This window comes from Atribacterota bacterium (assembly GCA_028717805.1).
Taxonomy (GTDB): Bacteria; Atribacterota; Phoenicimicrobiia; order Phoenicimicrobiales; family Stramentimicrobiaceae; genus Stramentimicrobium.
This window is the reverse complement of record JAQUNC010000003.1, coordinates 57,672-99,747: the sequence shown is the minus strand read 5'-3', so window position 1 is coordinate 99,747 and position 42,076 is coordinate 57,672. Positions and strand designations below refer to the sequence as shown.

At 30.5% G+C, this 42,076-nt stretch carries 37 protein-coding genes and 1 pseudogene (1 of these 38 running past the window's edge); 37 read left to right on the top strand and 1 reads right to left on the bottom strand.

The genetic code is table 11. The annotated features are described in order from the left end of the window. The first annotated feature begins 220 nt into the window (after positions 1 to 220). The 8 genes and pseudogenes from PHD84_01580 (at position 221) to PHD84_01545 (ending at position 6,289) form a co-directional block, all read left to right on the top strand. Complete coding sequence (locus tag PHD84_01580) at positions 221 to 487, top strand: peroxiredoxin (protein MDD5636498.1); 267 nt, start codon at positions 221 to 223, stop codon at positions 485 to 487. Positions 488 to 525: 38 nt separating this feature from the next. Next, positions 526 to 753, top strand: a pseudogene (locus PHD84_01575) (DUF2141 domain-containing protein). A gap of 157 nt (positions 754 to 910) precedes the next feature. After that, complete coding sequence (locus PHD84_01570) at positions 911 to 1,135, top strand: glycosyltransferase family A protein (GenBank protein ID MDD5636497.1); 225 nt, start codon at positions 911 to 913, stop codon at positions 1,133 to 1,135. Positions 1,136 to 1,325: 190 nt separating this feature from the next. Then, positions 1,326 to 1,529 (top strand): hypothetical protein, encoded by a 204-nt coding sequence (locus PHD84_01565; GenBank protein MDD5636496.1) that lies wholly within the window; start codon positions 1,326 to 1,328, stop codon positions 1,527 to 1,529. Positions 1,530 to 1,897: 368 nt separating this feature from the next. Then, positions 1,898 to 2,500, top strand: a complete 603-nt coding sequence (locus PHD84_01560; GenBank protein ID MDD5636495.1) for a glycerol-3-phosphate acyltransferase — start codon at positions 1,898 to 1,900, stop codon at positions 2,498 to 2,500. A 265-nt stretch (positions 2,501 to 2,765) separates the two neighbouring features. Continuing rightward, positions 2,766 to 4,073: an acetate kinase gene (locus PHD84_01555; protein MDD5636494.1), complete on the top strand. Its 1,308-nt coding sequence runs from the start codon at positions 2,766 to 2,768 to the stop codon at positions 4,071 to 4,073. 370 nt (positions 4,074 to 4,443) lie between these two features. Further along, a complete protein-coding gene (locus tag PHD84_01550) occupies positions 4,444 to 5,094 on the top strand; it encodes a lactate utilization protein (protein MDD5636493.1) in 651 nt (216 codons plus the stop codon). A 124-nt stretch (positions 5,095 to 5,218) separates the two neighbouring features. Further along, entirely contained in the window at positions 5,219 to 6,289 is a 1,071-nt protein-coding gene (locus tag PHD84_01545) for a glucose-1-phosphate thymidylyltransferase (GenBank protein MDD5636492.1), read from the top strand. 117 nt (positions 6,290 to 6,406) lie between these two features. Here PHD84_01545 and PHD84_01540 read toward each other — a convergent pair whose 3' ends face one another. Next, entirely contained in the window at positions 6,407 to 9,496 is a 3,090-nt protein-coding gene (locus PHD84_01540) for a BamA/TamA family outer membrane protein (protein MDD5636491.1), read from the bottom strand. Between the two features lie 137 nt (positions 9,497 to 9,633). Between PHD84_01540 and PHD84_01535 the strand changes: the two genes are divergently transcribed. The 29 genes from PHD84_01535 to PHD84_01395 form a co-directional block, all read left to right on the top strand. Continuing rightward, entirely contained in the window at positions 9,634 to 10,767 is a 1,134-nt protein-coding gene (locus PHD84_01535; protein MDD5636490.1) for an amidohydrolase family protein, read from the top strand. 129 nt (positions 10,768 to 10,896) lie between these two features. Further along, complete coding sequence (locus tag PHD84_01530) at positions 10,897 to 11,832, top strand: MraY family glycosyltransferase (protein ID MDD5636489.1); 936 nt, start codon at positions 10,897 to 10,899, stop codon at positions 11,830 to 11,832. 53 nt (positions 11,833 to 11,885) lie between these two features. After that, positions 11,886 to 12,875, top strand: a complete 990-nt coding sequence (locus tag PHD84_01525; protein ID MDD5636488.1) for an NAD-dependent epimerase/dehydratase family protein — start codon at positions 11,886 to 11,888, stop codon at positions 12,873 to 12,875. A 163-nt stretch (positions 12,876 to 13,038) separates the two neighbouring features. Continuing rightward, the gene (locus PHD84_01520; protein ID MDD5636487.1) at positions 13,039 to 14,670 is read left to right on the top strand and encodes a WecB/TagA/CpsF family glycosyltransferase; all 1,632 of its coding nucleotides are present in this window, start codon (positions 13,039 to 13,041) and stop codon (positions 14,668 to 14,670) included. A 306-nt stretch (positions 14,671 to 14,976) separates the two neighbouring features. Then, positions 14,977 to 15,471 carry a rod shape-determining protein MreD gene (gene mreD, locus PHD84_01515; protein ID MDD5636486.1) on the top strand — a complete coding sequence of 165 codons (495 nt, stop codon included), beginning with the start codon at positions 14,977 to 14,979 and terminating at the stop codon, positions 15,469 to 15,471. A 3-nt stretch (positions 15,472 to 15,474) separates the two neighbouring features. Next, positions 15,475 to 17,274, top strand: a complete 1,800-nt coding sequence (gene mrdA, locus PHD84_01510) for a penicillin-binding protein 2 (GenBank protein MDD5636485.1) — start codon at positions 15,475 to 15,477, stop codon at positions 17,272 to 17,274. A 21-nt stretch (positions 17,275 to 17,295) separates the two neighbouring features. Further along, positions 17,296 to 18,444: a rod shape-determining protein RodA gene (gene rodA, locus PHD84_01505; GenBank protein MDD5636484.1), complete on the top strand. Its 1,149-nt coding sequence runs from the start codon at positions 17,296 to 17,298 to the stop codon at positions 18,442 to 18,444. A 68-nt stretch (positions 18,445 to 18,512) separates the two neighbouring features. Further along, on the top strand, positions 18,513 to 20,366 hold the full coding sequence (locus PHD84_01500; GenBank protein ID MDD5636483.1) for a TIGR03960 family B12-binding radical SAM protein: 1,854 nt from the start codon (positions 18,513 to 18,515) through the stop codon (positions 20,364 to 20,366). Positions 20,367 to 20,397: 31 nt separating this feature from the next. Continuing rightward, a complete protein-coding gene (locus tag PHD84_01495; GenBank protein ID MDD5636482.1) occupies positions 20,398 to 21,081 on the top strand; it encodes a TIGR03936 family radical SAM-associated protein in 684 nt (227 codons plus the stop codon). Positions 21,082 to 21,226: 145 nt separating this feature from the next. After that, entirely contained in the window at positions 21,227 to 22,729 is a 1,503-nt protein-coding gene (locus tag PHD84_01490; protein MDD5636481.1) for an Rne/Rng family ribonuclease, read from the top strand. A gap of 182 nt (positions 22,730 to 22,911) precedes the next feature. After that, the gene (gene rplU / locus PHD84_01485) at positions 22,912 to 23,223 is read left to right on the top strand and encodes a 50S ribosomal protein L21 (GenBank protein MDD5636480.1); all 312 of its coding nucleotides are present in this window, start codon (positions 22,912 to 22,914) and stop codon (positions 23,221 to 23,223) included. Positions 23,224 to 23,278: 55 nt separating this feature from the next. After that, positions 23,279 to 23,545, top strand: coding sequence for a 50S ribosomal protein L27 (rpmA, locus tag PHD84_01480; GenBank protein MDD5636479.1), 267 nt, complete (start codon positions 23,279 to 23,281; stop codon positions 23,543 to 23,545). Positions 23,546 to 23,781: 236 nt separating this feature from the next. Beyond that, complete coding sequence (gene obgE, locus PHD84_01475; GenBank protein ID MDD5636478.1) at positions 23,782 to 25,059, top strand: GTPase ObgE; 1,278 nt, start codon at positions 23,782 to 23,784, stop codon at positions 25,057 to 25,059. Positions 25,060 to 25,257: 198 nt separating this feature from the next. After that, positions 25,258 to 28,875: a tetratricopeptide repeat protein gene (locus PHD84_01470; GenBank protein ID MDD5636477.1), complete on the top strand. Its 3,618-nt coding sequence runs from the start codon at positions 25,258 to 25,260 to the stop codon at positions 28,873 to 28,875. A 141-nt stretch (positions 28,876 to 29,016) separates the two neighbouring features. Continuing rightward, positions 29,017 to 29,670: a MotA/TolQ/ExbB proton channel family protein gene (locus PHD84_01465; GenBank protein MDD5636476.1), complete on the top strand. Its 654-nt coding sequence runs from the start codon at positions 29,017 to 29,019 to the stop codon at positions 29,668 to 29,670. Further along, on the top strand, positions 29,648 to 30,055 hold the full coding sequence (locus PHD84_01460; protein MDD5636475.1) for a biopolymer transporter ExbD: 408 nt from the start codon (positions 29,648 to 29,650) through the stop codon (positions 30,053 to 30,055). The genes PHD84_01465 and PHD84_01460 overlap by 23 nt, the downstream gene beginning before the upstream one ends. Positions 30,056 to 30,096: 41 nt before the next feature. After that, positions 30,097 to 31,581, top strand: coding sequence for a DUF3048 domain-containing protein (locus tag PHD84_01455; protein MDD5636474.1), 1,485 nt, complete (start codon positions 30,097 to 30,099; stop codon positions 31,579 to 31,581). A 32-nt stretch (positions 31,582 to 31,613) separates the two neighbouring features. Further along, entirely contained in the window at positions 31,614 to 32,540 is a 927-nt protein-coding gene (xerD, locus tag PHD84_01450) for a site-specific tyrosine recombinase XerD (protein MDD5636473.1), read from the top strand. Positions 32,541 to 32,596: 56 nt separating this feature from the next. Next, positions 32,597 to 33,424 (top strand): purine-nucleoside phosphorylase, encoded by an 828-nt coding sequence (locus tag PHD84_01445; protein ID MDD5636472.1) that lies wholly within the window; start codon positions 32,597 to 32,599, stop codon positions 33,422 to 33,424. After that, a complete protein-coding gene (locus PHD84_01440) occupies positions 33,414 to 33,872 on the top strand; it encodes a small multi-drug export protein (GenBank protein MDD5636471.1) in 459 nt (152 codons plus the stop codon). Before PHD84_01445 ends, PHD84_01440 begins: the two co-directional genes overlap by 11 nt. 50 nt (positions 33,873 to 33,922) lie before the next feature. Next, on the top strand, positions 33,923 to 34,984 hold the full coding sequence (mtnA, locus tag PHD84_01435; protein MDD5636470.1) for an S-methyl-5-thioribose-1-phosphate isomerase: 1,062 nt from the start codon (positions 33,923 to 33,925) through the stop codon (positions 34,982 to 34,984). Continuing rightward, entirely contained in the window at positions 34,981 to 36,252 is a 1,272-nt protein-coding gene (gene murA / locus PHD84_01430) for a UDP-N-acetylglucosamine 1-carboxyvinyltransferase (protein MDD5636469.1), read from the top strand. The genes mtnA and murA overlap by 4 nt, the downstream gene beginning before the upstream one ends. Before the next feature lie 118 nt (positions 36,253 to 36,370). Further along, positions 36,371 to 37,390, top strand: coding sequence for a rod shape-determining protein (locus PHD84_01425; GenBank protein ID MDD5636468.1), 1,020 nt, complete (start codon positions 36,371 to 36,373; stop codon positions 37,388 to 37,390). 36 nt (positions 37,391 to 37,426) lie between these two features. Further along, positions 37,427 to 39,265: a SpoIVB peptidase S55 domain-containing protein gene (locus PHD84_01420; protein ID MDD5636467.1), complete on the top strand. Its 1,839-nt coding sequence runs from the start codon at positions 37,427 to 37,429 to the stop codon at positions 39,263 to 39,265. Between the two features lie 7 nt (positions 39,266 to 39,272). Next, positions 39,273 to 39,974 carry a 2-C-methyl-D-erythritol 4-phosphate cytidylyltransferase gene (gene ispD / locus PHD84_01415; protein MDD5636466.1) on the top strand — a complete coding sequence of 234 codons (702 nt, stop codon included), beginning with the start codon at positions 39,273 to 39,275 and terminating at the stop codon, positions 39,972 to 39,974. A 1-nt stretch (position 39,975) separates the two neighbouring features. Continuing rightward, positions 39,976 to 40,863: a 4-(cytidine 5'-diphospho)-2-C-methyl-D-erythritol kinase gene (gene ispE, locus PHD84_01410; GenBank protein MDD5636465.1), complete on the top strand. Its 888-nt coding sequence runs from the start codon at positions 39,976 to 39,978 to the stop codon at positions 40,861 to 40,863. Between the two features lie 57 nt (positions 40,864 to 40,920). Further along, entirely contained in the window at positions 40,921 to 41,400 is a 480-nt protein-coding gene (gene ispF, locus PHD84_01405; protein MDD5636464.1) for a 2-C-methyl-D-erythritol 2,4-cyclodiphosphate synthase, read from the top strand. A 106-nt stretch (positions 41,401 to 41,506) separates the two neighbouring features. Then, a complete protein-coding gene (locus PHD84_01400; protein ID MDD5636463.1) occupies positions 41,507 to 41,860 on the top strand; it encodes a DUF1844 domain-containing protein in 354 nt (117 codons plus the stop codon). Between the two features lie 59 nt (positions 41,861 to 41,919). Further along, positions 41,920 to 42,076 carry the 5' portion of a tetratricopeptide repeat protein gene (locus PHD84_01395; protein MDD5636462.1) on the top strand. 797 nt of this gene lie beyond the right edge of the window, so only the first 157 of its 954 coding nucleotides appear in the window; its start codon is at positions 41,920 to 41,922; the stop codon falls past the right edge of the window.

Sequence of the window (42,076 nt, the reverse complement as noted above, 5' to 3'; positions counted from 1 at the left end):
ACAAAGAGGATCAATTACTACAAGAAGATGATCCTCTATTAGAAGAAATAAAACAAATTAAAGAAGGAGTCAATGTCCGGGAGGAATTGGTGGCTACTTAATTTTACAGAAAAATTGGGATTGACTCAGAATATTTGCATAGAACATTATTTTATATTCTTATGATTAGGTTTTGTATTATAATAATTAATATATTATAAATAGTAATAGGAGTTAGCAAATGGAATTAAAAATAGGAATGAAAGCACCTGATTTTAATTTACCTGATAGCCAGGGTAATGATGTATCATTATCCACTTTTAAGAGCAGGAATATTATTTTGTATTTTTATCCCAAAGATAATACTACTGGATGCACAGTAGAAGCAGTAAATTTTAGAGATAATTACAAACAAATCACAGAAAGCAACACCATAGTTCTTGGCATTAGTAAAGACAGTGTCAAATCTCATCTTAACTTTGCTCAAAAGTATAATTTACCCTTCTAAAACCAGCTTTAGCGAAATATGCTTTTCTTGTAGATAGCAATGAACAGGATATATATATTTTTGATAATATTTCAGCAGGTAGCTACGCTATTGTTATTTTTCAAGATATCAATAAAAATGGTAACCTAGATACCAATTTGTTTGGTATCCCCAAAGAGCCTTTTGGATTTTCCAACAATCCACGGTTGTTGTTAGGACCACCATCTTTCAAAGCTTGTCAGATACAACTATTAGATAATTCAATGATAAAAATAAAACTAAGATGAAGGAGAAAAATATTATCCTATATATGGAGTATGATTTTCACATTTTTTACCTACAATGATAAATAATTAATGGTTTTATGGTATGCATTATCTTAAATTATTTATATTCTGGATAATTGGGTGGGTATTTTTAAATAGTAAGAGCAGAGTTATAAAGGTGGAAAAACTTAAAGACAAAGAAGTTTGCCTTTCCATTATAATTCCAGCTAAGAATGAAGAGAAAAATACTGGCAAAGTCTTAAATAGCATCAAGAGGCAAAGTTATGAACCATATGAAATTATTGTAGTTAATGACAAATCTACAGATAAAACTGAGGCCATTGCCTCTACTTATTCAGGCATTAAGATTATATCATTAGACAGTGAACCTCCTAAAGGCTAGATCGGTAAACCATGGGCATGTTGGAACGGTTATTTAAATTCTACTGGTAATTTGTTACTCTTTCTGGATGCTGATGTAGAACTAGCTGAAGAAGCTTTAGAGATTTTAATTACTAAATATTTTCAAAAAAAGGCTTGATATCTGTCTGGCCTTATCAAAGATTTAAAAGCTATTATGAGAACATCTCAATATGGCTTTTCAATTAATTGTTCTATCTTTACTAAGTTCCTTTCCCTTTTTATATACACTACAGCCGACAGTCATTTTTGGCCCGGTAATCCTTACTTCTAAAGTTGATTACCAAAAAATTGGTGGACATCAATCAGTAAAGAATAGGGTAGCGGAAGACTTAGATATTAGCAAGATCTGTTTAAAGGAAAGAATTAAAATATAGTTATTTAGGTGGGAAAATAATAAAATTTCGGATGTATCCTGAGGGATTTAACCAACTATGGGAAGGGCTTACTAAAAATATTGCTACTGAAGCAATAGGAATGAATTGTATTAATTTCATAATCTTATTTCTGTGGTTTATAGGTATATACTCTTCTTTTTTAACATTTTTTTCTAAATCAGGATCTCTTATTTACTATCCTCTCTATGTAATACAAATATATTCACTATTAAATAAAACTGGTGATTATGTTGTTCAGGATGCTATTTTATACCCTTTGCATTTTTTATTTTTTCTGGTAATCTTTGTTAGCTCAATCTTCAAAAAATTTATTCTTAAATCTGTAATTTGGAAGGGAAGAAAAATAAATGTATAGTTTACTAGCAATTATTTTACAATTTTTGTCTGGATCTATCATGTATTCTTACCTTATAGCGAAATTACTAGGAATTAATTTGTGTCTGATTGGTGATAGGAATCCTGGCTTGACCAATCTCTGGAGAGCTAAAGGTATAAAGTTTGGTATTATTGGATTGCTATTAGATTATTTTAAAGGGATTTTTCCACTGATTTTATTTATTACCAATGATATTATTCATGATGAACTGTTAATCTCAATTATTGCATTTTTTGGAATTTTGGGGCATGCTTTTTCCCCTATTCTAAGATTTAAAGGCGGAAAAGCAATAGCAACTTCCTTTGGTGCCTGGACTGTGCTAACAAAATGGGAAGCACTGACTATTCTTGGAATTACCTTTCTATTATTTACCTTCTTAAAACCAAAGGATTTGAAAAGGCAAGATAATTATATTACAGTTCTACTGGGGTTTTTAATCTTATTACCATATATATTGTATAAATTTTATATTGGACATGTTCATCTTATTTTGTTTTATATGGGTAATATGGGTGTTATCAGCTATAAATACTGGTATGATTGGATTAAATATTTCAAAAAAAGAAATAGTTAATCATTTACTTTAATGTTTTAAAAATTGCCATTCTATTTTAAGGTTGGTATAATAAAAACTGGTTTTATCAATTCTAGATTTCCAGAAATGCATTCATTATAAAGTTGCAATATTTAAAGTAGATTACCATTTTATAGGTGATGAATTATAGGAATAGGCTTTCTATAATCTATTTTTTATTTAATAGTGGGAAAAGTATAGAAAGAGACTTGGTAAATTCATGATCTTTTTTAATAAAATATCTAAATAAAGGAGTAAAAGGAGTATGATTATCCTATCTTTTAATTGTGGTAGTTCATCTGTAAAATACCAGCTATACAATTGGGCTAAAAAAGAGATAATTGCTAAAGGAATTGTGGAAAGAGTGACTATAGGAGATTCTTTTTGCGTTCATGAAGTTAATCATAGAGAAAAGATAACCTTACAACATGATTGCCCCACTCATAAGGAAGCAATAAAGTTAATAATTGAAACTCTAATCCATCCGAAGCATGGAGCTATCAAACAATTGTCTGATATCTCTGCCATCGGCCATAGGGTAGTACACGGAGGTGAAAAATTTTCTAAGTCTGTTCTTATTAATCAAGAAGTCTTAGACACTTTTAAAGAGTTAGCAGTGCTTGCTCCTTTACATAATCCTCCTAATATTATGGGAATAGAAGCAGCTATGGAACTATTACCAGATATACCACATGCTGCTATAATGGATACTGCCTGGCATCAAACCATGCTACCGTATGTATATACATATGCCGTCCCTTATGAGTGGTACGAAAAATATAGAATTAGAAGATATGGTTTTCATGGCACTTCTTTATTATATGTAGCAAAAAGGGCAGCAGTACTTTTACAGAAAGATCCTTTTCAATGTAATATTATTAGTTGCCACATAGGAAATGGAGTAAGTGTAAATGCAGTAAAAAATGGTTTATCATACGATACCAGCATGGGATTCACTCCCTTAGAAGGTGCTATTATGGGTACCAGAGCAGGCGATCATGATGCTGCTTTAGACTTCTATGTTATGCAGAAAGAAAATTATTCTCCCAAAGAAATTGATACAATATTAAATAAAAAAAGTGGATTATTGGGAATTACTGGGAAATATATAGATAGAAGAGATGTAATAAAAGCTGCTGAAAAAGGAGAAGAAAGAGCAAAACTTGCTATAGAAATGGAAGTTTATAGATTGAAAAAATATATTGGCGCTTATACAGCAGTTTTGGGTAGGTTGGATGCCCTTATTTTTACTGCAGGAGTTGGTGAAATGAGTAATGTTATTCGTGCCAAGGTATTAGATGGATTGGAAACCTTAGGAATTAAATATGATCCCGAGAAGAATAAATTAGCACGAACTAGAAATAAAGAATCTGACATCTCTGCTTTTGATTCAAAGATAAAAATATTTGTTATTCCAACTGATGAAGAATTAGTCTTTGTAGAGGATGTAGTGGCTTTAATTGAAGGTACCTATGATATTCATACTAACTTTAGATATACTTTTCAGGAGAGAGACTATAAGAATTTGATGAGAGAAAAGGCATATAAAAAGGAACAAGAAAAATACTCATAATAAAATAACTAAAAAATAAAATATTTTAATATATATAACATTAATAATATAATGATTTATTATGTTTGTATATATAAATTAAAAAATTGTACTATAGCACAGTCTTCTAAAAAATTCTTCGCTTTCTTATTAAATTTTATGAGAAAAGAGAAAAATTTTTAAAGATCATTTTTAATTTTATAGGTATACTATCTTCTATAAACACATAAAACTGTTTAATAGAGTATAGATTGGGAAATTGACCTTATTTAACCTGAATGGAAAGTTTAGTAAGACTTCTATTTCTATCTATCTGGTTAAATATGGTATAATATTTCATAATTTTAAGAGTATTGAATATTATTATACTATTTAGTTATAGGAGTTGTAGATGTTTTTAAAAAAGGATATAGAAAAAGATATTTACCGAAAACGAAGTAAAATAGCAGTTGAAGCTTTAAAAAAAAATGAGTTTGATGCTTTCTATGTAGATAATTCAGAAGAGGCTTTAACCAGAATAACGGCACTAATTCCTGATAATGCTACCATAGGTATTGGTGGCTCAGTAACAATTAGAGAAATAGGATTAGCTGAAATTTTACAAAAGAAGGATTGTGTTATATTTGCTGATTGGAATGATCCATTATCAAAAGCGGAAAAGATGAAAATAAGGAAAGCCACTCTTAACAGCGATATTTACCTTACCAGCAGTAATGCTATTACCCTCAAAGGACAATTAGTAAATATTGATGGAACAGGGAATAGAGTAGCGGCTATGATTTTTGGTCCAAAAAAGATAATTATTGTAGCCGGTGTCAATAAAATTGTGGATAATTTAGATGAAGCTTTTGCCAGGATAAGAAATATTGCTGGACCTCTGAATGGAAAAAGATTAAATCTGAATACTCCCTGTGCTTTAACAGGAAGATGTACTGATTGCCAGAATCCTCAAAGAATGTGTAAGGTTTCTGTAGTTATGGAAAAGAAACCAAACTTATCAGATATTACTGTAATTATTATTGGAGAAAGCTTAGGATTTTAATCATTATTTAGATTTTTATATCTATTGATTAATAATACAATATTATGGTTTTGGAAAGATAAAAAAATATTGAGAGATGATTTAAAATTATATTGTTTGGAATAATTGAGGAGAGGATATTTTTATGAAAGCAATAATCCTTTGTGCTGGAAAAGGAACTCGCTTAAGGCCTTTAACTTATACCAGTGCCAAGCATTTGATTCCTCTGGCAAATAAACCTGCCCTGGAATACGGTATTGAGAAGATTATTGAATGTGGTATTAGAGAAATTGGTATAATAATTGGAGAGGAAACTGGTGAAGATATCAGGATGGCAATGGGTGATGGGAAGAGATGGGAAATAAAAATAAGTTATATTCTGCAAGCAGAACCACTTGGTCTAGCTCATGCTGTAAAAATTGCCCATAATTTTCTGCAGGATGAAACTTTTTTAATGTTTTTGGGCGATAATTTATTAAAAAATAGTATAAATCAGTATCGCCAGAAATTTGAAAAAAGTAAATCCAATGCCTTTGTATTATTAACAAAAGTAGAGAATCCAGAACAGTTTGGTGTAGTTGAACTTAAAGATAATAAGATCATTAGAATGGTAGAAAAACCTAAGATACCAAGAACTGATTTGGCATTAATTGGTGTTTATTTTTTTGATAAGACTATACATCAAGCTGTTAATAATATTAAACCTTCTGCTAGAGGTGAATTAGAAATAACAGATGCTATTCAATGGCTGGTAGATAATCAATATAATGTAGAAGCAGAAATTATTGAGGGTTGGTGGAAAGATACTGGAAAACCAGAGGATATCATTGAAGCAAATAGACTAATTTTGGAAGGCATTCCTCGAGATTTAGAGAAAGCTAAAATTGATAATAAATCAAAAGTATTTGGTAGAGTTAATTTAGCCAGAGATGTTGAAATTATTAATTCAACAGTACTGGGACCAGTAATTATTGGCCAAAATGCTAGAATAATTAATTCTTATATTGGACCTTTTACCTCATTATCCAGAGGAGTTGAAGTAGAGGATAGTGAAATTGAATACAGTGTTATTATGGCTAATACCCAGATAAAAAATGTAACACATCGTATGCAAAATTGTCTGATTGGAAAGGACGTTCGCATTTATCGTTCAAAAGATATTCCTATAGTTTATAGATTTGTGTTAGCAGATGAGAGTAGGATCCGTTTAATTTAATTATATCAGGTAAAAAAATAATCTGGGGTACATTTTTTGTTTTTTAGTTAAAAATTAATTAATGATTGGATACCTATGCTATAGAAAAGATAAAAAAAATAAAATACCAGTATAGGTTTAAAACGAGAATCCTATCCGACCATAAAGACGGTAAGGTAATTTTTGAGTGATTGGTTTTCCTACTCCCAGAGATAATATTATTTCATCAGTATACCTTTGTTTGAATATTAAATCTATCTCAGCACCAATAGAAATATTTATATCTTCTAGAGCAGGGAATATTGTTCTATCCCAGGCATGTCCTGCATCTAAAAATATTTTTCCAGAAACTTGCTCTAAAAAAGTGGAGGCTTGCTTGAATCCAATCTTTCTCTCCATCATTTTTATGGGAAAACGATATTCTAGAGAGCTAAGGAATAGATGATTTCCGGAAAAAGATGAGTCTGGGAATCCTCTTAAAGAGAAGTAATCAGTATTTATTGAACCAAGGTCCTGAGCAGAAAAGTTTCCCCCAAGATTAAATTTTATATCTTTGTTTAGCTCGTTTGAAACAAAGCCAGCTACCAGTCGTAATGCCATAACCTGATGCTGCAGAGGCAGTGGAAAGTATTTTCTGCCATCAAAGAGTACTTTATAGAATAAAGAATCATCATTTAGCAAGGGAATAGCATATTGATAATTCAGTGAAAAAGAATTTCCTATTTCAGCACTTATGGATCCTCGATATTTTTCGGTATCATTATAACCATACTTTAAAATTAGGGAATTAACTGTTGGTATATCTTTGGTAAAATCATCATTTTCGGTATTATTGTTAGATAATGAGTACTCTCTTTGTACACCTATGGTAATATTTTTAGTGTAAAGTCGACCAGAATCCTGTTTAGTAGTGTAACCACTATCAATAAATTTTAGTGAGAATTGAAAATCAGAAAATGAGGACGTTTCTCCCTTCCATGTAAATGATAGTAACGGTTTAGACCTACGATGTGAAAATTGGAAATCATAAAATAAAGAATCATTAAAAAGACTATAGGCAAATGTTAGGGGTATATTGTAATACCCCAAATAATCCTGAGCTAGAGTGGAAAAACCAAGGTAAAAATTTTGTTCATTAATATTTATATAAGGAGTCCAATAAGTTGGAATGATACTATCCCTGGGAGAATAGCTTTTCAAGGTATAGTTAGTATTAAGTTCTTGAACATTGCTTGATAACTTTAACTGATTATTGTCTTCACTTTCTTTTAATATGGATGGTGGAAAATAGACTACATTATTTTTAATAGCCGGATAGTTTATTGAGGAATATATCTCAGGTTTATCCATTAATTCCCAAAGCATATCATCAATTTTGATTAAATGTAGTTCATATCCTGAAGAGTGGTATTGTATAAAAGCCATCTCTTTCCCATCTGGAGAGGCAGAGGGCTCAAAAGCGCCAGTAGTTACATTGGTTAAGCGATAGAACTGATCATTAGGTAGAGAATAAGCATATAAATTGAATATATTGCTTCGGTCAGAAGAGAAAAAAAGGTATTGACCATCATAAGACCAGTTTGGATTAATATCTGTATGATGGTCAAAAGTAATTGGTTTAACAGATTGTATTTGTTGGCAATTATCAAGAGTAATTATATAAATATCCTGGTAACCTTTGTGCCATAAAGAGAAGGCAATTTTATCACCATGGGGTGACCAAACGGGTTGGGAAATCTGGATTCCATCTTTAAAATCAGTCAAATATATCAAATCAGAAAAAGAGATTGTTTTATTTTGTAACAAATTATTTTCAAGTTGTGGCATATCAAAAGATAGCAATATAAGATTATTAGTTCCTGCTTCATTTATAACTGCAGCTAACTTTCCTATCAAGGGATCAGGGTGCCAGGCCGGGTCTTTGATTCTCATCTTTTCAGTCAGTTTAGATTGCTTACCAGTATTTAAATTATATAAAAATAGGTCGTGGAAAGCATAATAGTGTTGGTATTGAATTAATTTAGAATAAATCAGATATTGGTAGTTTGGTGATAGACAGTATGAGATACCCTGTCCAGCAGTTCTTTTTATTAAAATGCTTTCTTTTTTTGAATTAAAATCGTATTTGCGAATAGTTGGATAAAGGTGTGGTGTCAAAACCTTATAAACAAGATAGGATTTTTGTTTTTCTTCATCTATTAACCATGATGGATTCTCAACCCAATACTGGTGAGCGGTAATTTGCTCAGATTTGGTGATATCATTATATTTAATGATTTGTTCAATTTGTTGTCTAAAATATTTCTCTTTTTCACCTTTCCATTCTTGAAAAAGTTCATTTTGATCAATTCCTAAAACTTTTTTTAAAGTCCAATTCATTCCCAACAGCGGTAAGGAGGAAAACTTTTTGCTAATAGCAATTAGTTTTTCTTCTCCATATTGATTTGCAATAAAGTGAATCAGGGATTGTCCATAAATATAAGGAGCATTTCCTCCTGGCCAAGATACCAGATATCCTCCCTCTAATTGATCCAGTCTTTTTAATTGATTTTCTAAAAAATCAGTTCTGAGATACATCTCGTATCTACTATCCTGAAGACGTCCCCCAGTAGATAATTTGCTTTCATTGTAAATGGCTAATCCTTCAGTGGACCAGAGAGGCTGCAAGGCATTAGGAGCAATAATTTGACCTAAAAAAAAGCGCATAAAAGTGGTTAATTTATTGGTCATATCAAAATGAGCTAAGTGTGTATATTCATGAGCTATCAATATTCTAAGCCAGCTTTCAAATTTAGTGTCGAATATTTCAGGTCCTGGAGCGGTCAGATTAACACGAATAACACGATGAGGAATTGTTGAAGCAAAGCCATAAGTAGAATCTCTGAAATCTTCCAAAATAATGGTAAATTTTTGGTCAGAATGATAAGGCTTTCCTAACTGCGAAGTTATTTTAAGGTAGATTTCGTCAGCTATTTCAGCAATATTAATGGCAATATGCTTATATTGAAATGATTTTTTATCTGTAATTTCTGCTGGAAAGATTACAGAGCAGTATTGACCATCTAATACATTCCAGGTGATTGATGGATCGTAGTTTTGGGCATAAGATGATAGTTGAAAATAATTGTGAAAAAATAAGCTTAATAAAGAATAAAATAATAGTGAAAAGAGGAAAAAAATTGTAAGTACAAAAAAGAATTTTTTATCAATGTGTTTATATCTATACATAGTTTCCTATAAGCTTACTTTTTTAAATTATATCTTTTTTTTAAAACTCTTACAATTAATTAATAATACTTTGGAAATAATTTCATTAATCAGGTATAATAAAAAAGATTTTTAGGAAGATCGGGGGTAACGAGTGTATGGTAAAAAAAGAAAAAATATTTAAGAAAAGTAATCACTATAAAAAAAAGTTTTTTGATATTCTTTTCTATACTATTAGTGTCATTGTTATCATAGTATTATTGTTTATCGGATTAAGACAGAGAGGCTTATTACCAATATCATGGATTGATAATAGTCCGTCTAGCCAAATCGCAAATATATCAGAAGCAGTTAAGAATAGAAGAGATAATTTTCATATTATCAATGCTCATGAACATGTGCAAAATGAAAAAAATATACCTCTGCTTCAAAAAGCTATGGAAGATTGTCAGATTAAAAAGATGGTATTACTGGGAACCTCTGATTTTACCTTTTTCTTAAATCCTGATTATGGCTTTACCGGTTACGAGGAAAACAACGAGTTTATTATTAAATTGAGTCAAGAATATCCTGATAAATTTGCTGCCTTGGTAACTCTGGATCCCTGTGATGAAAATAAGATGGTAAAATTAAAAAATTATATAAAGAATGGAGTAGCCGGGGTCAAACTATATAATGGACATGGTAGTTTTTATGATTTATTTTTTCAGATGTCTCTAATTGATTCTGGAATGATGGAAATATATGCTTATTGTGAACAAGAACACATTCCTATACTTTATCATATTAATATTGGACGTTTTTCAACAGAATTTGAGCATATTTTACAGGAATTTCCACAATTAACCATAATTGCTCCTCATTTTATGCTCTCAACCAGTAATTTGACTCGCTTAGATTATTTTATGCGAGAATATCCCCAATTATATCTTGATATTAGCTTTGGATATCCCGATTTCTTAGTTGCTGGATTTGGTAGAATTTCCAATAATTATAGTGCATTTCATGACTTTATGGTAACTTATAAGGATAGAATAACCTATGGAACTGATCTAGTGATAACTACCTATAGAGCCAAGAATAGGGCTTTTATTGATGATGTACATTTAGCTTATATGGATTTACTGGAAAAAGAAGACTTTATCCTTCCTTCCAGCATATATAACATGATGTCAAAAGATGCTCGTAATAATGTTGATACATCCAGAGTTTATCGAGGTTTAAATCTTGATGATGAGACATTGAGAATGATTTATCATGATAATGCAGAACGGTTATTTTTTAGTAAATAAACTTTTCTTACCTAATTAACATATAGAATAGTTTTTAGGGAATCTAGAAGAATTTGATGGTATAATTTAAATTGTAAGTAAAATTTATTAAGAGAAAAATATTTAGAGAAGAAGGAGAAAAAATCTCCTGTGTTTTTTACCAAAGTAATATTGACTGCCTTTTTTATTTCTTATATTATTACTCCTTTTATTGCTCGGTTAGGGAAAAAGCAAAATTTTGTAGATAAACCCGGATATCGCAAAATACATAGTGATGCTATTCCCAATCTTGGGGGACTGGTTATTTTTTTTGGTTTTCTATTTAGTATACTATTATTTGTATCTTTTCCAGAGCAAGTAAGGGCATTGATTGCAGGAAGTATTATCATTCTATTGTTAGGTATTGTGGACGATATTGCTGATTTAAAACCCCTGAAAAAATTTGTAATTCAAATGATGCCAGCTCTATTATTTATTGCTTATCATAATGATCTAATTATCCAGTTTATAATTCAAAAATTATCCTTTTTAAATATCATGGGATATCTATTATATCCTATATTGTTATTATGGATTGTTGGGATTACTAATTCAATTAATCTAATTGACGGATTAGATGGCCTGGCTTCCGGAATATCGGTGATTTCCTTATTTGCTTTTTTAATGTTAGGGTTTTTAGTTGATAAAAGCTTTCAAGTATATAACCTTCTAAATGCAGCACTTTTGGGTAGTATTATTGCTTTTTTTCGTTATAATTTCTATCCAGCCCAGATATTTTTAGGAGATTCTGGAAGTACATTTTCGGGATTCCTTATAGCTTCTACCTCTTCATTATGGGTAATTTACTCAGAGAAGGTAATATTTTTTATAATTCCAGTTATTATTTTAGCCTTACCTATAATTGATACTTTTTTTGCTATATGGCGCAGATACAGAAGCCATAAGCCCATTTTTCAAGCAGACCAAGGTCATTTGCACCACCGATTGTTAAAGAGAGGAATTTCTCATCGTAATGTTGTTTTAATTCTAATGTCTATAAGTTTTATTTGTAGTATAATTGCTTTAAGTATTGCCTGGTTTATTTAAATTGTTGATACTTTAATAAAATATATGAAGATTAACTAATAAGGAGAGAATCGATGTCGGCCAGAAGAAAGAAAGTCTTGGTTACCGGAGGTGCCGGATTTATTGGATCGCATATTGTTGATTTATTAATTAATAATGGTTATGAACTGATAATTATAGATGATTTATCATCTGGAAAGAAGGAAAATATTAATCCAAAAGCTCGTTTTTATCAGATTAATATTAGTGATCCCTGTATAAAAGAAATTTTTAATACTGAGAAACCAGATTATGTTTGCCATCAAGCTGCTCAAGTAAGTGTTTCCTATTCAGTCCATAATCCTAAATTGGATGCCCAATGTAATATTATAGGATTATTAAATTTATTGGAAAATTCTTTGGAGAATAAAGTAAAAGGTATTGTTTTTGCTTCCAGTGGTGGAACAGTGTATGGAGAATGTAAATCACTTCCTATTGTGGAAAATGCTCCTCTTTATCCCACTTCTCCTTACGGAATTTCTAAAATGGCTTCTGAATTTTACCTTGATTTTTATTATCGAACCTATAACTTAAAATATATTTCTTTACGCTATGGTAATGTGTATGGACCAAGACAGGATCCCTTAGGTGAAGCTGGCGTTATTGCTATTTTTATAGCGAAAATGTTAAAAGGAGAGCCCCCTATTATTAATGGCGATGGTGAATATATTAGAGATTATATCTATGTAAAAGATATTGCTAACGCTTGTTTACTCAGTATAAAAAATATGTTAAAATTAGCAGAGTTAAAAAATAAAAAAACAATAAAAAAAATCTTTAATTCTGTTAATGTTGGAACAGGTATGGGAATATCAGTAAATCAGCTTTATTCTTCTTTGCAAGGAATAATAGGATTTAACAAAAAGGCAATACATGGTCCCCCTCGGATTGGAGATTTAAGAAAGAATATTCTAGATAGTAATTTAGCAGAGCAAAAAATAGGATGGAAGGCTCAATATGGTTTAGCAGAAGGATTGAGGAAAACAGTAGAATGGTTTAAGCTACAGGAGAGATTTAGTAAATAATATAGTTAAATATTTTAATTATAAAAATTTTGAATTTAAGAATTTTTATAAAAGCTAAGTTTGCTTATCATAGATATTAGAATGTATTCAATTGACCATAGTACAACTTTTTTAAGAAACAAGTTTAATAATAATTGTTTTATTTAATATTTTGGAGGACTTTTTGTCTGAGTGGATTAATTCTCTAATTAAGATTGCAGGTATTTTTATTGCTGGTATATTAATGATATTGTTAGGGAAGTATAACCAGAAGAAAAAGCTGGTTCCTGGATTGAAGGTATTTTTTCAAATTATTATAGCGCTTTTAATTATTGCAGTTGGAATTAAAATAGAGTTTTTAAGAAATTATTCTGGTGGATATTGGTATCTTAATAATCTGTCTATACCAATTACCATTATATGGTTACTTACTATTACTAATTCAATAGGACAAACTGATGAATTAGGTGATATCACCCCAATCACTGTTTTCATTGCTGCTTTAACCTTTTTTATTGTATCTATTTTTCAACAACAGGGACTAATAATTGCGGAAGTATTATCAGCATTGTTAATTATTTTTTCTTTAGCAATTATTTTATTAAAGAGAAGAAACACATTAGAACAGAATAATTATTTTTCTTCTTATTATATGTTTTTTGGATTTATATTGGCTATTATTGCTATTGTTGGGGTTTTAAAAAGTACTGCCGCCTTAACCCTTTTAACACCACTATTAATTCTAGGATTTCCCATAGTTGATACCTCCTATTCTTTCATTGCTAATTATTTAAGAGATGATTATCTGGGAAATGTCAGTGAGAGTAGATTAAGACAACAGTTGATCGAACAGGGATTCTCCTGGAAAGGAGCCAATATGATTATCATAGCTTCCTGTATATATTTAAGTATTGTTGCAGTAATTGTATCAGTTAAAGAGGATTTATATTTATTTACAGCTATGATTGGAACCGGATACCTTGTCTATTACTGGATAAGCAAAAGAGTGCTAAATGGGCAGAGTATAATTGATGTTGATGAATATAGGCAGAAAGTGGAGTTATTTGGTGTACCAATTGATCGGATGAATTGCAATAAAGTTTTAGAACGAATTGATGGATTTGTTAAGGAGAGACAGTCTCATTTTGTTATTACTCCGGATACATTGGCAATACTAAGAGCCAGGAAAGATAGACAGTATTTGGATATAGCTAAAAAAGCAGATCTGGTTACACCAGATGGTGCAGGAATATTGTGGGCAACTGCTTTTCTGAATGAACCATTGCCAGAACGTATTACCGGGATTGATATGATTAATTATATTTGTCAGCTAGCAGTTAAAAAGAAATATAAAATATATTTATTAGGTGCTGAAGCTAAAGTTATTAAAAAAGCAGTCGAAAATTTAGAAGAGAAATACCCAGGTATTGAAATTGTTGGATATCATCATGGTTATTTCAATAATATCTCGATACAGAGAAGTAATCAAGAAATTGAAAGTGATATTATAAAAGATATAGTAGTAAAAAAACCTGATTTTTTATTGGTAGGAATGGGAGTGCCAAAACAGGAAATTTGGATATATAAATATAAAGACAAATTAGGTGTTCCTGTTTGCATTGGTATAGGAGGAAGCTTTGATGTTCTTTCCGGAAAAATACCAAGAGCTCCCTTATGGATGCAAAACCATGGTATGGAATGGATTTTTCGCTTAATTAAAGAACCGAAAAGATTAAAAAGGGCGATTCTGTTGCCTTGTTTTATCTGGCTGGTCTTATTAGGTAAAATTGAGTTGTTATTTCGGGAAGAAAGATAAATTATTAGTGATGCATTAAAGGTTGTTAATAATAATTTATAATGGTAAATAGTTATATCAAAAACAGCTAATTATTATCTTAATTTAGGAACATTAAGTTTTAATAAACCTTAATTAATATAAGGATTGAGAAATTTATTCCTCCCACATTTAAAATGCAAAAAAATAGAATCAAACCATTAAAACATCTATAGTCTTATAAGATAAGACGATATTTTGCAATAGCATAAATATTTAAAAACATCTCACTATAGAATAATATACTGCTAACAGTGCTTTAATTATTATTTTAAAAAGGACAAAAAAATGAGGATATGGGTCAAAGCAGGAATAATTTTTTTTACCCTAATAATTGAATTAGTAATGGCAAATATCCTGACCTTTGATGTAGTAAAGCCTGATTTGATGTTAATTGTGATTATCTGTTTATCATTTTTATCCAACTCCGAAGGAGGTATTATAATCGGTTTTACTGGAGGACTAGCAAAAGATATTTTTTCGGTTAATTTATTAGGTACCCATGCCTTAGTAAAAACAATAATTGGATATATATCAGGAATAATAAGAGAAAGGATATTCTATCAGCATTTGCTCTGGATAATAACCATTGTAACTTTTTTGTTTACTTTTTTGAATAATATTCTTATTTACTATTTGCTAGAATCATTACATAATGATTATAATTTTATAGCAATTTTTATGAAACATATAGTGTTGCAAGCGATAATTAATAGTATCTTAGCACCCATTATTTTTATAAGCATCAGAAAAATATGTACTTATCTTCAAAGGCGGAGTTAAGGTATGTTTAGCCAGAAAAGTAAGAAATTAAGCAAAGAGATAACCGAAAAAAGGTTAAATGATTTTTTTATATTAATAATTTTATGTTTTGTGATTGTTATAATCAATCTCTGGTATTTACAGATAATTAGAGGTAAAGAATTTGAACAAAAAGCAATTAATAATTGTATTCGTTCATTAGTTGAAGAGGCACCACGCGGGGAAGTTTATGACCGGAATGGCAAATTGTTAGTAACTAATAGGCCGGCAGTAAACTTTTCTGTAATACCTGCCGAGATAAGTGATTATCAAACCATGTCAGATAATCTTAGTTTAATTATATTCATGGATTCTTCTAGCATTCTTGATAAAATTAGAAGCAGTAAGCAAAATCCCTTCCATGCTTTAACCATAAAAAGAGACCTGGAAAAGGATAAGATAATTACTATAGAAGAACAGAAGTATAAATTTAAAGGTTCCTTGTTGACTGTTCAACCAGAAAGAAAATATCTTTATCAAAATTTAGCATCACATGTGCTGGGATATGTCAATGAAATTAGCGAAGAAGAATTAAACGCCCCTACCTTTAGTCATCTAAGTGGCGGGGATATTGTAGGAAAATCAGGATTAGAACGTTATTATGATTCATATTTAAGAGGTGAGAAAGGGAAAAAAGATGTTGAAGTAGATGCTTTGGGTCGAGAAATTACCACCATTGAGATTAAAAATCCTGTTGCCGGAAATGATATTTACCTGACTCTTGATTGTGAATTACAGCAATATATTGAACAACAAATGTTTGAAAAGAAAGGATCGGTAATAGTTAGTGAACCATTTACAGGTAAAATACTGGCTATGGTTAGCTATCCAGATTATAATCCTAATATTTTTACTCAGCAAATGACTACAGCACAATGGCAAGAAATTGCTCAAAATAAAGATAATGTTTTATGTAATCGCAATCTACACAGTATTTATCCCCCAGGTTCAGTATTTAAAGTCATTACTGCTATTGCCGCTATAGAAGAAGGGATCGTAAACTTGGGTAGTAGCATCTATTGTCCGGGATATTATCAGGTTGGAGATCTATCATTTAAATGCTGGAAAGAAAGCGGGCATGGCAAACAGGCTATAATTGAAGCAATTGCTAATTCATGTAATGTATTTTTTTATACCATCGGACAAAAGTTAGGCATTGACAAACTAAATTATTATACAAAGTTATTAGGACTTGGTGAAAAGACCGGTATAGATTTACCAGGAGAGCTGGAAGGGTTGGTACCTTCAGAAGATTGGAAAAGAGATTTTTATAACCAGTCTTGGTATCCTGGTGATACTGTTAATATGTCTATTGGTCAGGGATTTTTGCTGGTTACGCCTTTACAAATTCATAATATGCTCAGTTTAATTGCTAATGAAGGCTTATTTTTTAGATTCTATCATGTTGAAAAAATTATTTCCCAGTCTGGAGAAATTATAAAGGAATTTGAACCGCAATTAATAAATAAAATTGATATATCTCAAAATACCTTTCAAATTATCAAAGAGGGTATGAAAAAGGTTGTTGAGAACGGAACTGGGCGTTTGGCAAATATTGAAGAGATAAAAATTGCCGGGAAAACAGGCACTGCTCAGAATCCACAGGGAGAGAATCATGCCTGGTTTATTGGTTTTGCTCCTTATGATAATCCCGAAATATGTGTTACCGTACTGATAGAACATGGAGGAGATGGAAGCACTGTCGCTGCTCCTCTTGCTGGTAACATTATAAGAAAATATTTTCAACTAAAATATAATCAAATAGCTAAAGCTGAGCAATTTTAATATTATTCAAAGAGGATTCTTATGCCAGAGATAAAATCATCGCATTTTTTATCAGATAAATCATTTTTAAATCAGAATCTTCGTTTAGTTAAACATATTGATTATACTCTTATATTTTCAGTTATAGATCTTTGTATTTTAGGTTTATTGGTTATTTATAGCACCACACATCAGGAAATTGTTAATGAGGGAGCAATCCAATTTACTAAGAGCCAATTAATATATATATTGGTTGGTTTATTTTTTTGTTTTTTTGTAGCTATAATTGATTATCATGATATATCCAAAATTGCTATTCCACTTTATTTTCTGTCCATAATTATACTTGTTTATGTACTTATTTCTGGAAAAGAAACTGGAGGTTCACGACGTTGGATTCAGTTAGCAGGTAATAGATTTCAACCTGCAGAGTTCGCCAAGATTGCCTTAATTATTTTTTTATCAGATTTTTTAAGTCGGCAAAAAGATAAGCTTTCTGATTTTCTTTATTTTACTTTACCCTTTTTATTTACCGGATTATTAATGTTATTAATATATAAGCAACCAGACTTAGGCACGGCAATGGTTTTTTTTGCTATTACCTTATTTATGATTTTTATTACAGGGATTAGTTGGAAATATATTATTATAGTTTTTTTGATATTACTATCCTTATTTCCAATTATCTGGTCTTTTTTAAGGGATTACCAGAGAAATAGAATAATACTTTTTTTAAATCCAGAAATGGATCCCTTAGGTGCAGGGTATAATATTATTCAATCAAAAGTAGCAATTGGTTCCGGTGGACTATTTGGTCAAGGGCTATTTAGTGGCATTCAAAGCCAATTAAAATTCTTACCAGCACAACACACTGACTTTGTTTTTTCTGTTATTGGGGAAGAATTAGGATTCATTGGTGCACTATTATTGTTATCCCTATTTATTTTAGTATTACGGAAAGGAATTAGAATTGCTCAGGAAGCACCTGACTTATTAGGGACTTTTATGGCTACTGGAGTTACTTCTTTTATGTTTGTTCATATTTTGATTAATATAGGGATGTCTATGGGTTTGATGCCAGCGACTGGTTTGCCATTGCCATTTATCAGTTATGGCGGTACTTTTATGATTACTAACTTTATTGCTATAGGATTGCTGCTTAATATACATTTAAGAAGTATCTTTACTTAATTATTTTAATCAGGGAAAGGTGATAGAAGATAATAAACAGAAAGAGCATAAATAGTAAAAAATACAGGATGATAATCAATAGAATATTAGAAAAAGTAGAAAAACCAGGTCGGTATACAGGCAAAGAATATAATGAAATTGTAAAGAAAAATGATTCTCAATTGATTAAAATAGCCCTAGCTTTTCCAGATTTATATGAGATAGGCATGAGTTATTTGGGTTTTAAAATTCTATATGATATCATAAACAAGCGTGAAGATTCATGGGCAGAAAGAGTTTACTCACCCGCAGTTGACTTAGAAAAATGTTTAATTAATGAAGAAATGGCACTTTTTTCTCTGGAGAGCTTTAGACCTTTAAGTGAATTTGATATTATTGGTTTTAGCTTACAGTATGAATTAAGCTATACTAATGTTCTAAATATTCTCAATTTAGGAAAAATACCTTTACGTTCCATTGAACGAGATACAACAAATCCTTTAATAATTGCAGGTGGTCCTTCTGCTTTTAATCCTGAACCATTAGCTGATTTTATAGATTTATTTGTTATCGGTGATGGAGAAGAAATTATTCACGAGATTATAGATGTTTATAAAGAATGGTCAAAGAAAAGGGAGCCAAAAAATAAAAAAGAACTTTTAACTAAACTTGTAGATATAACTGGTGTTTATATTCCAGGTTTTTATAAGGTAGAATATCATCCTGATGGCAGGATAAAGTCCTATCTGAAAACTGAAAAAAAAGCTCCATTAAAAATAAAAAAAAGATTATTAAAAAACATAGATCAGGCAGCTTTCCCAATTTCTCCAATTGTACCAAATATAGATATTGTTCATAATAGAATTACTTTAGAAATATTTAGAGGTTGTACTCGTGGCTGTCGATTTTGTCAGGCTGGTTTCATATATCGACCAGTCAGAGAAAGATCTGTTGAATGTTTATTAGAATTAGCCGAAAACAGTTTTGTTAACACTGGATATGAAGAGATTTCATTATCTTCCTTGAGTTCCAGTGATTACAGCCAGATTGATAATTTAATAAAAATGATGGTTGACCGTTATCAAGATAAAGGAGTTGGTATTTCCTTACCATCTTTAAGGATAGACAATTTTTCTGTACATTTAGCAATACAGACTCAGAGGGTAAGAAAAACTGGCTTAACTTTTGCTCCGGAAGCAGGTACTGAAAGAATGAATAAAATAATAAATAAGAATGTTTGTGAAAATGACTTATATCGCACTTTACAATATGCTTTTCAAATGGGTTGGAGAAGAGTAAAGCTCTATTTTATGATAGGTTTACCAGCTGAAACATGGAATGATATTGATGGCATTGTTAAATTAATAAAAAAGGTAGAAATGATGGGCAGAGAAAAAGTAGGAAGAAAATTTTCATTAAATGTTAGCATCAATGCCCTGATTCCTAAATCTCATACTCCTTTTCAGTGGATTGCCCAAGAGAGAGAAGATCAATTACTAAAGAAATTTAATTACATTACCAGAATTGTTAGAAGTAGCAATGTTACTTGTAATTTTCCTAATGTAAGGTTAACATTATTGGAAGCTGTTTTCTCTAGAGGCGATCGGAGATTAGGTAATGTATTAGAAGAAGCTTATAGAAAAGGATGTAAATTTGATTCCTGGCAGGAACATTTTAATTTTAATGGCTGGCAGGAATCTTTTAAAAAATATGATTTAAATGTTTCTTTTTATGCCCATCGCAAGAGGGAGAAAGAAGAAATATTGCCTTGGGATATAATAGATTGCGGTGTCAAAAAGCAATATTTATGGAGTGAGTGGGAGAAAGCTGTCCGAGAAATTAATACCAAAGATTGCCGATTATCTCAATGTAATAGATGTGGATTAGAAAATGTATGTATGGAAATAGGCACAAAGAATTTTAAGAATTCTTTAAACTGTTAATAATTTAAGCTGTAAAGAAATGTGAGATTCTATGTCATACCTGTATCGGATAAAATACAGAAAGAATGGACCTTTGAAATTTATTTCTCATCTTGATTTAAATTTATTAGTGAGAAGGATATTGTTGAGAGCAAAAATGCCAGTGGAATTGACACAAGGCTATAATCCCAGGATTAAAGTTTCCTTTGGTCCAGCTTTACCTCTTGGTGTAGAGGGATGGCAGGAAATTATGGAAATTACATTAACAAAACTATTAACGAAAGAAAAATTAAAAGATGTAATTAACAAAGTTGCTCCATCTGGATTTCAAGTACTGGAAATTGAGCAGGTTTTAAATAAGGGGATCCCATTAAGTAAGTTACTAAAGTATGCCTCATATTTAATTTATTTAATATTAATTAATAATATGGAAGAAAATAGAAAAATATATTATCGGAATAAGATTGATTATAATGTTAAATATATATTAAATAAAGGTGAGATTAAAACTATAAAAGAAACAAAAAAAGGATTAAAAGAAATAGATTTACGACCTTATATCCACAAAATGACTATCCTACCGAACAGTTATGATGGGATAATTATTAATTTAATAGAAAATATTAAATCAGGAGAATGTATTAATCCCAATTTAATAATTAACAGTTTAATTGATGATGTTAAGGAATATTTTTTGATTAAAAAAATTATTCGTGAGAAAATTATTATTAATTAATTGTACAATTATGAATATTTATATTCATAATTAAAAGAAAATTTATTTATAATGGACTTTAAGTGTTGAGAATAAAGGTTAATTAATATTTATTAATTAATTTTATATTTTAAAAAGTTTTAAAGAGGAAGGTGACTCCTGAATTATGGAGTATAGAGCTAAGCAAGTAATCATTGATAGCAGTTTAGGTGAGGAGCGGATTGCTATATTAGAAAATAATAAGTTAGTGGAAATATACATTGAAAGATTGGAAGATAAAAAGATTATTGGAAATATATATAAAGGAAAGGTGATGAATGTTTTACCAGGTATAGAAGCCGCTTTTATTGATATAGGAATAGATAGAAATGCTTTTTTGCATTTGAATGATGTTATACAATCATTTGGTCGTAAAAATGACAAAGATAATGATATAAACAAATTAATTAAAATGGGACAGGAAATTGATGTTCAGGTTGTAAAAGAAGCGATTATACCGAAAGGAGCAAAGGTTACTACAAATATCAGCTTGCCAGGGCGTTATCTTGTTTTGATGCCGAATAACAATTCCATAGCTGCTTCTAGAAGAATTGAACAGGAGGAAGAAAGGGAAAGACTGAAAAAAATTGTTCAGCGAATCAAGAAAAATGAATACGGTTTTATTGTTAGAACTGCTGCTGCTGGGAAAAGCGAAGAAGATCTGTTACCAGATATGGATTTTCTTGTCCGTTTATGGAATAAAATTCAAAAGAGAAGTAGAAGAGTTAAAGCACCTTTATTACTTCATGAAGACTTAAGCCTAACTTATAGAGTAATTAGAGATTTATTTACAGAAGAGATTGATGAATTTGTAGTAAATTCTGAACAAGAATATGAAAAAATAATTAATTATCTTGATACACTCTTTTTATTAGAGTTAAAACCAAGAGTTTCTTATTATGATGGAGATAAACCAATATTTGAGGTGTATAACATAGAAAAGGAAATCAATAAGGCATTAGAGAAAAAAATATGGTTAAAATGCGGTGGTTATCTTGTTTTTGATGAAGTTGAAGCCTTGACTGTAATTGATGTAAATACCGGGAAATATGTAGGCGGCAAAAAAATGCGTAATACTATTTTAAAAACAAATTTGCAGGCAGCTGAGGAAATTGCCAGACAATTAAGGCTAAGAGATATCGGTGGAATTATTGTAATTGATTTTATTGATATGGATAACAAGGAAGACAAGGAAAAAGTTATAAATAAGTTAGAAAATGAATTAAAAAAAGATAGAACAAAATCAAATATTGTACAAACCACTGAATTAGGATTAGTTGAAATGACCAGAAAGCGTTCCAAAAGAGATCTGGATTCATTACTAAGAACAGCCTGCCCATATTGTACAGGAAGCGGACGTATTCTATCCCCTGAAACAGTGAGCAATCAAGTAATACATAAACTGGAAGATTTAGGTAAGAATTCTAAAGCAGAGGCAATTTTGTTAGGTGTAAATCCTGAAGTAGAAGAAGCACTCTCTGCAGGTAAGATGTTATTAATAAAACAGTTAGAACGAGATTTTAGAAAAAATATCTATATTAAAGCGCTAACAGATCTTCATATTGAAAAAATTAAAGTTATTGCTGTTGGAAAAACAAAAGACATAAAAAAGATTTTAAAAGTATTATAAGATTGGATATTTATTTAACATCATATATGTGGATATACAAAGTTATTTGAATTAAATCTTAAAATCTGTTGACAGGTTAAGACATATATGATAAATTTTATAAGCTACATACGCACTGGATAGGTTAAAAAGCAGAAGCTACCTTTTCAGGCGATTTATTTATGCAGGAGGAGTTAACAAAGATGCATGCCATAATTGCAACGGGAGGGAAACAATATCTAATTAAAGAGGGAGATATAATAAAAGTTGAGAAATTGGAGTCTGAAGTAGGAGAAAATATAAAATTTGAACAGATATTAATGCTGGAAAAAGATGGTAAATATAATTTTGGTGTACCCTTAATTGAGAAAGGTTTTGTTGAAGGAAAAGTATTGAGACATGGAAAAGCAAAAAAGATAATAATATTAAAATATAAACCAAAGAAAAAATATCAAAGAAAAATTGGCCATAGACAAATATTTACAGAAATAAAAATTGAAAAAATAAATGGTTAAGGGATAAAATGAGAAATAAGTGTTTCATTAAAGTGAGCAAATGAGGTGAGGTAATATGGCTCATAAAAAAGGACAGGGATCAGCAAAAAATGGTCGTGATAGTATTTCCAAACGACTTGGTGTTAAAAGATATGACGGACAGTTTGTTCGTAGTGGTAATATAATTGTTAGACAAAGAGGAACCAGGATACTCCCTGGTAAGAATGTCGGACGTGGAAAGGATGATACATTATTTGCTCTTATTGATGGTTATGTTACCTTCAGAACTACGGGAAAAAAGAGAAAACAAGTGACTATTGTGACCTATGCCACAGAAGCATAGCACATTATAAAAACCCCTGAGTTTTAACATAACTCAGGGGTTTTTTATTAATTAATTTTTAGTAGCTATTAATTTACTTATAGAATGAAGAAATGTTAGAGAAAAAAATAATATAATACTAATTAGTAATAATTTAAGAAGATTATTGAAGATTATAACTAATTTTGAATTAGGCAAGGCTTTATGGTTAATATAAGTATATATAAAAAGCGAAATAACCTAAAAAGGGTAAATTTATGTTTATTGATGAAATAATAATAAATGTTAAAGCTGGAAAGGGTGGTGATGGTTGCGTCAGTTTTCGAAGAGAACGGTTTATACCAAGAGGTGGTCCTGATGGTGGTGATGGAGGAAGAGGAGGAAATGTATTTATTCAAGTTGATTCACAAATAAAAACCTTAATTGAATATAAAAGGAATCCCCATCACAAAGCAGAAAATGGGGAAGGAGGAAGTGGTCGTAAAAAGAATGGTAAAAAAGGTAAGGATTTAATTTTAAGAGTCCCGGTGGGAACTGTTGTGGAAAATATGAAAGATCATAATATTATTGCAGATTTATCTGAGCCTGGGGAAAGAGTTTGTGTTGCCTATGGCGGATCAGGGGGGAAAGGTAATTATCGTTTTAGAAATTCAATTATTCAATCACCTAGGTTTGCCCAGAAAGGAGAATTTGGAGAAGAAAAAACTGTTAAATTAAACTTGAAATTAATTGCGGATGCTGCTTTAATAGGATTCCCTAACGTTGGTAAATCAACCCTCTTATCTAGAGTATCTGCAGCTAAACCTAAAATCGCAGATTACCCCTTTACAACCATTGAACCTTATTTGGGTATAGTATATGTTGATAGCTATAACCAGTTCATTCTTGCTGATATTCCGGGATTGATTGAGGGAGCTCATCAAGGAGCGGGATTGGGGATTCGCTTTTTAAAGCATATTGAAAGAACTAAAGTTCTTGTTCATATGATTGATGGATCAAAAATATCTGAAAAAAACATTATGGAAGATTATACTACCGTAAAGAATGAATTGAAGCAGTTTTCACAAAGCTTGAAAAATAAAAAAGAATTAATTGTAATTAATAAATGTGACTTACCAGAAGTGGAAAAAAGGATAGAAGAGATAAGAAATATTTTTTCTAAAAAGAGTAAAAATATATTTTTTATTTCAGCTGTTACTGGTAAAGGTGTTCAAGAATTGATTTATCAAATATTTAAAAACATTAATCTTGTTGAAAAAAAGGAGTTAACACCTGTTTTTCATCCACAAAACAAGATTGCTCATTATAGGTATAAGCCCGCCTTTATTATCAGGAGAGAAGGGAAGCAGTTTGTGATAGAAGGAGAAAAAATAAGTAAATTAGTTTATCAGTATGATCTAGCTAATCCTCAGGCATTAAAATATTTGCAGGAGAAATTAAAAGGTTTGGGAATTGAGAAAGTACTTAAACAAAAAGGGGCTCGAGATGGAGACATAGTAAGAATTGGCGAAAAGGAATTTTACTTTTTTTCTTAGGCAAGTTATGATATTATGTAAAACAAGAAAAATGGTAAATCAGTAAAAAAGATTTTTTAAAATATGAAAAAGTAAAATCTAGAAATTAGCAATGGAATGGTTGGATAAAGATTCTCAAAGTTACTTATCATAATTATATTATAATTAATAATTTAGAAATAATGGTTCCATTTTATTATTTGATCAGTGAAGGTAAGGATGTTTTATATAAACCTATACGAGAAATATGATTATTCACAGAAAGATATAGTTAAAAGTAAGAGATTGTTAATACCCTATGTATTTTATTTAATTTTGTTAATAATTCTTTTTTGTACTATTTTTAACACATTTTCTATCGCTTTAGAAAGTAAAAAATTTGCAGTATATTATTTTAATAACCTAACGGGTAGTCATGATTGGGAGTGGTTAGAAAAGGGATTCCCTGATATGTTATGTCAAACTTTCTCTCAATCAGAAAAAATTAACCATGTTCCTATAGAGGAAATTGAAAAACTAACAGATATAGATAATGAATCCTATCATAGACTGGCAGAAACAAGGGATTTAAATTTGTTTCGTTCTTTAAGTAATTTATTGAAGTCAGATCTGATATTTACTGCATCTTTTTCCCTGAAACAGAAAGAATTTCTTAGCTTCAACTTAATTATGTATCAGGCACAGCTTGATGAACTATTTGAGCTTAAAGAGATGACAGTAATACCAGAAGATTTATTCTATTTAAAAGAAAATATTGCTAGAGCTATTTTACAGGAAGCGAAGGTATTAATTGATGATGAATTGGACATTAATCTGAAAAAAAATATTTCTTCATCTTTGATAGCATTAAGGAATTACTATCAATCCATAGAATATAAAAATAAGGCTATAGCAGAATATCAAGGTGTAGACTTTCCAAGTAAACCTTTCTGGAAAGAAGCAATGAATTATGGTGAAAAAGCTGTTTCAGAAGATCCATATTTTGCGGAAGCTTATTATCTATTATCTCAAATATACGAAAGGACCAAATGGACTTTCCGAGAAATTACTAGTCTTGAGAAGTTTATTGAAACTGCTAAGAATAATACCAATATTAAAGTAAGTTATCAGAGGTTATCAGAAGCTTTCTATCGCTTAGCGTATTCTAAATATGAGCAAAATGATATTACTTCTGCTCTAGAATATTCAGAAGATGCTATATTCTATCAAGCAAATAATGTTAAAGCCAGAATATTTTTAATGCGGCTTTATTATGATACTGGACAAATATCTAAAGCTTTAGAACAAGCAGAGGAAATAAAAAAAATTGAGACAGGAAATCAAGACATTGAATGGTTTTTTAGACAATACCAACAAGCTGAAATATATGGCAAGGAAACATATGAATTATACGTCACTGGATATAATGCCTATAGCAATAAGAAATGGGTTGATGCTATTAGTCTATTAACGAAAGCCATAAATCTTAATCAAGAGTTTAAAGAAGCGCATTATTTTCTGGGATTAAGCTATTATCATGCTGGAGATATAATAAATTCGATTAGATATTTAGAAGAAGCCGTCAGATTAGATCCCTTTGATAGTAATGCAAGAATATATCTAAATAAAGCAATAGAAGAAAGGGAATTTGGTAGGGAAGCAGTTTGGACATTTAATCAGGGTTATCAATACTATATTTCTGGTGAATATGAAGAGGCATTACTTCGGTTTAAAGAATCTGCTCAAAAGAATCCAAATTTTGAGAAAACTAGGATTTATTTGATGCGAACTTATTATCATTTAAACCAAATGGATGAATATCTGGCAGAAAGAGAAAGAATAGGTGGAGATAAGGTTTTCGATATTGATTGGGAAAAAGAATACTATCAATTAGCTTATAATTTTTATTCTTTAGGTAATTATGAAATAGCACTTGATAAATTGAATGAAGTTCTGGAAGTAAATCCAGATTTTTTAGAAGCTAGATTTCTTATAGCAGAAACATTATATAACTTGGGTAAATATAACGAAGCAAATCAACATTATAAATACATAATAAATAATTATATCGATTCTATGTATTATGAAAATGCTTTATTAGGTAATGGTTGGTGTAGTTATTTGTTGGGAGATTATGCAGAAGCAGAAATATCACTGGAATTATTGGTAAAAAATTATTCTGGAAGTACACTTTATCAAGAAGGGATTTATAAGTTAGGAAAGATATATTTTCAGCAAAAGAAATATACTCCAACCATCAATCTTTATGAAAATTTATTAGTAGTTGATTCTTTAGTAGGGTTTGATAAATTTGAAATTAGATATATTTTAGGGCAATCCTACTTCTGGGAAGGCATTTACGATAGAGCCAAAGTTTATTTTGCAGATATTATAAATAATAAACCTAGTTTTGAATTAATAGATGAAACCAGATATTATTACAGTTATGCATTATTTAGAGAGGGCAATTATCAAGAAGCTAGAAAAATATTAGAGGAACTAGTAAAAAAAGAAAGTCAGATTAAAGATGAAACATCATATCTTTTAGCGAGAGTTCTGTTAGAACAAAAAGAATATGATAGGGTGATAGATATTAATAGCTCTTTGATAGAGAAGACCAAGGATATTGATATGTTGGAAAGGCTATTATTCGATTTAGGTTTAGCTTATTCTAGAAAAGGAGAAGATAGTAAAGCAATACTTTTTTTTGAGAGAGCATTAAATCAGTTTCGTGATGGAGAATTATCCAAAATTGTTTCCCTGGAACTTGCTCAGAGTTATTATCATTTAGGTCAGTATCAGGAGGTACTAACAATTTTAGATGATTTAGACAGTAAAGAAGCGTTAGAACTTAAAATTGATGCAGCAAGCAAGATGAATAATGAAGAAAAGTTACTTGATCTTTACCGGGGATTTTCTAATCAATATCCAGATGGTTCTCTAGCTATAGAGGGATTTTTTTCAATGGCCAAATCTAAATATGAAAAGGGTGAGTACCAGGAAGCTCTTAATTTATTTCAAGAAATAGAAAGTATGATTACTCAGGCAAAGATGAGGCAAGAAATTATATATTGGCAAGGACTCAGTCTTTATCGTTTAGAAAATTACTTGAAAGCAGAAGAATATTTCCAGAGCGTGGATCATTTTGCTGGTGACGAAATAGCCATAAGATCTCTGTATATGGTTGGCGAAACCTGCTATAAACAGGAAAAATATTCTGAGGCAATTCAACATTATCAAGATTTTTTAAAATATTATAGTTCACATTCTTTGGCAGCACATGCAAAATATAGTGTGAGTTGGAGTTATTTAAATATAAAAGATTACTCAAAGGCTATAGAATCATTTAGTAATCTTGTTCAAGACTTTCCTGATAGTCAGTTTACAGAAGAAAGTAATTTTTTAATAGGAAAGATATATTTTTTAGCTAATAATAATAATGATTCCAGAGTGACATTACAGGAATTTATGATGGACTATGCTGAGAGTAATTTTGCCGAAGAAGCCCTTTATATTGTAGCACAAATTTATTTAGATGAAGAAAAATGGATAGATAGTATTATAAATTTTGAAAAATTAATTGATCAATTTCCAGATAGCCATTATCTACCTGGATCATTATATGGTCTTTGTTTGAGTTACTTTAAAAAAGGAGAATATGAGAAAGCTTTACACGTTGGGGATAGATACCTGGATAATATACCTACAGGTGTGTTTGTCTGTGACATTTTATATATAACTTCAATTTGCCTGGAAGACTTGGGATATCAGTCTCAAGCGAAAGAAAGGTATGAAATAATAATGAAAAATTGCTCGGATACTTCTTATGTTGATAGTGTAAAAAGACAATTAGAATAAGCGGGAGAAAAGCAGAGATTTGTCCATACTGAAAGCGTAAGCAAGATAGATTTATAACTTATTATATTAGTATGTTAATAATATTGATAATATAACAGAAAGGTAAAGATATTTTATAACTTTGGAGGAGGCAACTTAGTAATGTTTGAATTATTTAATAAAGGCGGTTTTTTGATGTACCCCATATTTTTCTGTTCCTTGCTAGCCATTGCAATTTTCTTTGAGAGGATGTTTTATTTAAAAAGTATTAAAACTTCTACCAGAAAATTTAGTAGTCGTATCAGCGATTTGATTAGAAAAGGAAATATTAATTTTGCAATTACTGCCTGTCGTAAAAACTATTCACCCATATCACAAATAATTTTATCAGCTTTATTGAAATATGGTAGCTCAAGGGGAGAGATAAAAGAAACAATTGAAGATACTGCTAATCAGGAAATATCAATTCTAGAAAAAAACTTACCGGTACTGGCTACTGTAGGAAATATTGCTCCTCTGTTAGGTTTGTTGGGTACCGTATTTGGTATGATAAAAGGATTCCAGGTAATTTCATCAATGGGTGTTGGGAATCCCGAAGCTCTAGCTGGAGCAATTTCAGAGGCTTTATTAACTACAGCTTTTGGACTTTCAGTGGCTATTCCTACTATCGTTGCTTATAATTATCTGATAAATAGAGTAGATAGACAGATAAAAGAAATGGAAGCAACTAGCATAGAGATTTTAGAATTATTATCTATTAAGAGGGAAGTTAATGAGGAGGAAGTGAAAATAGATGAAATTTTATCATCCCAATAGTAAGACTCTTAAATTTGATTTAACTCCATTAATTGATGTAGTATTTTTGCTACTTATCTTTTTTATGTTAACTACCACATTTATAAATGTAGAAAGTGGAGTTAAAGTAGATTTACCCAGTGGTGATTTTGCAGCTGTAAATGAGCAAAGGAATGTAGTTGTTACTATTACTGAGAATAACGTAATTTACGTTAATAATCGATTAATCGATCCAAATAATTTATCTGAGATAGTGAGAGAAGAAATTAAAGATAGCTCTAAATCTCTGGTTGTTTTAGAGGCAGATCAAAATATTACTCATGGCAAAGTTGTTAGAGTTATGGACCTTATAAAGAAAGGTGGAGCAGAAAGGATTGCCATAGCTACTAAACCAAGAGAAGAGTAATTAGGAAAGATAAAATTTAAATAAGGTGATTAATAAAAAAAATGGTAGGATATAGATCAGAAAGAAGAAAACAGCGTTCAAAGAGTTTTTTAGGGCGTTCATTCCTAATTTCATTAATTCTTAATATTATATTCATTCTAGCTTTTAATAATTTTATATCTTTTGATTTTATAAATATTCCAGAAATAGAAGAAATAATAATGGTTACTTTAGTAGAACTACCTTCCATTCAAAATCCTACTACTGTTAGACCTGAGATTACTAGGGAAGAACCAATAGCAGAGATAAGCGTTAGACCGAGAGTAGAGCCCTCATTACCTGAACCAGCCAAAATACAGGAAATTGAAACTAAGCCAATGGTGGAAAGACAGGAAATACAAGAAGAAAGCAGTCCTAGGGTTGAAGTAAAAATGCCAGAGATTGATATTCAAGCTAAGGAAGAAATAGCGCCGATTAAGGAAGAAATATCGTTAAGGCATGACGTGCAAATAGCAGCAAGAGACTTGAGTCCTAGTATTGCTAGTAGAAGGGAAATTGAGGGAGAAGTATTAGAAGAAGGAGAATTTGAAATTCAAGCTAAGCTGGGTTTAGAAGGAAGAGAACGTATTGAATCTACTTATGGGACAGTTGTAACTCCTGGCGAATTCAGTACTTTACCAAAAACAGTAGAAAAAGAATCTCCTTTTGGCAAAAGAGCACTGGCGATTATGGTCGATAATGCCAGGGATTCTAGGCCGCAAAGTGGATTAGAAAATGCAAATATTGTCTATGAAGTACTTGCAGAAGGTGGAATCACACGTTTTTTAGCTATTTTTGCCACACAAGAAGCTGATAAAGTTGGGCCTATTCGAAGCGCTAGGCCATATTTTATTACTAAAACTCTTGAGCATAATGCTATTTATGTACATGCTGGAGAAAGTCCTGATGCAGCAATATTTATAAGAGAAGAAAGAATAGATGATATCAATGAATTAATTCATTTTCAGCCTTTTTGGAGAATTCAGGAACGTAAACCTCCTCATAATCTTTATTCTTCCACTGAACGACTTAGAGAAGAAGCCAAGAGATTGGGTTATATTGAAATGGTCAATAAAGGTGACTACCAATTTGAAATTGATTCAAATGAAAAACTTAACGGGAAAGAAGTTAATAAGATAGATATTAAATATAATGTTAATTATACTGTTAGTTATAAATATATCCCTGAAATTCAAAGATATATTAGATTTATAAATGAAGAGCCTCATGTTGATATTGAAACAGGTAGGCAGCTACAGGCTAAAAATATTATTATTCAACATAGTGATAAAAAGATATTGGATTCTGAAGGTAGGCTGGCCATCGATTTTATTGGTACTGGAACTGGATTAATTATTTATAATGGTAAATCAGAAGAGATTACCTGGTCTAAAGAAACATTAAGTTCTAAAACATACTTTTTTAATAAAGATGGAAACAGACTGGCAATTCAACCTGGAAATGTCTGGATACAGATAATTCATCCAGATACAGAAATAATATATTAATTTTTAATAACATGAATATAAAAAGATTTTAAATGAATGAAAGATTTTTGAATACTGATAATAATAATCAACAAAAGGATTTAATAGAATCTTTTTTGGAATATCTAACACTAGAAAGAGGATTATCATCTAATACCATTATTTCCTATCGTTATGATTTGTTAAAGTACCATGAATTTATAGTAAATAAAAAACAACTATCTTTTCAAGACGTGAATAGAGATATTGTTTCTCAATATTATCATTATTTATATCAGATTAATTTATCTATTAATTCTATTTTTCGTAATTTAATTGCTTTGAAAATGTTTTATCGTTTTTTACTTTCTGAAGGGCATATACAGAATGATTTAACTAGATTTATCGAATTCCCTAGATTACAAAAAAAATTACCTGAAGCCTTGAATTTAAAAGAATTAGATAAACTTTTAGCTGAAAGAAATTTTACAGGACTGTTAGGAAAGAGAGATCAGGCTATCATTGAACTTTTATATGCTACTGGTATGAGAGTTACAGAATTAATAACACTTAAAAGGAATGATATTAATCTGGATCATCAATTATTAAAATGTATTGGTAAGGGAAATAAGGAAAGGTGGATTCCCTTTACCGATAGAGCACACAGTATCTTAACTGATTATCTTCAATTAATTAGACCAAAATTAATAAAAAAAGAGGATTCAAATAGATTGTTTTTAAATAATAATGGTAAACCCATCACTCGCCAGGCTATTTTCTATTTAATAAAGAATTATGCCAGGAAATCTGGAATTAGAAAGAAAGTAACGCCTCATACATTAAGGCATACCCTGGCTACTCATTTAATTGAGAATGGAGCAGACTTAAGAACAGTACAGGAGATGTTAGGACATTCGGATATTTCAACGACTCAGATATACACTCATGTGAGTAGAAAGTGGATTAAAGAAGAATATTTTAAGGCTTTTCCTAGGATATAGTAGTAATATGTAGTCTTAAATAGTATGAGAAAAATAAGAATGATAGGGGGATTTTAATGAGAGAAATTCTTCAAAAGATTACAGAAAGCATCCAATCAATCAGAGAATATACTAAAATCAAACCAGAACTTGCCATTATCCTTGGTACTGGATTAGGCAGACTTGCCGAGGATATCGAAAATAGTGTGCTAATACCATATGATAAGATTAAAAATTTCCCTATTTCTACTGTTCCGGGACATAGTGGTAATCTGGTTATGGGCAAATTGGAAGATAAATTAGTAGTTGCAATGCAGGGTAGATTTCACTATTATGAAGGCTATAGTATGCAAGAAATAACCTTTCCAGTACGCGTAATGAGGGAATTGGGAGCCAAGATAATTATCATATCTAATGCGTCGGGAGGAATGAATCGCTCTTTTCAAAGGGGAGATTTAATGCTCATATATGATCATATTAATTTAATGGGTGATAATCCTTTGATTGGACCGAATGATGAAAAAATAGGTCCACGTTTTCCAGATATGTCTGAAGTATATGATAAAGAACTAATTTCCCTATCTGAGGAAATTGCTCTTAAAGATGGTATAAAATTGCACAAAGGAGTTTACGCAGGATTAACAGGACCAATGTTGGAGACTCCTGCAGAGTATAGAATGCTTATTAAAATTGGTGCTGATGCTGTAGGCATGTCAACAATTCCTGAAGTAATTGTAGCAAATCATATGAATATGCGAGTATTAGGTATTTCATGTATAACTGATTTAGCGATAGATGGAGTAGTAGAAAAGGTTCATTTTCAAGAAATATTAGATGCAGCTGCTCATTCAGAGCCTTTAATGACTCATATTGTAAAAAAGGTAATAAAGAATATTGTTATATAATTTGATTAAAGTCGGTTTTTTATCAACACTTCCAGTAACAGAGTTAAGAGGAGCGATACCTGTTGGTTTGAACATTTACAATTTACCGGTATTGCCAACCTATATATTTGCGGTATTAGGAAATATAATTCCGGCATTGTTTTTACTGATGTATCTAAAATCATTTTCTGAATTTTTAAGAAAATGGCCTATCTTTGATATATTTTTTTCTTGGTTATTTAGAAGAACTGGTAAATATGAAAAAAAATATGAAAAATATGGAGCATTATTTTTGTTCTTTTTTGTTGCCATTCCTTTTCCTGGAACAGGAGTTTGGACCGGTTCAGTAGCAGCTTTCTTATTTGGAATACGTTTCTGTTATGCTTTCCCAATGATGGTAGGAGGTGTGGTTAGTGCGGGAATAATTGTTACTCTGGCAAATATGGGTATCATTAATCTTTTTACTTAATTAAGAAAGTTATTGATAAAAAAACATATAAAAATGGAATTATAACGAATATGATAACAAGAACCATTGAATGGAAAGATAACAAAGTATTGATGATTGATCAAAGGCAATTACCTCATAAATATGAAATATTGACCTGTACAACTTATTATGAGGTTATAAAAGCCATAAAGAGTATGGCTATCAGGGGTGCTCCCGCTATCGGTGTTGCTGCTGCCTATGGGATGGCTCTGGCAGCAAGTACTATCAAAGAAAAAAATAAAACTATTTTTATCAATGAGTTAAGAAAAGCAAAAATTGAATTGTCAAAATCCAGGCCTACTGCGGTTAATTTATTTTGGGCTTTAGAAGAAATATGGAATTTAGTCGTCAGTTCAGATGAATCAATAGATGGTTTAAGAAAAAAAATATTGCTTAAAGCAGAAAGTTTAGCTGAACAGGATATTAAAACTAATTATCGTATTGGGGAAAATGGATTAATACTTTTTCAGGATGGAGATAGCATATTAACTCATTGTAATGCTGGATCACTGGCTACTGTTTTTTACGGTACTGCTTTAGGTGTTATACGTTCAGTTTTTAAAAAAAAGAAAAATATTAAAGTATATATAGATGAAACTCGTCCTGTTTTGCAAGGAGCCAGATTAACTGCCTGGGAACTTAAAATTGATAAAATACCTGTTACTCTTATATGTGATTCTGTGGCTGGATTTTTAATGTATCAGAGAAAAATTGATAAAGTTATTGTAGGAGCTGATCGAATTGCTATCAATGGTGATGTAGCAAATAAAATAGGTACCTATAGTATTTCTGAGTTAGCAAAAAACCATAGTATTCCTTTCTATGTAGCTGCTCCGATCTCAACCATTGATTTTAATATAGAAAATGGGAAAGATATACCAATTGAAGAAAGAGATTCCCTAGAAGTTACTAAAATTATGGATAAGAAAATTGCTCCAGACGATATTGCTGTATATAATCCGGCTTTTGATGTCACTCCCAATAAAAATATAACTGCAATTATTACTGAATTTGGTGTATTTAAACCGCCTTATAGGAAAACGTTAGGGTCTTTCTTAGCAAAATATATAAAAAAAGAAAAGGATTGGTGAAAGAATTGCAAAATCAAGATAAGTTTTTAATTAGTGGTGGCATTCCGCTACAAGGTATAGTGGTAATTGATGGTGCAAAAAATTCTACTCTTTCCATAATGGCAGCATGTCTTTTAACAAGTGAGATAAGTATTTTAGAAAATGTACCACAATTAAAAGATGTCTACAGCATGATAGAGGTTATAAAAACTCTTGGAATTAAAGTGGAATGGAAAGATAGTAGTACCTTGTATATAGATCCTGATGATTTTAATAATTACGAAGCACCATATGAATTAGTTAAAACGATGAGGGCTTCTTTTTTAGTAATGGGTCCTTTATTAGCTAGATTAAAAAAAGCCAGGATATCTCTTCCAGGTGGATGTGCCATTGGTGCTAGACCAGTTGACTTTCATTTAAAAGGATTTCGAGCACTCGGAGCAAATATTATTACTGAAAAGGGATATATTCAAGCAGAGGTTAAAAGATTAAGTGGGAATGATATTTATTTTGATTTTCCAAGTCTGGGAGCTACTGAAAACATTATGATGGCTGCTTCATTAGCTGATGGCATTACTATGATTGAAAATGCAGCAAAAGATCCTGAAGTAATCGAACTGGGTACTTTTTTAAATAAAATGGGAGCAAAAGTAAATGGACTTGGTACTGATATTGTCACTATTTCGGGAGTAAAAAAATTAAAAGGTGTTCATTACCGTATTATTCCAGATAGAATTGAAGCAGGAACTTATATGGTAGCGGCTGCAATTACTGGAGGAACCATAGAAATTAAACATGTTAATCCTTATTATCTAAAATCATGTATTGTAAAATTAGAAGAAGCTGGTATAAAGATTGATACTAAAGAGGATGATAGTGTAATTATTTCTAATTCGGGTATTCTAAAATCAGTTGATATAAAAACAATGCCATTTCCGGGATTTCCTACTGATATGCAAGCCCAATTTATGGCTTTAATGTCCATTGCAAATGGTACGAGTATTATTACTGAAAATGTTTTTGAAAATCGTTTTGCTCATGCTGGTGATTTGAGAAGGATGGGAGCAGATATAAAAATCGAAGGTAGAAATAGTATTATCAAAGGTGTAAAAAAACTTAGTGCCGCTCCCGTTATGGCTTCCGATTTAAGAGGTGGCGCTGCCCTGGTTCTGGCAGGATTGGCGGCAGAAGGAACTACTGAAATAAGCAGAATATATCATATTGACAGAGGCTATGTTAAGATGGAAGATAAGTTAAGAAAGCTGGGAGCCAAGATAAAAAGAGGTTAGTAACAATTAAAGTACGACAAAATATATTTTATTTATGGTAAAATATTAAATGGTTTGTATAAATAATAATTAGTATTGATGCACTAGCAAATGAGATTTAGAGGAGGTACTTTTATATATGCTAGGAATGGATAAAAGTTTAGGAATTGATTTAGGGACAGTTAGTGTATTAATTTATCAAAAAGGCAAAGGAATAGTATTGCAAGAACCTTCTGTTGTATCAATATATCGTGATACTGGAAAAGTATTTGCTGTAGGTAAAGATGCTAAAGAAATGATAGGTAAAACTCCTAGTAATATCATTGCTTTAGAACCTTTGAAAGCAGGGGTAATAGCTGATTATGATGTAACTGAAAAAATGTTAACGTATTTTATAAAAAAAGTATCTTCTAATTCTAGATTATTTCGACCACAAGTAGTAATATGTGTTCCGGCGGGCGGTACTGAGGTAGAAAAGAGAGCAGCCTTAGAAGCTGCGATTCAAGCTGGTGCTAAGAAAGCTTATCTAGTAGAGGAATCTATCTCTGCTGCAATTGGTGCCGGATTAGATATTAGCGAACCTTATGGCAATATGGTTGTTGATGTGGGGGGAGGAACAACAGATATTGCAGTCATTTCCTTAGGTGGAATTGTAGAGAGTGAGTCATTGAGAATAGCAGGTAATAATTTTGATGAAGATATAATAAAATATATTAAAAACAAATATAACTTAATGATTGGTGAAAAAACTGCTGAAAATTTAAAAATCGAAATTGGTACAGCAATGGAACCAGAAAATGAAATGTTTGCTGAAATTAGAGGAAGAGATCTTATTTCAGGATTGCCTAAAACTATAGAAGTAGGTTCATCAGAGGTGCTAGAGGCAATTTCAAAAAGTTTAGAAGCAATACTAGATTCTATTAGAATGGTTTTGGAAAGAACACCACCAGAATTAGCTGCTGATATTGCTGATAAGGGAATGGTGCTAACCGGTGGAGGTTCATTATTGAGAAATTTTGATGTTTTACTGACCAAAGTAAATAAAATACCAGCTTATGTTGCTGAAAATCCAATATCTTGTGTTGCTTTAGGAGCTGGTAAGGTATTGGATCAGATACATTTACTGAAACAGGGATTAATCAGTAGCAGCCATCGTTAATATAACCTACTAATAATAATTAAAAAGAATAATATTATGATATTTTTGAATAAAAACCAATTATATAAACCTTTAGTTTGGAAATTTTTTTATATTCTATTAATATCCATAGTTTTCAATATTTCTATTCCCATATATGCAATTACTGAAAACTATGGAGAATTTATTACAATTGATGAAATACATTCTGGAATGAAAGGAATAGGTAAAACAGTATTTTCAGGTATAAAAATAGAGGAATTTGAAGTTGAGGTTATAGATGTTATTCACGGAACAGGAATTTCCCATCCTTATATATTAGTAAAATTAAGTGGAGATAAAATTGATAATAATGGTGGAATTTCCGCAGGTATGAGTGGAAGTCCGGTCTATTTCGAAGGAAAATTAGCTGGAGCAATATCGCATGCCTGGGAAATGAGCGAACACAACTTATGTCTTATAACTCCAATAGATATGATGTTAACTCTGTTTGATTATATAGGAAAAGAAAAACAGAATGTGTATTCTAATGCCTCTATCAATAGTGCTATTATTTCTTTAGACTTTAATGAAAACCTAAAAATAAAATTAACAGATTTAGAAGCAATATTAAATTCAATATACAATTTTCGATATATTCAATCACCTCTATTAATTGGTGGTTTTAGAGAGCGAGCTAGCGATTATATAAAAAATAATCTACAGGAATATGGAATTACTTTAATACAAACCATATCTGAATTTCCAGATATTAGTAATGAGTTAGAAATTAATACTGGTATGAAAAAAATATTACCTGGATCAGCTGTTGGAGTGCAGTTATCTACAGGTGATGTTAGCGCTATTAGCATAGGGACAGCCACTTATTGTAAAGATAATTATGTATTAGCATTTGGACATCCTTTCTTGCATCATGGTAATGTATCTTATCTTTTTTCTGCCGTTTATATTTATCATAGCTTCCCCAGTATTGTAATGCCCTTTAAAATTGGTTCACCCTATCTTTTGTTAGGAGAAGTGATACAAGATAGAAATGCGGGTATCTTAGCTAGAATAAATAGATTTCCTAGCATTGTTTCTTGTAAAATAAATGTGTTTGATTCCGATCGAGATATGAATATTGCCAGTGGAACAAAAGTAATACCACAAAAAGAAATTGTACAAAGCATTGTACCAGCCCTTTTGATTCAATCTGTTGATAATGCTATTGATAGAATAGGTCAAGGAACAGCAAATATTAAGTTTTCTCTTAGATACAATGATGCGGGAAAAATATTACACTATGATAATATTTTTTTCAGTGAAAATGATATAGCAGTAGAAATCAGTCAAGATTTAAACAACTTATTTGATTTATTGTATAATAATTTCTATGAAAGAATAGATTTAAATGAAATTGTAATTAATGTTACCATAAAAGAGCATAACCAAAAAGCTATTATTAAAGAGGTAAAATTAGATATTAAAGAATGTCATCCAGGGGATATTATTGAAATCCCGATTATAATTACTCCTTTTAGACAAGCTGATGAAGAAAAAATGGTTCAGATAAAACTACCTGATGATATAACTGCTGGTAGTGCTGTAGTAATAGTCAGAGGAGGCTCATCAAAAGAAGAGATAAGTGGTAAATCTATTCCCCAAGATAATCAGAATTATTTGTTAAATGGTTGGCCAGAGATTGAAAAATACCTAAAGGAAAAGGAGAAAAATAACCAGATAATTGCAGAAGTTGTTCTGTTTAATGATAATGAAAGGCCGAACTTAATGATTAGAAATGATACGGATGATATTAAAAATAACTTAAAGGTTATCCTGGATACTAATTTTGTTATAGAAGGATATCATGAGATATTCTTAAATATTAAGAATAAGAATATTAATGAAACGGAGTAAGATATTCATGAAAAATTTTGCCATCATTGCTGCAGCCGGAAATGGAAAGAGATTATACAGTTATAACAGCAAGATGTTAGTGCCGATTTTGGGGAAGCCCCTTCTTTCTTACACCTTAGATAAGTTTGAAGAGGCGAAAAAAATTGATGATATTATACTGGTAATTAGATCTCAAGACCGAAAAAAAATTGAACGAGAAATAATTAAGAAGAATAATTATAGTAAAATTAAGACCATCATTATGGGTGGCACTACCAGACAGGAGTCAGTATTTAATGGATTGATGGCTATTAAGGAAAATGATGGAATTGTTTGTATTCATGATGGTGCTCGTCCATTGTTAAAGAAATGGATGATAGATGAAACAATAAAGATGATTGATATTTTTGATGGAATAATTCTCGCTATCCCAGCTGTTGAAACTATTAAGAAGGTGATATTGTCAGAAATGGCAGTAGATAGAACGGTTGACAGAGATAAGTTCTGGATTGTTCAAACACCTCAGACATTTAGATTAGGTCACATTAAAGAATTTTACCAAAGGGCAATGAAAGAAAATATCCAGGTTACTGATGATTCTGCCATTTTAGAGTATTATGGTGGAAAAGTTGGTATTCTCCGTGGTTCTGAAGAAAATATTAAGGTTACAACGAAAGTTGATCTGTTGTTAGCCGAAGCTTTAATTAAAAAATATTCTTGTTTAAAATAATATGGTAGAAAATGTCCTAAAATTAAAAAGCTATGCCAAAATAAATTTATATTTATATATTGAACGAAAATTAAGTAATGGCTACCATAATATAGAAAATATTATGCAAACTATAGATTTGTATGATGACATATACCTTAAACAAACAGATAATCCAGGTATTTTTATTGAATGTAATAATCCAGAAGTGCCTATAGGTAATAATAGTATAATTTATAAAGCCACTGAAATATTAATGAAAAGTATAAATAAGGGAATAAGGATTTCTATTAATAAACGCATACCAATTGCCGCTGGATTGGGTGGAGGATCATCAAATGTAGGCACCATTTTAATAGGCCTTTGTAAACTTTTTAATTTAAAATTAAACTCATCTCAAATTATTGCTATATCAACCAAATTTGGAATGGATATACCTTTTTTTATAGTTAGAGGTACCATCTTTGCTAGAGGCAGAGGGGAATTAATTGTTCCACTTAAACCCATTTTTCCATCTATTCCTTTAATATTAATTAATCCTGGAATAAAGATTCCAACTAAATGGGCTTATCATCTTTTTGATAAATTCATTGGTAATAATACTAGAACTACTATAGATATTTCTAATCTTTTAAACAAGAAGGAAGCAATCAAGCCTATTGAAATACATAGAATTATTTATAATAGCTTTGATTCTGTTCTTTCTAAAGAATACCCTATAATTGAACAAATGAAAAATAGATTAAAAAGTTTAGGTTCAGTAGTTGTTAATATATCAGGAAGTGGTCCAACAGTATATGGAATTTTTAAACAGCAGAAAGAGATAATTCAAGCTTATCATAAAATTAAAGATGAATATCCCTTTGTCTGTAAAACACAAACAGTGCAAGCTGATAGAATTTTTTTATAGTAAAACATTAAATGGAATAATTTCTTATCAATATTTGTGCTATAAATGAGACAAAATATGAGAATTGGATTTGGTTATGATATACATCCTTTAAAAAAGGGGAAAAAATTGATCCTTGGTGGAGTTAAAATAGACTCTGAAAGAGGTTTAGAAGGATATTCTGATGCTGATGTAGTTATTCATGCTGTTATTGATGCTTTATTAGGAGCTTCTGGACAGGGAGATATCGGTTTGCATTTCCCGACAAATGAAATAAAATGGAAAAACATATCGAGCATGATTTTACTAAGCAACATCTACAAATTAATAAAAAGAAAAAAATATAGAATAAATAATATTGATATTACTATTGTTCTGGAAAAACCTAAATTATTAAATTATTATCCTGATATGAAGAGGAATATAGCAAAGATATTAAAAATAAATGAAGATTATATAAATATCAAAGCCACTACGAATGAAGGAATGGGTATTATTGGTAAAGGAAATGGTATTGCTGCATTTTGTGTTGCTTTATTAGAGAAAATAGTTAATTAATATTTTAAAATATTATCAGGAATGATAATAATCAACTAATTATATTACCTGCTATTCACCTTGTAATATAAAATATGATAAATTAATTACGGAAGGAGTATAAAAGATGAATAATGAAAAAGATAAGGGCTCTCAGAATGAGAAGAACAATAACCTAAAAATATATCCACATATGCTTCCGTTAACAACTTTATTTATTTGGTTTATTGGGATATTAAATGGTAAAGCCTGGGAACATTTGGGTTTAATGATGAATCCTGAAACAAAAGAAATTAAACAGGATTTAATCAAAGCCAAGATATCTATTGATAGTATTGAATTTTTACAAAATAAGATTAAGAATGAACTTAATATAGAAGATAAAAAACAGATAGAAGATATGTTAGCTAATTTACAAATAAATTATGTTGAAAAATATCAAGAAAGTAAAAAAACTATTCAAAAAGAAGAAGGTAGTTAAATTTAGTAGTATTTAGAATTTTTATTTTTAAAAAATAAATTTACCAGGAGGTGAAAACAATGTTGATAAATTATATACTCATAAAGCGATTTAAGATGATAATAAAGTCGTTTGGAATAAGTATTATCTTTACCATTTTACTCCTTGTTAATTCGGAGTATAGTTTTGCTGATGATGCCCAGTCATATTATCAGAATGGATATCAATACTTTTCAC

What these genes read in the sequence shown, in the direction of transcription:
- PHD84_01545 (MDD5636492.1), top strand. Translation starts at nt 5,219, where the DNA reads ATGAAAGCAATAATCCTTTGTGCTGGAAAAGGAACTCGCTTAAGGCCT.
- ispD (MDD5636466.1), top strand. Translation starts at nt 39,273, where the DNA reads ATGAAAAATTTTGCCATCATTGCTGCAGCCGGAAATGGAAAGAGATTA.
- PHD84_01460 (MDD5636475.1), top strand. Translation starts at nt 29,648, where the DNA reads ATGAAATTTTATCATCCCAATAGTAAGACTCTTAAATTTGATTTAACT.
- PHD84_01540 (MDD5636491.1), bottom strand. Translation starts at nt 9,496, where the DNA reads ATGTATAGATATAAACACATTGATAAAAAATTCTTTTTTGTACTTACA.
- rodA (MDD5636484.1), top strand. Translation starts at nt 17,296, where the DNA reads ATGCCAGAGATAAAATCATCGCATTTTTTATCAGATAAATCATTTTTA.
- PHD84_01555 (MDD5636494.1), top strand. Translation starts at nt 2,766, where the DNA reads ATGATTATCCTATCTTTTAATTGTGGTAGTTCATCTGTAAAATACCAG.
- ispF (MDD5636464.1), top strand. Translation starts at nt 40,921, where the DNA reads ATGAGAATTGGATTTGGTTATGATATACATCCTTTAAAAAAGGGGAAA.
- ispE (MDD5636465.1), top strand. Translation starts at nt 39,976, where the DNA reads ATGGTAGAAAATGTCCTAAAATTAAAAAGCTATGCCAAAATAAATTTA.
- rplU (MDD5636480.1), top strand. Translation starts at nt 22,912, where the DNA reads ATGCATGCCATAATTGCAACGGGAGGGAAACAATATCTAATTAAAGAG.
- PHD84_01500 (MDD5636483.1), top strand. Translation starts at nt 18,513, where the DNA reads ATGATAATCAATAGAATATTAGAAAAAGTAGAAAAACCAGGTCGGTAT.
- obgE (MDD5636478.1), top strand. Translation starts at nt 23,782, where the DNA reads ATGTTTATTGATGAAATAATAATAAATGTTAAAGCTGGAAAGGGTGGT.
- PHD84_01465 (MDD5636476.1), top strand. Translation starts at nt 29,017, where the DNA reads ATGTTTGAATTATTTAATAAAGGCGGTTTTTTGATGTACCCCATATTT.
- PHD84_01565 (MDD5636496.1), top strand. Translation starts at nt 1,326, where the DNA reads ATGGCTTTTCAATTAATTGTTCTATCTTTACTAAGTTCCTTTCCCTTT.
- PHD84_01495 (MDD5636482.1), top strand. Translation starts at nt 20,398, where the DNA reads ATGTCATACCTGTATCGGATAAAATACAGAAAGAATGGACCTTTGAAA.
- xerD (MDD5636473.1), top strand. Translation starts at nt 31,614, where the DNA reads ATGAATGAAAGATTTTTGAATACTGATAATAATAATCAACAAAAGGAT.
- mreD (MDD5636486.1), top strand. Translation starts at nt 14,977, where the DNA reads ATGAGGATATGGGTCAAAGCAGGAATAATTTTTTTTACCCTAATAATT.
- mtnA (MDD5636470.1), top strand. Translation starts at nt 33,923, where the DNA reads ATGATAACAAGAACCATTGAATGGAAAGATAACAAAGTATTGATGATT.
- PHD84_01580 (MDD5636498.1), top strand. Translation starts at nt 221, where the DNA reads ATGGAATTAAAAATAGGAATGAAAGCACCTGATTTTAATTTACCTGAT.
- PHD84_01535 (MDD5636490.1), top strand. Translation starts at nt 9,634, where the DNA reads ATGGTAAAAAAAGAAAAAATATTTAAGAAAAGTAATCACTATAAAAAA.
- mrdA (MDD5636485.1), top strand. Translation starts at nt 15,475, where the DNA reads ATGTTTAGCCAGAAAAGTAAGAAATTAAGCAAAGAGATAACCGAAAAA.
- PHD84_01455 (MDD5636474.1), top strand. Translation starts at nt 30,097, where the DNA reads ATGGTAGGATATAGATCAGAAAGAAGAAAACAGCGTTCAAAGAGTTTT.
- PHD84_01550 (MDD5636493.1), top strand. Translation starts at nt 4,444, where the DNA reads ATGTTTTTAAAAAAGGATATAGAAAAAGATATTTACCGAAAACGAAGT.
- PHD84_01425 (MDD5636468.1), top strand. Translation starts at nt 36,371, where the DNA reads ATGCTAGGAATGGATAAAAGTTTAGGAATTGATTTAGGGACAGTTAGT.
- PHD84_01490 (MDD5636481.1), top strand. Translation starts at nt 21,227, where the DNA reads ATGGAGTATAGAGCTAAGCAAGTAATCATTGATAGCAGTTTAGGTGAG.
- PHD84_01420 (MDD5636467.1), top strand. Translation starts at nt 37,427, where the DNA reads ATGATATTTTTGAATAAAAACCAATTATATAAACCTTTAGTTTGGAAA.
- rpmA (MDD5636479.1), top strand. Translation starts at nt 23,279, where the DNA reads ATGGCTCATAAAAAAGGACAGGGATCAGCAAAAAATGGTCGTGATAGT.
- PHD84_01470 (MDD5636477.1), top strand. Translation starts at nt 25,258, where the DNA reads ATGTTTTATATAAACCTATACGAGAAATATGATTATTCACAGAAAGAT.
- PHD84_01560 (MDD5636495.1), top strand. Translation starts at nt 1,898, where the DNA reads ATGTATAGTTTACTAGCAATTATTTTACAATTTTTGTCTGGATCTATC.
- PHD84_01445 (MDD5636472.1), top strand. Translation starts at nt 32,597, where the DNA reads ATGAGAGAAATTCTTCAAAAGATTACAGAAAGCATCCAATCAATCAGA.
- PHD84_01400 (MDD5636463.1), top strand. Translation starts at nt 41,507, where the DNA reads ATGAATAATGAAAAAGATAAGGGCTCTCAGAATGAGAAGAACAATAAC.
- PHD84_01525 (MDD5636488.1), top strand. Translation starts at nt 11,886, where the DNA reads ATGTCGGCCAGAAGAAAGAAAGTCTTGGTTACCGGAGGTGCCGGATTT.